The sequence below is a fragment of the Shewanella sp. HN-41 genome (genome assembly GCF_000217915.1).
Classification (GTDB): Bacteria; Pseudomonadota; Gammaproteobacteria; order Enterobacterales; family Shewanellaceae; genus Shewanella.
In genome coordinates this window covers 173015-215150 of sequence record NZ_AFOZ01000037.1, presented here as the reverse complement: position 1 = coordinate 215150, position 42136 = coordinate 173015, and the positions used below count along the sequence as shown (strand labels likewise).

The window sequence follows — 42136 nt, the reverse complement described above, 5'->3', positions numbered from 1 at the left end:
TCATCGCCAAGCGCCTAATAAGCTCTGAAAAGAGCAGTGACGAAGCCAGCTGAATAAGCTGGTTTTTTTGCATCTGTATTTAGGACTTTATAACATCCCGCTCTATAGCCCCATTTATCCCTATTCTCATCAAAATTTAGTCATCACGGTCCAATCATTTAAGCATGTTTTTATTAAGCGCTTTGTATCGCTGATAGAGTCATTCCATGTATGGCTGCAAACCCCACTATAGCTTCATCCCTAGAAACACTTGCTCCATTCTGACGGCGCTGAGAAATCATCGCCTGATGTTGGCTGAGCTTCTGTTTTACCCGCTGCCGAATAGTCTAGGTCAATGATATGGGCATACTCGAATTGTTGTTTTAGACCTCTTTCTATTGTTGTCACCTAAGTTGGAATACAGAGACGCCATTTTGCATAAATTATCAATGTGCAGTTTGCTGGCAATTGTTTCATTCCTGAGCAAAGGAGTGATGTTTTCATTTAGATTATATCTGGGCTAGGTTCATTGTTTACTGCTTTAAGCTGATGAATATACATTTAAAAGAGTAATTAATGTGAAATCATCAATGGTACTCAATAAATTCACTAATGTTGGTAAGACCAATTTACATTATTGTGGTGTTGTTTGCCTCAATTAGGTATGTTTAATAGCGGTAAATGTGAGGGTGTACTTCACCTGTTGTGAATGAATAATCTTTAAATGTGATTTTGTATGCTTTGGTGTTTGTGGGCTCAGCGGAAAGTGAGTTTCTTAGTTCAGCGTTGGAAACCAAAGCCATCAAAATTTTTATGAGTAATGTATTCATTAGTAAGGAGTTGTAGGGATATGGGGGAGTTAACTGGGCAGCTAATCGATGCCGTTGGCATTATGGTTTTGGGGATGGGGTTGGTGTACTTGTTTTTAAGTGTACTTATTTTGGGCGTCCATGTGGTCGCAAAATGGTGTGCAACTGAGGCGGTGAATAGCAAAATTGCAGTTAATCCACCGCGTGGAGCATCAGAATCGACTGCGAATGCTAGCACTTTAGATCCCAAAGTGGTGGCTGCAATTACCTTAGCCGTTCAGCAATTTCGTTCGCACGCAAAATAATGGGGAGCAGTATGAATTCAGTATGTTCAGCAGTGGCACCAAAGCCATTAGTATTAACCGATGTCGTTTTACGTGACGCGCATCAGTCGATCTTAGCTACCCGTTTAAGAATCGACGACATGTTACCCATAGCACCATTGCTCGATCAGATCGGTTTCTGGTCGCTGGAGTCTTGGGGTGGTGCGACTTTTGATGCCTGTATTCGTTATCTTGGCGAAGATCCCTGGGACAGAATTCGTGAGCTGAAGAAGGCCATGCCAAATACACCACAGCAAATGTTGCTGCGGGGCCAAAATTTATTGGGTTATCGCCACTATGCTGATGATCTAGTGTGGCGTTTTGTCGAACGTGCCCATACCAATGGCGTCGATGTTTTCCGCATTTTTGATGCGATGAATGATGTAAGAAATCTTGAGACTGCCGTTAAAGCGGTGCGTCAAGTGGGCGGCCATGCCCAGGGAACGATTTCCTATACTACGAGCCCTGTCCATACGATTGATACTTGGGTGGATATGGCGAAACGCCTCGAGGATATGGGGTGTGACTCTTTGTGTATCAAAGATATGGCGGGATTGCTTAAGCCAATGGAAGCTTTTGAGCTTATCAGCCGACTAAAATCCCAGACGCAACTTGTGCTGTCAATGCATTGTCATGCAACGACTGGGCTGAGTACTGCCACTTATCAGAAAGCGATTGAAGCGGGCGTTGATGTGCTCGATACGGCAATTTCCTCTATGAGCCAAACCTATGGTCATACGGCAACAGAAACCGTTATTGCCATGGTAGAAGATACTGAGCGCGCAACGGGTTACGATATGGTGCTGCTTGAGGAGATTGCCGCTTATTTCCGTGAAGTGCGCAAGAAGTACGCTAAATTTGAAGGTGCCCTAAAAGGCATCGATTCGCGTATCTTACGAGCACAAGTGCCTGGTGGCATGCTGACCAATATGGAGAGCCAACTTAAGGAACAAGGTGCGGCCGATAAGATGGACTTAGTCTTGGAGGAAATTCCCCGTGTTCGTGCCGATTTGGGATTCTTGCCCTTAGTTACGCCTACATCACAGATTGTCGGATCGCAGGCGGTCATTAATGTGTTGATGGGCGAGCGTTATAAGTCACTGACCAAAGAGACTGAAGGTGTGCTCAAGGGCGAATATGGTGCAACGCCTGCGCCAGTCGATTCCCAATTACAAGCGAGAGTACTCCAAGGAGCCGAAGCCATTACGTGTCGCCCTGCGGATCTATTAATGCCGGAGCTGGTTAAGTTAAGATTAGAGTTGACCCAAAAAGCGCAGGAACAAGGCATTCTCCTATCATCAGAGCATGACGATGATGTGCTGACCTATGCGCTCTTCCCGCAGATAGGGCTACAGTTCTTAAAAAATCGTAATAATCCAAGTGCTTTTGAACCAAAACCCGAAGTCTTGTCCTCTGCACCAACACTGACCAATGGTAGTGAAATCTATACGGTGAAAGTTGAAGGACAAGAATATGTGGTTGAAGTGACGGCTGGCGGTGAAATAAGCCAGATCCAGCCGCAGGGCCAAGCTGCCACGCCTATCCAACCTTCTAATACCACTAGGCCAGCGGCAAGCCACGGTGAGATCACTCTTGAAATGAGTGCACCTTTATCGGGGAATATCTTCAAAGTGCATGTTTCTCCTGGCGATCGAGTCCGAGAAGGGGATGTTGTGATTATCTTAGAAGCCATGAAAATGGAAACTGAAATTCGTGCTCAGGGCGATGGCATTATCGCTAAGCTCTGGGTGAAAGAAGGTGACTCTGTTTCTGTGGGTTCTCAATTACTGGCCTTGGCGTAGGAGTCATTATGGAAGGTTTAATGGCTTTTTGGGCTGAAACAGGGATTGCTCACTTTACGGGCGGGCAAGTGCTGATGATGGCAGTGGGCGCTTTGCTTTTGTATCTCGCCATCGTGCGTGGGTTTGAGCCTTTGTTGTTGCTACCAATTGGTTTTGGCGCAGTGCTGGCAAATATTCCCCATGCGGGATTTACCGAAGAAGGTGGCATGCTGTATTACGCCTATCACGTGGGGATTGAGACTGGGGTGTTCCCGTTGTTGATCTTTATGGGCGTAGGTGCGTTGACTGACTTTAGTGCTTTGATTGCGAATCCTAAAACCCTGTTGTTAGGGGCGGCGGCGCAGTTTGGCATTTTTGCGACACTGATTGGCGCGATAGCGCTTAACTTAGTCCCTGGCTTTGAGTTCACCATGAAAGATGCGGCGGCGATTGCCATTATTGGTGGCGCCGATGGGCCTACGGCGATATTCCTCGCTTCAAAGTTGGCTCCTGAACTATTGGGGGCGATTGCGGTTGCGGCCTATTCCTACATGGCCTTAGTCCCTATTATTCAACCGCCGATCATGCGTTTACTGACCACCCAAGCTGAGCGTGAAATTAAAATGGAGCAGCTACGTGAGGTCAGTAAGAAGGAAAAGATTATTTTCCCTTTGATGGTGCTGGGGCTAACGATTCTATTCTTACCTGCGGCGACGCCTTTAGTGGGCATGTTTTGCCTTGGTAACTTGATGCGTGAATCTGGCGTGGTGGATAGATTATCAAAAACGGCGCAAAACGAGCTTATTAATATCGTGACTATATTTTTAGGTTTAGCTGTGGGATCTAAACTTTCCGCCGAGCAATTTTTGCGTGTCGAAACTTTAGGCATTTTAATTTTAGGGGCCTTAGCATTTAGTATTGGCACTGCCGCAGGTGTGTTAATGGCAAAACTGATGTGTAAGTTGTCGGGGGGAAAAGTAAATCCATTGATCGGTGCCGCTGGTGTGTCGGCGGTGCCTATGGCGGCGCGAGTCGTAAACAAAGTGGGATTGGAAGCGAATCAGCATAACTTCCTGTTGATGCACGCCATGGGGCCGAATGTGGCTGGAGTATTAGGCTCGGCGGTTGCGGCAGGGATATTACTCGCCGTGCTTGGCTAACGGCAGCGGCTTAACTAACAGCCTACTCAGGACGAGTAGGCTTTTTTATGCGGTCAGCCACAGTAATAGCATCAATAGTAAAATCAAAGTCCCACAGATGGCGATAATATAAATGAATCCGCGTTTGCCCTGGGCGAGGGGAAGTCCATTGGCTTTTAAAAACAGTGTCCATAGCAAACACAGTATCAACGGGATTAAAAAGAGTTTAGTCATAATGGCTCAACTTTTTTGTTTAGCATCATAGCAGTCTGGTATCAATGAGTTTAACAGTTTGATCTTATTGGTGGTAATCGATTTTGATTTTATAGGTATCCCACGGGTTATTGGTTGTTATTTCCCCATAAAAAAGACCGCCGTAGCGGTCTTTCGATATTCAATTGTTACTGAGCACTGGCTGGCGCCGTCTCTTGTGTGTCATTCGAGTAAAACTGCGCTTCATCGAGCTCATTTTCTGATTTGCCGATCACTACTGCGGTCATCATATCGCCCGTCACATTGGTTGCAGTACGGATCATATCGATAATACGGTCAATCGCGGCAATAAAGGCAATGCCTTCAAGTGGTAAACCAATCACACCTAAGGTGACAGTCAGCATCACCATTGCACTGCCTGGGACCCCTGCGGTTCCCACTGATGCAACAGTGGCTGTGACGGCAATCATCACATAATCCAAGGTATCGAGGGGAATATTATAAATCTGGGCGATAAAGATAGCGGCTATCGCGGGGTAAATTCCACCACAACCATCCATATTCATGGTGGCGCCTAATGGCATCACAAAGGCACTATAGCGCTTTGATACTCCCATCGTTTCAACGGCACGAGTGCTCGCGGGTAATGTGCCAAAACTTGAGGAAGTACTAAAAGCTACCAATTGTGCAGGCATAGCTTTACGGAAAAACTGCACTGGGCTTAAGCCTGCGGCAAATTTAACTAAGCCCCCGTAGATAAAAATCATGTGGATGAGCGCCGCAATATAGATAGCGGCGATAAATTTACCTAGGGGTAAGAGGGTCGATAAACCATATGCGCCGACAACCCAAGCCATTAAGCCAAATACACCGATAGGGGTTAGCTTTAACACCATGCGAGTCAGTTGGAACATGACTTCAGCACCGGCTTCTATGGTGCGCTTCAGTGGTTCGGCTTTCTCACCCACTTTATTGATAGCGATTCCAACTAAAGCGGCAAACACAATAATCTGCAGTACCTTACCTTCAGCTAAAGAAGCGAAAGGGTTCACTGGGATCATATCGAGTAAAACCTGTGCAAAGCCAGGAATGTTTCGCTCGCGCACTTCGGTTGCTGTTAGCTCCATAGTGCCGCCCATATCGATCATCGAGCCCACGGCTAAACCTATCAATGAAGCGATGGTGCCCGTTAGCATAAATAGTCCTAAGGTCTTTAAACTCAGGCGCTTCAAGCTGATCTGCGAACCTAGGGAGGTAATACTTACAGCAATGGCACAGAATACCAAAGGTGCAACCAACATCTTGATAGCACTGATAAATAAGTCACCTAAGGGTTTCAGTACGGTCGCTGTTTCTCCTAAAATGACGCCAACAAGCGCCCCTAAAATAAAACCTGCGAGGACTTTTTGCCAAAAAGGAATGCGACTAATAGTTTGAAGGTTCATGCGTTTTCTCAAAAAATAATATTAAGTACAAGTCCATAGACCCGAGATGCTAGGATGTGCCTTCCATTGAAGTCAGCGAACTCGTCTGGTAAAGGAGATGTTTTCCATTAAATGCATTGTATAGATAGAAGTGGGGTTATAACAAACCGATTTTCTTATAACTTATTGTGATAAATGGGGTTGTTTCAAAAAGGTTGCGAGTTACATTTGCTTAACCATGCTATTTGGGCAATGCATTTCTACACTGCAGTATGTTTTCACTGGGTCATCACTTATGTCCGAATTAAGTCTCATGTTTTCTGGTGCGTTTTTAGCGGCAACTTTATTACCGGGGGGATCTGAGGTTTTGCTTATTGCGCTTTTAAATCAAGCGCCTGAAACTTGGTTTTCCCTAGTGGTGGTGGCGACGATTGGTAACACACTCGGTGCGATGACGAGTTTCTACTTGGGGCGATTAGGACGCTTTGCCAAGTCGCCTGAGGAGTTGAGTGGAACAAAGTATGCCAAAGGGTTAAGTTTGATAGATCGTTATGGCGTCTGGGCGCTATTGCTTTCATGGGCGCCTGTGATTGGGGATATATTATGTCTGCTGGCAGGGTGGTTAAAGTTGCCCCTATCAGCATCATTTTTGATGATACTCGTAGGAAAAACAATACGTTACCTACTCATTGTTGCGGCCGTTATGCACTGGTTTACGTAAGTGTTAGTACAATAGTTCGGTCCCATTTAACGGTTGTCATAGGGATAAATTCTTGTATTAATAGGAACTTAGTTGCTGTGGTTAAGTCATAGTAACTCGAGTCTTCAAAAACATTGTTTATAGATTTAGCTGTTTTCTGAACAATTGATGTGTAAGGGGAATATTTTGAAAAAATGGATATTAGCACTAGCGATTTCTACCGCTTTAGCCGGTTGTGCATCCGATACCACGACTACGAGCTTACCCGCTGGTGTTAGCCTCGTTGAAAATGTACAACTTGCTGATCTACACGTTGGTATTCCCTATAAAAAATATCAATTAGCCAATGGTTTGACCGTTATTCTGCATCAGGATAACTCAGATCCTCTAGTGCATGTGGATGTCACTTACCATGTAGGATCTGCCCGTGAACTCGCGGGGCGCTCAGGTTTTGCCCATTTATTTGAGCATATGATGTTCCAAGGTTCAGAACATGTTGCCGATGAGCAACATTTTGAGGTCGTGACCGAAGCGGGCGGCACGCTTAACGGTTCAACCAACACGGATAGAACCAACTATTTTGAGACAGTGCCGAGCAACCAGCTCGAAAAAATGCTTTGGCTCGAGTCAGACCGAATGGGCTTTTTATTGCCGGCGCTGACCAGTGAAAAGTTTGAAGTGCAGCGCAAGACAGTGAAAAATGAGCGCGCACAACGCATTGATAATCAACCCTATGGCCGAATGAGTGAGCGGTTTAACCAAGCTTTTTATCCCGTTGGACACCCTTACTCTTGGCCTGTTATCGGCTGGCCGGAGGATCTTAATCGGGCTACAGTGGATGATGTGAAACACTTTTTCCAACGCTGGTATGGACCGAACAATGCCACATTGACCATAGGCGGTGATTTCGACGAAATGCAAACCCTAGCATGGGTGAACAAATATTTTGGCGAAATACCCCGTGGCCCCGAGGCTTTACCCGAGCCCAAAGCCGTAATTCATCTGGATAAGACCCGTTATATCTCGATGGAGGATAAGGTGCATTTGCCACTTATCCGTATTGGTTTTCCGACAGTGTATGCCAGTCATCCCGATGAAGCTGCACTCGACCTCCTTGCGAATATTTTAGGGGGTGGAAAAACCTCCTTGCTGTATAAAAACTTGGTTAAAGATGGCTATGCAGTGCAAGCCAATGTGAGCCAACCCTGTCAAGAATTAGCCTGTCAGATGTTGATTTACGCACTGGCAAACCCTGAAAAGGGTGCTAACTTGGCGGATCTTGAGCAGAGGATCCTCGACTCTATTAATGAATTTGAGCAACGCGGTGTCACCGATGAAGATCTGCAAAAAGTGAAGGTGCAATTTGAAGCCGATAGCATTTTTGCCTTACAAAGCGTGAAAGGTAAAGTGACGACACTAGCCTTGAATCAAACCATGTTTGGCGATCCTAATAAGATTGCCGCCGATCTTGCACGCTATGCCAATGTAACTAAAGACGATGTGATGCGTGTCTTTAATCAGTATATAAAAGATAAACCTCGGCTAGTCATGAGCGTGGTGCCAGAGGGGATGACGGCACTCGTCGCCCATCCCGATAACGTTACGCCACAAACCTTGCCTGTTGCACAAACCGCTGTCGAAGGCGAGTTGCCAACGGCAAAAATCATCTCCCATGTTGACCGTTCAATCATGCCAAAATCGGGGGCGGCGCCTATGTTAAAAGCCCCTAAAATTTGGACGACTAAGCTAGCGAATGGCATTGAGGTCATGGGGACACAGAGTTTGGAAACGCCGACCGTGGAATTGGTGGTTTATCTTAACGGTGGACATAGATTGGTGCCCGTTGAAAAGGCGGGGCTTGCGAGCTTAACCGCAGAGATGCTGAATGAGTCGACTCAAAAGCGCTCGACTGAGCAATTATCGCAGGCGCTCGAGATGTTAGGCAGTACGGTGGACTTTAGTGCATCCGAAACCCAAAGCACGATTAAGGTCTCGGCACTCACCGAGCATTTGGATAACACCTTAGCCATATTAGAAGAAAAGCTATTTCAGCCTGCCTTCAACGAGGCTGATTTTGCTCGCGTGAAGCAGCAACAGTTGCAGCAAATTCAACATATGCAGTCGGATCCTGGCTATGTCGCCGACTCTGCGCTGTATAGCTTGCTCTATGGCAAGAATAACGCCCTCGGGGTGAGTGATGCTGGGACCTTAGATTCTGTTGCCGCCTTAACCCTTGAGGACGTGAAAGCCTTTTACGCAGAGCAATATCGTGGTGCTAATGCAAAAATCATCACAGTTGCGGATCTCTCTGAGGCGGCCCTGCTACCTAAATTAGCTGGGTTAAGCCAATGGCAAGGTCAAGCCACAGTGCTGCCTCCTTTAAAGCCATTTCCGTTATTGAAGGGAGGCACGATTTATCTGATTGATAAACCAGGGGCGGCGCAATCGGTGATCAATATCGCTAAGCGTGCTCTGCCCTATGATGCCACCGGGAATTATTTTAAAGTCTCACTGATGAATTACCCTTTAGGTGGTGCTTTTAACAGTCGTATCAATCTGAATTTACGTGAGAATAAAGGTTACACCTATGGTGCTCGAACTCATTTTTCTGGTGGCGCCGAAGTAGGGGATTTTATGGCATCGAGCGATGTACGTACCGATGTCACGGCTAAGGCCTTAAGCGAATTTGTGAAGGAGATCAGTGCCTATCAGCAAGAAGGGATGACGGACGCTGAACTTGCCTTTATGCGCAATTCTGTTTCCCAAGGTCAGGCTCTCGATTATGAGACTCCCTATCAAAAAGCGGGGTTTATGCGAATGATCCAGCGTTATCAGCTAAGCCAAGATTTTACCGAGAAGCAGGATAAGATCATCAATACTGTAACAAAAGATGAACTCAATGTCCTTGCGGCTTCCGAGCTAGATATCAAGCAAATGATTATCTTAGTGGTGGGGGATAAGGCTAAAATTGAAGCGGATTTAGCAACATTGGGCTATCCAATTGAAACTTTAGTGTTGTAAATTGGTATTTCGCCCTTATATAGATGATGGACGAGGGCGTTAGTTAACGACCATTCGTCATAAATTGACATCGAAAGACGGTGACAGCATTAGCTGTCACCGTCTGCGTTTTGCCATAAAAGAATGTAATTTGGCTTGCCCCATACACAGGTTTAGATTTATTTTGAGGCGTATTTTGAAAGATAAGCCTCAAAATAAAGGTCTGACTGTTAACCATGTCGCGATAGCGAATCACCAATCAGAGAAGCGCAAAATTGAAGCCATTCAATGAATTAGTACAATATCTCTCGGACGCTCATGGGCGCACCGCACTCTTAGGTATGTTACGTGGCATAGAGCGTGAGGCTTTACGGATCGATGGGTCTGGTTTCCTTGCTATGGATACGCATCCCCGCGAATTGGGATCAGCGTTAATGCATTCGCGCATTACTACAGATTATAGTGAAGCGTTACTCGAATTTATTACACCAGTGAATAATCAGGTTGAGGCACTCTTACAGGGGTTGACCGAAACCCATGCCTTTAGCCTCCGCCATTTAAATGGCCAGCGTTTGTGGCCAGTGAGTATGCCCTGCTATGTAAAAGATGAGCACAATATTCCCGTTGCCCGCTATGGCTCATCGAACACTGGCAAAATGAAAACTTTATATCGCAAGGGGTTAACCTATCGTTATGGTGCCCTAATGCAGATTATTTCAGGGGTACACTTTAACTTTTCGGTATCGCAGGCGCTGTGGCAGCGTCTCTATGAACTCAGTGATAAGAGCCTGACATTTGATGCTTTTATCTCTGAATCTTATTTTGGACTGATCCGCAATTACCGCCGTCTAGTCTGGGTATTGCCGTACCTCTTTGGTGCTTCACCTGCCCTGTGTAGCTCTTTTATTAAGGGGCAGAAAACCGATCTGCAGTTTGAAAAGTCAGGCCAAGGCACCTTGTATTTACCCTATGCGACCTCTCTGCGAATGAGTGATTTAGGCTACACCAACAAAGAGCAGGAAGATCTCAACATCAGCTACAACTCTTTACCTGAGTATTTAGCGGGCGTAAATGCGGCCATTAGAATGCCATCGGCAAATTTTGCCAATATAGGGGTTAAGGTTGACGGGGAGTATCGACAGCTTAATGCCAATGTCTTGCAGATCGAAAACGAGTTTTACTCGCCCATCCGTGCTAAGCGCGTGACTCGAAGTGGTGAAAAGCCCTCAGAAGCGCTCGCCCGTGGGGGAGTTGAGTATATTGAAGTACGGGCATTAGATGTTAATCCCTTTAGCCCCATCGGCATTGAAGCGAGCCAAGTTCGTTTCCTCGATTTATTCCTACTCTACTGTTTATTAACCGAATCACCTAAGTCGGATCCCGACGAAGAAGCGCGCCTGAGTGCGAATCTTAAATCGGTTGTGCTTGAAGGACGTAAACCTGGCCTTGAGTTATTAACCTCGACAGGGGCTTTGCCATTGAAGACTTGGCTTGCAACCTTGTTCGATGAGTTACAACCCCTTGCTAAGTTGTTAGATGGTGAAGGAACCGACTATCAAGCCGCCTTAGCCCATTGGCACCGCGCCGTGGATGACCCTAATCTGACCCTATCTGGGCAAGTGAGTCAGCATTTAATTGCTAAGGGAGAAGACCATGGACATTGGGTTATGACACTTTCTCAGCAATATTATCAGTACTTTATCGATTATCCGCTCTCTGACGAGACCATTGCCCAGTATCAAGCCGAAGCAAAAAGTTCATTGGAGAAACAGGCGATATTGGAGGACGAGCAAAGTGCCGTCTCCTTTGATGATTATCTCGATGACTATTTTGGAGTGAGGGCGTGATAGTCCGAGGAATAAATATGCCACGATTGGGACTGGTGGCGGGGTTGTTCGGTGTCAGCACCTTATTATCGGGCTGCGCAAGCTCGCCCGAAGATCCGCTCCGTTGTGGGACTGTTTCGGGCTATTTGCAGCCCGACGTCAGTACCCACTGGTATCGTGTCGTAGTGACACACTTAAATGGTCAAGCCGTTATTTCTAAACCAAATTACCAACTCGCACCAGGGGATTATGAGTTTACAGTGGCAGAACTCATCGATGATCCCTCTCTGGGGGTCACACTCAGTGCCCGTGCGCCTAAAACATTTAAGCTCATTGTCGAAGGCAACCAGCGTTACCATATTGGCGCCTTGTTCCATACAGATAAGCGCTACATGGGTAAGGATTCTTCCTACTGGGAGCCCGGAGTGTGGCAACAGGAAGACCATGAATGCCAACTTGAATTGGCTCCAGAAACCAAATAGTCCTAGTGTTGCTGTGGATCGCTGTCTGTTTTACCTAGGAGTACAAAGGGGATTTTATGTTTGCCTTGTTGTGAGTGTATGCCATCATTGGGCGTCTTAATACTATGGAGAACAAGCGATTAATGAACTGGCATTATGCAATACTACTCTGTGCATCCATAGGGTTACTCTCAGGATGTGCCACATCGCCCCCAAAATCCCCCGACAATCTGTGTGATATTTTTCAAGAACACCGCTCTTGGTATGACGCAGCCAAAGATACCCGAGACAAATGGGGTGTGCCAGTGCATGTGCCACTTGCCATGATGTACCAAGAAAGCTCGTTTAAGCATAATGCGGCGCCTCCGATGGAGTATTTTTTAGGCTTTATTCCCATTGGAAGGGCGAGTGATGCCTATGGCTATGCCCAAGCCAAAACGATGACCTGGGACGATTATGTGCGTGAGACGGGTAACGGTTGGTCGAGTCGCAGTGATTTTGATGATGCCATGGATTTTATGGGCTGGTTTATTTATAAAACAAATAAGATCAATGGTGTATCAAAATGGGATGCGAGAGCACAGTATCTCAATTATCACGAAGGATGGGGGGGATATCGTCGTGGTAGTTACAAATCTAAGGCTTGGTTAGTCAAAGTGGCGGCTAAGGTTGACGACAGAGCTAAGCGTTATGCGGCCCAATATCAAAGCTGTAAAGAGGATTTAGACTCATCTTGGCTGTGGCGATTATTCTTTGGTTAGTCGCGATGGTTAGTCGCCTCAAGGGTAATCATAAGGTTTAATACGATTTATGTTTTTGCCGCAAAGGTTTCTAATGCGTGAATGGCTTTTTTCTTAGCGCGTTTTTGCTCATACATAGCATGGTCGGCTTGCTTAAAGGCGGTTGACCAGTCGCTATCAAACGGAGCTATCCCAAAGCTAAAACCTAGGCTCAATTGATCTTGATGCAACTCGATGCGGATTTCATCGAGGTCGTTTTCAAGTTGTTCCTTAGGTCCGTGGCAAAGAGCAACGAACTCATCCCCTCCAAAGCGCGAGATAATCCCCTTATTTTGCCAATAGCTCAAAATAGCGGAGGAAACTCGCTTAATGGCGGTATCACCCACTTGATGACCATAGGTATCGTTAATGGCCTTGAGGTTATCCATATCGATAATGATCAAAAAACTCCCAAGATGAGGTTTAGCTTGCCAGTGGTGCAGGGCATCCTCAAAGTTTTTGCGATTAGAGAGTCCGGTTAATGAATCGAAATTGGCGAGTTTAGTGATTTGTTGTGACTTCTGATATAGGGCAATCGCATTGCTGGCCTCGTGTGTCAGAATCGAGACTAAATTACGGTCGTAGTCACTAAAGGCTCCCACACTGCTGCTGTCGAGGTTAAGCATGCCGTAGAGTTTGCCATCGATACGAATGGGGCTTGAGAGTGTAGAACGTATTGGATGTTTGGCCGCGGTCAGTAAAATTTGTTGGGCTTCTTTCGATAATGTACTGCCGGAGTTGATATTTTTCATATCGTTAACGACCACGACCCGGTCGCACTTTCCCTTCGTTAGGCGGTATTCAAAGGATTGCTCTAAGGTAAAATTAAGTTGTTTCAACTTGGCTAGGTCGAGGCCTACTACGGATTCAAAATGCAGTTTATGGCTGATTTCGTTTACTTTAATAATGCTACCCATTTCAGCGCCATTAATAATGCAGACCGCCTTATTGAGCAGGGCATCAAGAAAGGCGTGCTCATTTTTATAATGGCTCGACAAATGGGCAAGCTCATAAATGGCGTCATTAATATTCACCACTTGCTCCAAAATGTAACCAGAGGCGACTCAGACGACCTTGATGCAGGTAGTAAATTAAGCTGTAGGCAATCACATAGATAAGGCAAACAAACAGCAGGGGCAAGATAGTCCAGCCTTCGGTGGGGGCATTAAAGACAAACAGCAAAACGAATAGCACTATTGGTACAATCAGTAACAATAAGTGGTAGCGATAATCTAAGCGGTCTATGGTTTTACGTTTAAAGTTATCCCTTAATTTCACTCGAAAGTTCCTTTATTCGTGCCCTTGCTAGCGGTAGTAAAACAAGATGCATCACTAACTCATTCACGCTGAGTATGGCTAAGTATATAACAAATATTGAAAAATAAACTGATATGAAATCTAGTTCCATTCCATATCAGCATTTATTGTAACAGAGGCTAAATTAATTATGGTGTTTGGCAAATTCCGCCAACACCCATGCAAGCGGGGCCTGATACTGGGCTGGCATCCAAGCTTGCAATGCGACAATGCTGTCCTTGAGTACAGTTTGATTAGGCACCGAAAGGTTTAAATGTCCCACCTTTCGACCTGGGCGCACTTCCTTGTCGTACCAATACAGTTCTGCATTAGGCAAACTTAACCAACGTAGGTCATTATCGATACCGATAAGGTTGACCATCACACATTGAAAGTTCACCTGCGGCTGTGGAATGGCAATGCCACACAGGGCCCTTAAATGTAGCTGGAATTGATCCATATGGGTGCCGGCTTGCGTCCAGTGGCCCGAGTTATGTACGCGAGGGGCTAATTCATTGACCAATAAACTATTGCCAACACGGAAACATTCCATCGCCATCACACCGACATAGTCTAGTTCGTGCATGATGGCGCTGAGCATTGCTTCGGCCTGGGCTTGCAGGGGCGTAAGGCGTGCCAATGGCGAAATAGAAGCCATCAAAATGCCATCTTGATGGAGATTGAGCGTCAAGGGGTAAAATATGCATTGCCCTTCGCGGGTGCGCACGCCCACTAATGACACTTCCTCATCAAAGTTAATGGCCTGTTCGGCAATGGCTAAATTGCGCCAATCCTGTGGAATATCACTGGCTTCAGCTTGTTTTAGCCAGTGTTGGCCTTTGCCATCGTAACCACCTGTGCGGCGTTTCATTAATACGCGCGCACCAAAATTTTGGTAGAGATTATCGACTTGGGTATGGTCATCGACGAGTGTCCAAGGCGCGGTAGGTACATTGATTTGGTCGAGCAAACTTTTTTGGCTGTAACGATCTGCTAGGCGACTAAATACGGGGCCGTTAATAAACTGAGGGTGGCTACTTAGTTGTAAACTCAAGCTAGATTCAGGCCACTGCTCACGCTCGGCGGTAATAATATCTTGGGGAGCGAGAGGGAGGATCTCATCCGTTGGTGTCATAATATCCACTGCACGGACATCAATTGCCAGTGGTGCACCTGCGTGGGTCAGCATGGCTCCTAATTGGCCATTACCTAACACCCACACCCTCTGCTTTGTGTTTGTCTGGGTCATTAGGCTTCCCTCGGATCGGGATTGTCCAGCACCGCACGGGTTTGTTCTTCTCTAAAGGCTTCTAAGCGTGTGGCAAGCTTGGCATCATTATTGGCTAAAATTTGGCAAGCCAGTAATCCTGCATTAAAGGCACCAGCGGTACCTATGGCTAAGGTGCCAACGGCAATTCCTTTAGGCATTTGTACGATAGATAGCAGGCTGTCCATGCCTGAAAGCGCCTTGCTCTGTACGGGTACGCCTAATACGGGTAAGCGAGTTTTCGAAGCAATCATGCCTGGTAAGTGCGCTGCTCCCCCCGCACCACCAATAATGATCTTAAAACCACGATCAGCGGCGGTGGCTGCAAACTCCATCAGTTTATCTGGCGTTCTATGGGCGGATACCACTTCAACATGATAAGGCACTTGCAGTTTATCCATGATCTCAGCGGCGGCTTCCATAGTGGGCCAATCACTCTTAGAACCCATAACAACAGCAACAAGGGCTTGCATGATAACTCCTTAACTCACTAATTTTAATTATATTTTGACCTTGTCTCAGGTCTGGGTACAGTTGATGCCCAATGCGTCAGTAATGGCGGGGAGCATCATGGCGCAGAATAATACCATGTAAAGCGCCATTTCTGGCGTTTTTTGCGCGCAAAAATAGTGTCCTAAGCACGGAATTGAGTGTTCATAAAACTAGGGCGAGTACCATCTTGTACCCGCCATTTCCCCTAAAGCTAACTGATGTAGCCGTCGGGGAAACCTGTTAAGGAAGGGACTTTGTTTAGCTTTGCAAGGTATGGGTCACTGCTGGCGCTTCGGCTAAGGCTTCACGTAGCGTGGGGTAAAACTTGAGTACACCTTCGATAGGCTGAATTTTGGCCCTTGCCAATGTACGAATGGGTTGGAATTGCAAATCGGCAACGATAAGTTTGGTGTGGTTAATTTTGCATTTCTCAATCAATTTGGTGAGTGCCGCTAAACCACCGGCATCGAGAATTGACACCCCGTCGAGGTACAGCACTATCACTTGCTTATCTTGGGTCAGGGTCGCTATTTCGGCAAAAATGCGATCGGCTGCGGCAAAGAATAGCGGCCCATTAATTTTGATCACAGCCCAATCGGCAGGTAGCTCTTGATCGACATAGCGCTTATTGCTACTGATGTCGTAAAGTTTTGTCATTTCTGCAATTTCTTTCATAAAAAGCAAAGCCGCAAGAATAATACCTACGCTGATGGCTATCACCATATCGAAAATCACAGTCAAAGAAAAACAACTCAAAAAGACTAAGATGTCGCTGGTGGGCGCTGTTTTGACTAAATGCACTGCCTTTGGCGCCTCACTCATATTCCAAGCGACCACCAGTAGCAATGCCGCCATGGCTGACATGGGTAAGTAGGCGAGCACTCCTGCTAAGGCGACTAAACCTATTAATACTACGAGTGCGTGGGTCATCGAAGCGATTGGACTCTGAGCCCTCGCTTTGACGTTGGCTGCACTACGCGCTATTGCGGCCGTGGCTGGTATGCCACCGAAAAAAGGCGTGATGATATTACCAATGCCTTGGCCGAGTAATTCACTATTGGCGCTGTGGCGTTTACCCGTCATACCATCGAGCACTACGGCGCACAGGAGGGATTCAATGGCTCCTAACATGGCAATGGCAAAGGCTGCGGGAAGTAAGGCTTGAAAGGTGGCAAGATTAAATTCGAAGGCCTGTCCATTGGCACCCGCTTGCAACCAAGGCCATTCGAAACTCGGGAGCACGGGAGGTATCCCTGTGCCAGTGGTACCGTCACTTAATTGGTAATGAAAACGTGTCCCTATGGTTTCAATATCCGCACCCATCGCATTTAGCACTAAGGCGACTATGCTGCCTAAGGCAATAGCCGGTAAATGGGCCGGAATATGAATTTTTAATCTTGGCCAGAGTAACATCGTCGCTAATGTGATCGTTGCGACTAATAGGCTAGGCAAGTGCATCGTGGGGAGCGCTTTGCCTAGGACCATCATTTTAGAGAAATATTGCTCAGGCATGTGTTCGATCTGCAGCCCGAAAAAGTCCTTAAGCTGCAAGGTTGCAATGACAATTCCAATCCCAGCGGTAAAGCCTAAGGTTACGGATTCTGGAATATATAAGATCAAGCGCCCAAGGCGCAGCATGGCCATAGCGACTAACATCATGCCTGACATCACAGTGGCAATTAATAATCCCGCTAAGCCAAATTGCTGGGCTATGGGGTAAAGCAGCACCACAAAGGCGGCGGTAGGTCCGGAGACGCTGTAGCGCGAACCGCCCGTCATGGCAATGATAAAACCACCAACAATCGCGGTATACAGACCGTATTGCGGCGCTACACCACTGGCGATGGCCAGTGCCATCGCCAGTGGAATTGCGATAATACCCACCGTGAGGCCGGCGAGAATATCTTGTCCAAAACGTTTTAAAGAGTATTTATCTTTTACACAGGCTTCGGTGAGTGCGTGGGCAATTCTTAACGAAAATAAATGAGCAGAGTGTGGCACGAGTGGGTCCATAGTGCGGGCTGTTACGAGGCTCTATTCTAAGGTTCTTGAAAAGGCGCTTGTGTGATCTTGCTTGCAAAAATAAGTTAAATGACTTTGTTTTGAATAAATAATGTGCTTGGGAGGTAAGGGGAAGGTGTCAGCTATAAAAATGTTTGCGGGATAACCCTTTTTGCACAGAGTCGCGTTTATAGGACTGTATACCCAAACAACCTGAAAATGCTGGATTCTGCGGGAATTTAACGCACTTTAGGCAATGCCATTAATTGCTCCTGCATTAATGGCATTCACGCCATCCATGGTGATTGCGGTTATTAGCAGGCCTAGCGGGCCTAGCGGGCTAAGTTAAAAATAACCAACACAGCATAAAGTGTATTAAAGCCCGCCGGGACGGATTGCCTAGGGTACTTCACTTCCGTATTGCATCAATTCAAAAGGTAGCCGATTTTGTCATTGATACGCCTTGAATTGAAGCACCCTGGGCTCTCTGAAACTCGTGTCTTCAGGTAGCTTGGGTATAAACCTATTGAGGCCTTGATAATGAAAAAACGTTACCTCCCTAAACTGCACACTATGACCGAACTTGCCAATTCCACTGTGGCTAGTAAAGGCTTTACTCGACCTAGTCACGTGAAATTGAGTCACACTCTTCTGTTCTCCAGCTTATCGCTCGCCGCCCTATTGGGATTAAGTGGCTGTACAGATAAGCCCATTGTCGATGAGAAATTACCTATACAAGCTCCTGAATTAGCAGAGCAACAAGCTCAATTGAAACAAAAACGTGAATTAGAACAGGCGTTATTACAACAGGTTGAGCAGCGCAGGGCGAAGGATTATATCCGCTCAATGGAAGTTGCAAAGATAGATGCCGCACAAAGGGTTATGCGTTTGCCCCCTCAACAGATGGCGGTGGAAGTCACGCCGAGCTTAGCAGCCCCTGTAGTTGGAAAGGTTTGGGATGCTGAGGGGCAATCTGAAGGTAACCAGTTCGCGAAGCAAGTGCAAAACGGCATTATGGTGGCGGGTGAAATTCCAGTGTCCACCTTTGCTATCGATGTGGACACAGGGAGCTATTCGGCCCTGAGGCGAATGCTAAATGAAGGTCGCTTACCGAGCAAAAACACAGTGCGTATCGAAGAAATGCTCAATTACTTTCACTACGATTATCCTTTACCGGGTAAGAATGACGCACCTTTTAGTGTCACGACTGAACTCGCACCATCGCCGTATAATGACGACACTATGCTGCTGCGGATAGGGTTAAAAGGGTATGAGGTGGCAAAGTCTGATATAGGCGCGAGTAATTTGGTCTTTTTGCTTGATGTTTCAGGTTCAATGGCCTCTACCGATAAACTGCCACTTTTACAAACTGCCATGAAAATGCTTACTCAACAGTTGAGCGGGCGAGATAGGGTTTCCATCGTCGTTTATGCGGGCGCGGCTGGCGTTGTGTTAGATGGGGCTTCAGGTAATGATGCTCAAACCTTAATCTATGCATTAGAGCAGTTACGTGCTGGCGGCTCGACTAACGGTGCAGAGGGGATCAATCTTGCCTATCAATTAGCACAAAAGTACTTTATTCACGGGGGGAACAATAGAGTCATCCTCGCGACCGATGGTGATTTTAATGTGGGGCTGACAAATTTCGATGAATTAATCAGTTTGGTTGAAAGGGAGCAAGCACGGGGAATTGGGCTCACTACCTTAGGGTTTGGAATGGGTAACTATAATGATCGGCTGATGGAACAACTCGCCGACAAGGGTAATGGTCATTACGCTTATATAGATACCGCCAATGAGGCGCGTAAAGTGCTGGTGGAACAATTGAGTTCAACTTTGCTGACCATTGCCAAGGACGTTAAAGTGCAAGTGGAATTTAACCCTGCCCTCGTTTCAGAATATCGTTTACTTGGTTATGAAAACCGAGCGCTAGCCCGTGAGGATTTTAACAATGATAGGGTCGATGCCGGGGAAATTGGGGCAGGCCATATTGTGACCGCACTCTATGAATTGCGCTATGCTGAATCGGGCAATATGGCCAATGATAAGTTACGTTATGGCTATAATTCGCAAACGGGACAGGAAAAATATAGTCGAGAAGAAATTGCTTATCTAAAGCTGCGCTATCAGTTACCCGATGCCACTGAGAGCCAATTACTGACGTATCCAATCCGAGCTGACCAAGGCGTTAAATCCCTAGAGCAGGCCAGTGACGACTTTCGGTTTGCGGCGGCGGTTGCTGGTTTTGGGCAACTACTGAATCAAAGTCACTATTTGCATCAATTTGATTATAATAAGCTTAGTGCTTTGACTCGTTCAGCCCTAGGTAATGATAGCTACGGATATCGGCATGAATTTATGCAATTGGTCGATATTGCCGCAGCGCTCACACAATCGAATCGAATACCGTTAAATAAATTCGATCCCAGTGATAAGCCTTTTCCTCCCGAGGATAAGCTTCATTAAGATGCTAGTCGCACTATCTTCATAAATGATTTGAGATCATAGGTTAAGTTAACAATAAGGGAGCTGTCATGGCACTCGCGATACCGCAACTACATGCCCATGAGCATACCGACGAACACTTAATGCAGCGCTATGCTAAGGGGGATAGCCAAGCATTCGAACAGTTATACCTTAAGCATAAGGGAGCATTGTATCGATACTTTGTGCGTCAGTTGGGGGATAAGCAGCTCGCTGAGGATTTATATCAAGAAACCTGGGGTCGGGTGATCCGCGCTGCCGTCAATTATGAAGTTAGCGCCAAATTCAGTACTTGGCTTTATCGTATCGCCCATAACCTATTGATAGACCACGTGCGGTCAGTCAAACCCGTCGATTTGGTCGGCCACGATGAGGGAGATGCGGGTCTCGATGCTTTTGCTGGTAAGGAGCAAGACAAACCCGATGTACAGTGGCAAGCGGCACAAAAGGGGTTGTTGCTTAAGGCCTGTATTGGATTATTGCCCCAAGTACAGAAAGAAGCATTTATTCTTAATATCGAAATGGGATTTACCGCCGCGGTGATCAGTGATATTGCCGGAGTCACGCTCGAAGCGACAAAAAGCCGTATTCGCTATGCCTATCAAAGTTTGAAAGATTGCGTAAATGCGAAGTGGCAGGAGGCTGGACATGAGTAATTCCACCCAACAGGCGCAAGACCGAGCGCTGCGTCAAGAAGTCTTAGCTTGGTATCATCAACAGGCGCTTGAAGCGCCATCTGAAAAGTTAGATCAAGATATTCTAAGACTATCGCAAACTCATCTTGCTGAAATGAATATCGCTAAGCTTAAACCGACAGTGGTGCCACTTTGGCAACGCTTCCCTTGGGCATTTTCGAGTGCGGCTTCCTTAGTGATAGTGGTTGGTTTGCTTGTGCTTAATCGCGCTCAGGTTGATAGGGAATTGATGACACCTAACGTGGTGATTATGAATGCGCCTACGGCATCCCCCTCGGCTGAAGCCGAGTTAAATGCTGAACAAGCAAAGAATGCCCAAATCGAACATCAAGCCAAGATGAGACAGGCCGAAGTGACAGAGTCACAGACAATGAAGGCTAAGTCACGCATGTTAGCTCAAGAACAGGCTCAATCTGCCGCGCGCAAAACAAGCCCAATGGTAGCGCCCCTAGCTTCACCGCAACTCGATTTGGCAGCGACTCCCAACGTGGATGATGTGCAAGCTAAAGCATCACCATCACTCGCCGAGTCTTTGGCGCATTTGAAGGCATTGATTGAGTCTAAACAAATTGACGAGGCATTAGCCCTAGAGCAAAAACTATTGAGTGAATATCCCGCATTGTCCGAAGCGGGAGCAAGGGATAAGAACCCCGAGGAGACAGAAACTCCCAGTGCAACATTTAAAGCACTACAACGGCAGTTGCACCAAGGGCGTCAATAGCCTTCAGTGCGGATATTTTAGGATGACACAGCGGCTTTTTACCTTGAGTTGCATTATTTACTTGATCGCTGTCATAAAGTGGACAGGATTTAGCCTGCTATATTGGAGATCGATGCACGACTTGACTAGTATCAATAGTTAGAGCCCAAGTTTAGGAGGCAATATGCTTAAAAGACTCTCGCATGATCATAAACATATAGCAGTTTTATTGAATGTCTTGAAAAACAAGCAGATGAAGTTATCTGAAGGTGAAGCGATTAATTTTATCGTGGTGCGAGACATCGTTGAGTATATGCAAGGATATGCTGAGCGTTGCCATCACCCTGTTGAAGACATCATTTATGCCTATTATCTTGCCCATAAAGCGAATGGTGCAATGGATAAACTCAGTGCGGAACATGAAGTCGTGATCCAAGTGTCGGCGGCATTAATGAATACCTTAAATTTGATCCTGAGCGACATTGTGGTTGCTCGGGAAAAGCTGATTGCTGACTTTGCCGAGTATGTCGAGTTGCAAGAACGACATATGCAAATGGAAGAGCGGGAAATATTTCCTCTCCTCGCTAAAAGTCTAACCGAGCAGGATTGGCAAGTCATAGAAAAAGAATGCCAAGACTCTTTGATCGATGATCCTCTGTTTCTCGACCGCGAACAACAGGAATTTGATGAGTTGCGCTCTTATCTAAATTCATCAGAATAAGTGTGTTGAGAGTGGCGTAAAAAAAGCGCCACTGGCGCTTTTTTTACGTTCTAGATTGTATCAATCCTGATTAAACATGCGGTTACAACTGGATCGCGTCAATATCATAGTCAAAGTTATTATCTATCTCTTGGAGTTCTTTGAGTAAACGATGCTTATCCTTTAACGCTTCGATCTCTCGCCATTTACGCTTCTTATTGGAGCCTCGCGAGCGATCGGGTCTTTCAACGACTTCATCTAGCGCACAACCATAATCTAAACGATCCATGGCAACCTCCTGTTGTTGTATGTTTTGTCAGCGATTAAATAACATATTTTTAAAACAGGGTGCAAGAATTATGTTTCATTTGTGTTAAGTTGAAATGAAGTTTGGATGATATCTCGTTGATATTAAGTGGGTGAACTTTAGGTGTTAAAGTGGATAAATTGAATATAAATAGATACAATAAAAAAGCCAGCAATTGCTGGCTTTTTGTTCAATCAGATTTTACCCTGTCGATAAAGGTTTATCAGCCCATTACTCGAAGCATCTAAGGTATGGGTATCTGCACTGGCGCCAATACGTTCTAGCACATCATTACCTAAGACCTTACCCAACTCGACTCCCCATTGATCGAAGGAGTTGATATCCCATATGGCACCTTGAACAAAAGTTCTGTGCTCATAAAGGGCAATTAGCGCACCTAAGGTTTCAGGCGTGAGTTTATCCATTAATAAAGTATTGCTGGGCTTATTTCCTTGCATCACTTTATGTTTTGCGATGAGTTGTTTCTCATCTTCGCTTATAGGGCTATTAGTTAACTCTGCTAATGCTTCTTCGAAGGTACGGCCTTGCATAAGTGCTTGAGTTTGTCCGAAGCAATTAGATGCAAGCTGATCATGGTGCTCACCAATAGGGTTGTGGCTCTGCAATGGCATAATAAAATCGGCAGGAATGAGTGCCGTGCCTTGATGCAGTAGTTGGTGGTAAGCGTGTTGACCGTTAGTACCTTCGCCCCCCCAAATAACGGGACCTGTGCTGTAATCGACATCGGTACCATTTAAGGTGACCGACTTACCGTTGCTTTCCATATCCAGTTGTTGGAAGTAAGCGGGTAGACCGCGCAGATAGTGATCGTAGGTTAATACGACATGGGACTGAGCATTAAAGAAGTTACCATACCACAGCGAGAGTAAGCCCATAATGACAGGCATATTTTCTGCTAACGGTGCATTGGCAAAGTGCTCATCCATCTGGTGTGCACCTTGGAGTAAGCCCCTAAAATTATCCATGCCGATCAACAGCGCAATAGGCAAACCAATCGCCGACCATAAAGAATAACGTCCACCTACCCAATCCCACATGGGGAAGATATTATCTGCATCGATACCAAAATCTGTGGCTTTTGCTACGTTAGATGTTACCGCGGCAAAGTGTTTTGCCACATCCGATTGTAAACCACCTTTGGCTAAAAACCATGCTTTGGCCGTTAAGGTATTGGTCAGGGTTTCTTGAGTGCCAAAGGATTTGGATGACATGATAAATAAGGTTGTTTCGGGATTGAGCAACTTCAGCTTTTCAGTGATAGAAGTCCCATCGACGTTTGCCACAAAGTGGCAATTTAACCTTTGAGTCCAGTAGGGACGAAGTGCTTGAGACACAATTTTAGGGCCAAGAAAAGAGCCACCGATACCAATGCTGACGATATCGGTAATCGCTTTGCCGGTATAACCCTTCCATTGTCCCGATGTTACTGAAGTGACAAACTCCTGCATTTTATTCAGGGTCCGTTGAACTTCAGGGACAATATCTTGACCCTCGGCTGTAATTGACTGGCTCGCGGTGCTACGAAGCGCCGTGTGTAGGACCGCACGTTTTTCTGTGGTGTTAATAATATCACCAGCAAACATCGCTTTAATTTTGGCTTCGAGCTTAGCCTCATTTGCGAGAGCGTAAAGCAGTTCTAGTGTTTGTGGGGTCGCTCTATTTTTCGAGTAATCCAGAAATAAACCGCAAGCCGATAACGACATGTTATTAAAGCGTGCCGTGTCGTTTGCAAACAACTCCCGCATATGGGGAATATTTTTGCTGTGTGCCGATAAAGCTTGCCAAGTAGTGCTTTGGGTCAAGAATGTCATCGAGTCGTCTCCGAGGATGCTTAGTTTGCCAGTTTTGCCTTGAGCATCACTTCAAGTTTGCCTTGGTCGATAGCAAAGTTACGAATGCCTTCGGCTAATTTATCGACGGCCATAGGATCTTGGTTGAAGTCCCAGCGGAATTGAGCTTCTGTTAAGGGCTCCACAGCACTTGCGGTCGTATTTGTAGGCAAAAGTTTAGGTTGGATCTGTTGCTGAGAGTTGGCTAATTCTTCCAGTAGAGAGGGCCCAATGGTGAGACGATCACAACCCGCTAGTTCAATAATCTCACCAATATTGCGAAAACTCGCGCCCATTACAACAGTCTTATAGCCATGCTGTTTGTAGTAATTGTAAATTTCTGTCACCGACACAACACCAGGATCATTGGCGGGAGTATAGTCTTTGCCTGTGTCTTTCTTATACCAGTCCAAAATACGGCCAACAAAGGGCGATATTAAGTAAACCCCTGCCTCAGCACAGGCTCGTGCTTGAGCAAAGCTGAACAACAGCGTTAAGTTACAGTTGATCCCTTCTTGCTCTAATTGTTTGGCGGCACAAATACCTTCCCAAGTAGAGGCTAATTTGATCAGAATACGAGATTTATCAATACCAGCGTCTTGATATAGGCGTACGAGTTTGTGTGCTTTGGCGATGGATTTTTCTTTGTCAAAGGAAAGGCGGGCATCAACCTCCGTTGAAATACGGCCAGGAACGAGTTTGAGGATCTCAACACCTATATTCACGGCAAGTTTATCGCCAGCGTCATCAATTTGTTGCTCAACATCAGCACTCTGTGACTTTGCCCATGAAACGGCATTATCAATTAAAGCACTATATTCAGGAATTTGAGCGGCTTTTAAAATAAGTGATGGGTTGGTTGTTGCATCTTCAGGCTGGTAGCGTTTGATTGCTTCAATATCGCCGGTGTCGGCAACAATGGTGGTGTAAGACTTGAGTTGCTCTAATGTATTGGCCATGAAAAACATCCTTCTGAGGTAGCTGTCTAAACTCGGAATTTACTGATGACTATTAGAAGCGATTTTGCCAACTTTTCCAACCTTGAATGTAAAAAAATTACAAAAATGACAAAACTATGTCGATTCTAACTAAAACTGGCCCAAGTGATGTACTTGGAGTGGAAGCACTAAAGGAACATTAGCCCTGTGCCTGCTTCCCGAAAACAAAAAAGTCGCTGCAAGCAGCGACTTTTATATTACTGAAAGTAAAAGATTACTTTAGCACAGGTTGTTTCATGCTGGTGGTCACGATAGCTTCAATGCGGCGGTTAGCTGCATGGGCTTCTTTTGAATCACCCGCGACGATTGGTTTAGTCACACCGTAGCCATTAGATGTTACGCGGCTTTGGCTGATACCATACTTTTCAACAAGGATTTGAGCGACAGCATCGGCACGCTTGTCTGATAGAACCATGTTGTATTCAGGCTTACCTACGTTAGAAGCGTGGCCTGCGATTTCAACTGTGAATTCTGGATTCTTATTCAGGTAGTTAGCCAGTTTTTCGATTGATTTGTAGTATTCTTTTTTAACTACAGCAGAATCGTTAGCAAACTGGATTGAGCCTACATCTTCTTGTTGTTTAACATTTTCATAGATAGTACAACCAGTTGAGTCAACTTTGTGAGTTTCTGGCGTCGCTGGGCACTGATCTTTGTCGTCGTATACACCGTCGTTGTCTGAGTCAACAGGAGTTGCTGCAACTACAGCTGCTGCAACTGGTGCTGCCGCTGCGGCCGCACCGAAACGGTAGCTTAATTCTAGGCCCCAGTAATTGCTGTCTGCATTAACTGGAACGATAGCACTAGCACCTGCGTTATCATCTAAGTTTTCATAGCGGCGATATTTAGCTTGTAACTTCAGGTTATCAGTGAAGTTATAGCCCACACCAGCCCCAAAGTATGGAGCAAAGTCATTTTCGCTGTAAGAGCTTGAGATTGCTCCTGAGCGTTGGCTGTTTTCGAGCGTGTAGTACATTGCACCTGCTTCAGCAGATAGGCTCCAACGGTTACCTAATGGCCATACGCCCACTAAGCCAAGAGTTGCACCTTTTACATCAGCATCGTTGCTAATACCTGCATAGGTCCAATCTGCACTACCTAGATCACGATAGCCGAGTTCTGCACCAAAGTAGTCATTAAACATATAGCCTGCGAAGATGTCCCATGCGTATGGGTTGTCATCGCCATTGTCAGTTGCAATGTGTTCATAGTTATTAACGCCTAGACCTGCACCAACATACCAAGGCGTTAGCTCCTGAGATGCGCTGGCAGCAAGTGGAAGCATTGACGTAAGTAAAACTACTTTTAATGTATTCTTCATCATTTTCTCTAAGTCCATTGTTTATGATTCTCCACCAATATGCTTTGCGAGTGTTATGCAAAACATTGCTAGCACTTAGTGTGGGGATCCTTTGGTATTGTAGCCAGCGGTTAATTATCACTGCATTTGTTAAATTTTTCCAGTGATTAATCTTAAGTTTTTTTATCGACAGTCATTCCGTTAATTAAACTGAATGTTAAAAAGGCATTCCTTAGAATGCCTTTTTGTGTCTATTTTGTTAAAAACATTTATTGCTAACGTGTCCAAATCCAGTTTTCAATCTCTGCAGGATCGACACCATTGGCCTTAATATAATTGCGATGATCAACGAGTCTTTGAAGCATGTCAGTCGTAATTGAAACATGCTTGGTTTCATCAATAACGCCCTGTTGGAACAGTTTGTACGCCATATCAATCACTAAGTGATAGCGAGAGGTGCCATTACGAACGCCCATGTCGAACGGTGTCGTTGTTGAGCCTTCTTCCTCATAGCCTTTAATTCTAAAACGGCGACTTCCTTTGTAATCAAAAATTAACTTTTTGATTGTATTTGGGTAACCATGATAGTTAAAGACAACACCTTTATCTTGAGTAAATATTTCGTCCATTAACCAAGGTTTTTCTTTAAATTTGCGACTACCTAAGCCATCACTGCTTAATTCGGTTACGCTAACAAAGCGAATTCTGACCCTTGGAAGTAACTCACGAATTAATACTAAAGATGCCATACATTCTTGGGTGACATAATCACCACAACCTGCCAGTACAATATCTGGATTTTCATCTGAGGCGAAATCCCAAACCATGACACCATCTTTAGCTTGTTTGCGAGCTTCTTCTAAACTGAGCCATTGTGGCAGCTCTTTTTTACCTGCGACAAGAATGTTGAGTTTGTCACGATCCGCAAATGCGCGCTCTGTGTAAACGAGCGTGCTGTTAGCATCAGCAGGCAAATAAGCCGAAATAATTTTTGGATGCTTTTCTAACATTGCCCCAAGGAATGAGGGGTTTTGATGCGAATAGCCATTGTGGTCTTGACGCTCTAGCAATGAAGAGAGCACAACGTTACAGGCTGGTAGTGGTTTGCGGAAATGTACTCCTTGGCTCGCATAAACGTATTTACAGTATTGATCCGCCATAGATGAGACGACCTGCGAAAATGATTCATAGGTCGGGAACATCCCGTGACGGCCTGTGACTGTATAGCCATGTAACATGCCAAAGAGTAAGTTTTCAGACAACAATTCGAGTACGCGACCATCACGTGACATGTCGTCATCCCAACTTTCGATTGGCCATTGCCAAGCTCGATCGGTTTCTTCAAATACCGCCTGCAATTGATTCGAGTAAGTTTCATCGGGACTGAAAATGCGTAGGTTATGTTGATCACGGTTGAGTTTGAATGCGTCACGCATCCACTCGCCCATTTTCAGCATTGAGTAGCCTCGATGACCACGTGGGACCTCTGGACCGTAACTAAGCTTCTCAAGATCTGGGTTAGATAAGGCTCTTACGACTTCACCACCATAGGTTAGATGTTGGCGACCACAGGCTAAGTGCTTAGGTGGGATTAAAGAGCAAATGTCAGCATCAAAAATCAGCTCACCTTTGTCATTCATATGGTACAGCTCTTGGAAATGATAGTTGGCAAGCCAAGTATCCAGAGCTTCAAGATGGCCTTTATCGGTAGCGCACTTATTGACGATCACTTGATGTGATTCACAGTTACCTTCTAATTTTTTACCATTATATTCGCTAACACCTGTCCAGCCTTTTGCTGTGCGCATCAAAATGACTGGCCAGCGTGGTTTGACAACATCTTCACCGCTACGAGCACGACGTTGGATCTCATTGATCATGCTATAGGCGGTATCCATAGCATTCAGCATTTGCAGGTAGACATCTTCTTCTTGCTCGCTGTCAACAATGATCGGGAAATAGCCAAGGCCACGGAATTCTAGATCCAATTCTTCATGGCTCATGCGCCCCATGCGGGTAGGGCCTGAAATTTTATAACCATTGATATGGACTATGGGTAAGACGGCACCATTTGTCGCTGGTGACACTAAACGGTTTGCATACCAAGATGCAGCCAGTGGGCCTGTTTCAGACTCTCCGTCGCCAATTAATACTGTTGCAATCAGGTCTGGGTTGTCTAAAACTGCACCCCAACCGACAGCGAGTGAATAGCCGAGTTCTCCGCCTTCGAGTATTTGACCTGGTGCCTCTGGGTTAGCGTGAGAAGGGTAACCATAGGCGGCTGAAAACTTTTTACAAATGTCTTCAATCCCCGTTTCATTATAGGGAATGGTCTCGGGGTAAAAATGGCTTAATGAGCCTTCGAGGAATAAGTTTGCCTGTACAGCGGGAAAACCGTGACCTGGACCGACTAAATAGATGAATGGACGATTATGTTTGACTATGAGTCTGTTAATGTTGGCATAGACAAAGTTGATTCCTGGGCATGTACCCCAGTGACCGAGTAAGCGTGGTTTAATGTCAGAATGTGCTAGTGGACGTTTATGTAAGACGTTTTGTTTTAGGTAAATTTGTGATGTTGCGAGGAAGTTGGTTGCTCTGACATATTTTTTTAGAGCATTAATTTCATGTATGTGCGTCATATTAAGCCTCACTAGAGCTGACGAAAGTATGTGGGTTTTCGATGTAGACACTATATTTGTAATTTTATTACAAAAATGTGCCCTACATCCAAATTTTAAAAGTTGTTTTAGCTGTTAAGTATAGTCGTTCGATGAGAACTATTTGTTAATTTAGCTTTAACAAAGACTTGAGAAAGTTATTGGTCGTGATGATGGCGACATTTAAGTGTGCAAACACGAGCTTGATCACATGAGTAATTTCGAATACTGTGCTATTTTGCCGCGTTGAATTCGGTAGCCGTGTTGTTGTAAATTCACGGAAGGATAATTTGAAGAAATAAATCTACTGATATTCTTATCTTTAATCTGGAAGGATTCATTCACCACAAATATTTTGCCTCTCGCTTTTACCGCGTAGAAGAGGGGGAGTATTTGCTACGGGAAGACGTAAAATAATGTTAGAAACCATTGTTAATTTTTTGAATGCACTGCTTTGGGGTAAGTTGTTAGTTTATGGGCTGGTTGGAGCGGGTCTCTATTTCAGCCTTAGACTGATGTTTATTCAGCTTACTCACTTCAAACACTCTCTAAAAGTCATGGGCATGAGTCGTCAAGGCTGCGATAGTGGGTTATCTTCATTTCAAGTATTTTGTACCAGCATGGCAGCCCGTGTCGGGGCGGGAAATATGGCGGGTGTTGCGGTTGCTATTGGGGCCGCGGGACCAGGAGCCGTATTTTGGATGTGGTTGATTGCTGTACTGGGGATGGCCACTGCTATGGTTGAATCCACCCTGGCTCAAGTTTATAAAGTACGTGATAATGATGGTCAATTTCGTGGTGGTCCTTCTTACTATATGGAAAAGGGGTTAGGACAAAGGTGGATGGGGGTGTTATTTGCTTTTTTCCTGATCATTGCCTTCGGACTCGTTTTCAATGCCGTTCAAGCCAATACCATCACAGGTGCAATGGAGCGGGTGTTTGGTTTTGACCCAACCTATGTTGGGATCGGGTTAGTGATTGCGAGTGGGTTTGTTATTGTTGGCGGTCTACGTAAAGTGGCTCGAGTCTCCGAGTTTATTGTGCCAATCATGGCGCTAGCCTATATTTTAGTCGCTTTTATCATTGTTATTTTCAATCTAGAACAATTACCTGCGATCATTAGTCTTATCGTAAAAAGTGCTTTTGGTTGGCAAGAAGCCGCCGCTGGTGGCGTTGCCTATACAGTTGCGCAGGCTATGCAAGCAGGTATAGCTCGTGGCTTATTCTCTAACGAAGCCGGAATGGGGAGTGCCGCCAATGTTGCAGCGAGTGCTTCACCAAACCCCAACCATCCCGCTTCCCAAGGGTTCGTACAGATGATGGGGGTGTTTGTCGACACTATTGTTATCTGTACTGCAACTGCTGCCATTATCTTACTTTCCGGTGATATAGGCTCCAGTGATGATGGTATTCGTTTAACGATTAATGCCATGTCCAATCATGTCGGTGACTGGGGGGGGGCTTTTATTGCGGTTGCTATTTTCCTCTTTTGCTTCACTTCGATTATTGCGAATTATTCCTACGCCGAAACCAATGTGATGTTTTTAACGGGTAACAGCACAAAAGCACTGCCTTTATTTCGACTATGTGTTCTCGGTATGGTGATGTTTGGAGCCGTCGCTAAGATTAGCCTAGTATGGAGCTTAGCGGATGTGTCTATGGGGCTGATGGCTACTGTGAATATTGTGGCGTTATTGCTATTGTCGGGTTTAGCTATTCGAGTGATTAATGATTATCGTGAGCAGCTCAAGGCGGGTAAGATACCGGAGTTTGATCGCAGTAAGTTTCCTGAACTGATGGATCAGCTAGACAATGATATCTGGCAGGATGTCAGTGCTACTAGGCCAGTAGAGAGTCGCTAGTCGTACCCGTGAGTTGTTTTTAACAGATGAGCACTATCGGAAAAACCACGCAGTCAATGCGTGGTTTTTTTATCTCTCTTCCGTATCATAGATGTATATTATTTTCTGTTGGAGTTTTTGATGTTGATATTGGTTTCGCCGGCGAAAACCTTAGATTTTGAGCGACCACCGCTGACTCAAGTCCATACTCACCCCGATTTTTTATCCTATAGTCAGGAGTTGATCCAGGTCTGCCGACGGTTAACGCCAAGTGACATCGCCACATTGATGAAAGTCAGTGATAACATTGCAGGCCTAAATGCCGCTCGCTTTGGGGAGTGGCAACCGAATTTCACCCTTGAAAGTGCGAAACAGGCTATTTTTGCTTTTAGAGGCGATGTGTATACAGGCTTTGATGCCGATACGTTATCGTTTCCTGAGTTGAAAAGGGCGCAATCTCAATTGCGTATTTTATCGGGATTATATGGTTTACTGCGCCCTCTTGATTTGATTTTACCCTACCGTTTAGAAATGGGGACCTCATTAACCAATCCAAAGGGAAAGAATCTTTATGAATTTTGGGGCAATATTTTAACCCAAGCGGTTAATCAAGCCATAGTAGAGCAAGGTGACGACATCATTGTTAATCTCGCCTCTAATGAGTATTTTAAAGCCATTAAAGTGAAGCAGTTAGAAGGTCAGCTCATTACACCAGTCTTTAAAGATTTGAAGAATGGCCAATATAAGGTGATTAGTTTTTTTGCTAAACGTGCTAGGGGAATGATGGCCCGTTATATTATTAAGCAGCAAATTAACTCAATTGAAGGGTTAAAAGGATTCGATGCCGCAGGTTATTACTATAGTGAAGAATTGAGTAAGCCAAACAAACCGACTTTTTTAAGAGAATCACAGCTATAAAATAAGCGGTTAATAAAAGAGCAGCTTAAGGCTGCTCTTTTATTATAGTGGGATTATTTTTTGCTCTCAGCAACGAGAGGTGTTAGCACTATATTTGAATTTGCCATGATATAAGCAAATTGGGCATAGGCTGCGACATTTTGTGCCAGTGCAGCAGGATCTATTTTATCTAGGGTATCATTTGGGGTATGGTGATAATCAAAATAATCATGACCATCTTGCCTCAATGATGCAACTGGCACACCTAATGCTGGCAGCATTGACACATCAGGTCCTCCAGATGCTTGGTTATTACCCAGCGTTACACCGTTAGCAGTCATAGGGCTAATGGCGGTTTGGACCTCAGCAAAGACACTTTCATTTACTTTAGTATCGATTTGATAAATCCGTCCGGCACCGAAGTCTGATTCTGCGGCAATATAGTGTTGAGCTAACTCGGTTTTATGGGTATCGCTATAGGCTTTTCCACCGATAAGCCCCATTTCTTCTGCGGCATATAACACGACCCGGATTGTACGGGCGGGTTTAACGTTAAGGTCTTGAATGTGCTTAGCCGCGGCCGTGACGATAGCGACGCCTGCGCCATCATCAATAGCACCCGTGCCCTCATCCCATGAGTCTAAATGAGCACCAATAAGGACGATTTCACTGGGCTTACTGCTGCCTGTTACCTCGGCTATCACATTATAGGAGGTGTTAAATCCTAAGTCTTTTGGTGACATATGCAACTCGAGTACGGCATTGGGATTACGTTTTAATATGGCATCGATTAAATCTGCATCTGGGTTTGACATGGCTGCTGCGGGAATTTTTGGCACGCCATCTTGATAACGCATCATGCCAGTATGGGCCATACGATCATGATCTGTGCCTATGGAGCGAATAACGATAGCGACGGCTCCTTTTTGTGCTGCTGCAACGGCCCCCTTGGCGCGTCCTGCGACACTCTTACCGTAACCTTCACCCGTGATATGCCGTTCGGTTTTTTGGTCAATAAAAGCAATCTTATCTCTTACTTCATCAGGGTTTGCCTGTTGCAGCGCTTCTAGGCTATCAAAGCGTGCAATCTTAGCTTTAATGCCTTCAGTGGGTGTTGCAACACTTCCTCCTAATGCGGTGATGACGAGTGGTTGCTCCGTTGGAGAGATAATTCTCGCTTTAGCTTCACCACGTTCCCATATTGGAACTTGCACAGGTTCTTTATAAACACGATCAAATCCAAGACTCGTTAATTTATTCATAGCCCAGTTGACTGCAATAGTATCCTTTGGGCTGCCCGCCAATCTTGGGCCAACTTCAACGGTTAAGGATTCAACTATCTCGTATCCAAGCGAAGAGGATAATGCAGTTTGTGTTAATTGAGTGACTTCATCTGGCTGAGGTGTCCTGTCAATGTGGTTTTGGCAAGCACCTAAACCGCTAATTAAAAGGCCAGTTATTAGTGCTGTCTGATAGGGTTTCATAGGTTTCCTTTATTTTTATTAAGCATGTCCCATTTTTAAAAACAATCTAGCAAAAAGTGTGCTTTATGTCCCGACTATATCTGTAAGGCAACGCTATATTAGCGCAGGGGTTAGTTTTAGGAGAAAAAGTGCGTAATGAATATTGAATTGATGCAGGAGCGAGCCGATCATGCCGTAGTGCTATTAAAGGCACTCGCAAACGAACGCCGTCTATTTATCCTTTGTTATTTATTGAATGAAGGAGAGATGTGTGTTGGCGAAATGAATAAAAAATTAGGCTTGAGTCAATCGGCACTATCACAACACCTTGCTTGGTTACGCAAAGATAATTTAGTAACCACACGCAAAGAAGCGCAAACGGTATTTTATTCACTGAAAAGTGATGAGGTACGGGAGATGATCCATCTACTGAACAACATTTATTGTCATTAATGGTGTTTTTCAGATATAAAAAAACCGGCAATTGCCGGTTTTTTCTATTTGCTATAGATATTAAGCAGCGATTGCTTTGATCTTAGCGTTCAAGCGAGCCTTATGACGGGCAGCTTTATTCTTGTGAATAAGGCCTTTAGTCGCCATACGGTCAACGATTGGTTGTGCAGCAGCAAAAGCTTCTGTTGCTGTTTTGTGATCGCCTGCTTTAATTGCAGCGATTACTTTTTTAACGTATGTACGTAACATTGAGCGACGGCTGGCGTTATGCTGACGACGCTTTTCAGATTGAAGCGCGCGCTTCTTTGCAGACTTGCTATTAGCCAAGGTGCAACTCCTAAAAACTGGATTTGATACTTTTAAAGGCCGAGGAATATGCCTGCATTTAGTCACTTTGTCAATGACTATGATTGAATATTCATCATAAAGATAAATTAATCCAACCTGCCTTGGCTATCTTCAACCCAACTCGTGTAATATGTGGCGCAATTCTAGCAGCTATTGCCGCGGTGTGACAGAGCCTGAGTCGATTTTTTGAGATGAATCACCTAATCAATTCGATGTAGGTCTGGGGGACGATTGAGTAAAAAATTATTAAAATCTGGCATGATCGTTAGTGCTATGACATTGATATCTCGTGTTTTAGGCTTGGTCCGAGATGTTGTTGTTGCAAATTTAATGGGTGCGGGTACCAGTGCGGACGTTTTTTCTTCGCCAATAAAATTCCAAATTTTTTGCGTCGATTGTTTGCCGAGGGAGCATTTGCACAAGCTTTCGTTCCAGTTTTAACAGAATACCAAGAAAAGCACTCTTCGGATGAAACCCGAGTGTTACTGAGCAAGGTGGCTGGGACACTTGGTTTGTTAGTCACAATAGTGACTTTAGTTGGTGTGATTGCATCACCTGTTTTATCTGCACTTTTTGGTGGCGGCTGGTTTGTCGCTTGGCTGAATAATGAGCCCGACGGCGCTAAATTTGAACTTGCAACCGTCGTGCTTAAAATTACCTTTCCTTACCTGTGGTTTATTACTTTTACGGCGTTGGCGGGCTCGATTTTAAATACCCGTGGACGTTTTGCGGTATCGGCATTTACCCCAGTCTTCTTAAACGTGGCCATTATTACGGCGGCAATGTTTTTTGCACCGACGTCTGCCCAGCCTGAGATTACCTTGGCGTGGGGGGTGTTTTGTGGTGGTTTGATCCAGTTTCTATTCCAAATTCCATTTCTTTTACGGGAAAAGGCCCTTGTTAAACCTTCTTGGGGTTGGCATCACCCCGGTGTGGTAAAGATTAGAACCTTGATGATACCCGCATTATTTGGGGTCTCGGTTTCACAAATAAACCTGTTGTTTGATACATTTATCGCCAGTTTTTTGATGACAGGTTCCATAAGTTGGCTGTACTACTCTGATCGTTTGTTGGAGTTTCCCTTAGGCTTGTTTGGCATTGCTATCGGAACCGTAATTTTACCCGCATTATCACGAAACCATGTTAATGCCGAAGGGGATGGTTTTGGGTTGACGATGGACTGGGGAATAAAAGCCATCCTCTTGCTTGGATTACCTGCGATGATGGGGTTAATTGTATTAGCTAAACCTATGTTAATGGTCCTGTTTATGCGCGGTGCTTTTTCAATCACTGATGTTGAAATGGCATCCTATAGTTTGATGGCTTATGGCAGCGGTTTGCTTAGTTTTATGTTGATAAAGGTTCTGGCTCCAGGGTATTACTCTCGCCAAGATACTAAGACACCCGTTCGTTATGGCATTATTGCCATGATCACTAATATGGGGTTCAACTTGTTGTTTGCGATACCTTTTGGCTATGTTGGGTTGGCGATTGCGACCTCGATGTCGGCTTTACTCAACGCCACATTACTGTACCGTGGGCTGCATTTAGCTGGCGTTTATCGAATTTCACGGCCAACGATAGTGTTTTTTGTTAAAGCCGTGGTCTCGACAGCCCTTATGGTGGTAGTCTTACACTACTTTTTACCTTCGCAATCACAATGGTTAGAGTGGCATCTGATCGATCGCACCAAAGCCTTGATAGGTTTGATTTCTATGGGAGCGATGACCTATCTGCTTGGGCTACTTTTGCTTGGAATTCGTCCTTGGTCTATTAAACGGGGAGTTTGATTGCTGATTCTCATCGCGAGCTGTTATATAATCAGCCGATTTGCGCTTGGCAGTTGTCTAACGTTATGGAATTAATCCGCGGTATACATAACATTTTGTCATCCCACCACGGGTGTGTTTTGACTATAGGTAATTTTGATGGCGTCCATCGCGGTCATGCACAAGTGATTGCAAACTTAGTGCAGAAGGCCAAGCAGTTATCGCTTCCATCAACTTTGATGACGTTTGAACCTCAGCCACAGGAATTGTTCAGTGGTGAGAATGCTCCCGCCCGTTTGAGCTTATTGCGAGATAAGGTTATTTTGCTCGATGAGTTGGGCGTCGAGCGGTTAGTATGTGTTAACTTTAATCGCGCTTTTGCCGATCAACCTGCCGAGCATTTTATCGAAGAACTGTTGGTTCGTAAGCTTGGGGTGAAATACCTTGTCATCGGCGATGATTTTTGCTTTGGCAAAGGGCGTAAAGGCAATTTTGAAATGCTGATGCAAGCGGGCGCTCGCTATGGTTTTACCGTAGTCAGTACACAAAGTTTTATGCTTGGCTCACAAAGGGTGAGTTCCACGGCTGTGCGTGAGCAATTGGCTAAGGGAAACCTTGAACAGGCCCGGCGTCTGTTAGGTCATCCTTTTACCCTGAGTGGTCGGGTTGCCCACGGGCAAAAAATTGGTAGAACCATAGGTTTTCCTACTGCCAATATTGCACTTAAACGTAATGTTGTGCCTGTGCGTGGGGTGTTTGCGGTTAAGTTATATTGGGATGATAGTGACATTTATGAAGGGGTTGCCAATATTGGCTTTCGCCCAACGGTAAACGGTCAAGTGTGTCAGCTCGAAGTTCATTTATTTGATTTTGACGATGACATTTATGGCAAACATGTTGAGGTTGAATTGGTGGCAAAGTTGAGGGATGAACAACCCTTCGATTCATTGGATGCGCTAAAACAACAGATTTTGAATGATGCAAATGAGGCCAGGGCTTTATTTGGTAATGATGCAGGCTGAAATTTATCAGTTTAATTAACGGTATAGGATCAATGAGCGACTATAAATTTACTTTGAATTTGCCGGAAACAGAGTTTCCGATGCGTGGTAATTTGGCAAATCGCGAGCCAGAGATGTTAGAGCGCTGGACAAAAGATGGTCTGTACCAGCAGATCCGCGATAGTCGAATTGGCCGCACTCCCTTCATTTTGCATGATGGTCCACCCTATGCGAATGGCAGCATTCATATTGGTCACTCTGTAAATAAAATCCTTAAGGACATCATTGTTAAGTCAAAAACCATGTCAGGTTTTGATGCGCCTTATGTGCCGGGTTGGGATTGTCATGGTCTACCAATTGAACTCAAAGTTGAACAAAAAGTCGGTAAGCCTGGCCAAAAAATTTCTGCGGCAGAATTTCGTGAGGAATGCCGTAAATACGCGGCTGAGCAAGTGAATGGCCAACGTGAAGACTTCGTTCGCCTAGGTGTGCTCGGTGATTGGTACAACCCGTATCTCACCATGGATTTTTCAACCGAAGCTAATATTGTGCGCTCTTTGTCAAAAGTGATTGAAAACGGTCACTTGCACAAAGGGGTGAAACCTGTTCACTGGTGTACTGACTGTGGATCTGCATTGGCTGAAGCTGAAGTAGAATACGAAGATAAAACTTCTCCAGCCATCGATGTGGCTTTTATCGCCACAGATAGCAAGGCTGTTGCCGCTAAGTTCGGGATAAGCGATTATTCACATCCAGTCTCTATGGCGATTTGGACAACCACACCATGGACTTTGCCTGCAAACCGTGCCTTATCTTTAAGCCCAGAGCTTGATTACAGCTTGGTTGAATTCGTTAAAGATGATGTGACACAAGCATTGATCTTAGCCGACGTCTTAGCTGAGGCTTGTTTAAGCCGTTATGGCGCCGAGAGCCACAAGGTATTAGGTAAGGTTAAAGGGGCCTCGCTTGAATTGGTACGTTTCAATCACCCATTCTTAGCCTTTGATGTACCTGCTATTTTAGGCGATCACGTCACCACGGATGCGGGTACTGGTATTGTTCATACTGCGCCAGGCCACGGCCAAGACGACTTTGTTGTCGGTCAAAAATACGGTTTAGAAGTGGCAAACCCCGTTGGCGATAACGGTGTTTATAAGCCTGATACTGAATTTTTTGCGGGCCAGCATGTCTTTAAAGCCAACGACAATGTGGTTGCGCTGCTGAAAGAAAAAGGCGCATTGCTACACCATGTTGCCTATCGTCACAGTTATCCACATTGCTGGCGTCATAAGACACCGATTATTTTCCGTGCAACGCCGCAGTGGTTTATTTCTATGGATAATCACGGGTTGCGAGCGCAGGCATTAAAAGAAATCGAACAGACCCAGTGGATCCCTGATTGGGGCCAAAGCCGTATCGAGAAGATGGTCGAGAATCGCCCTGATTGGTGTATCTCGCGTCAACGTACTTGGGGCGTGCCTATTACCTTATTTGTGCATCGAGAAACTGAAGAGTTGCACCCTGACAGCGTGTCGTTAATGGCACGTGTAGCCAATCGCATTGAGCAGGAAGGTATCCAAGCTTGGTGGGATCTCGACGCTGCCGAATTACTGGGCGAAGAAGCCGAACAATACCGTAAAGTGACCGATACTTTGGACGTTTGGTACGATTCAGGTTCTACATTTGCGTCTGTTATTGCCGCTCGCCCTGAATTTCATGGTCATGGTGTTGATCTATACCTTGAAGGTAGTGACCAACATCGCGGTTGGTTTATGTCATCTTTGATGATTTCAACAGCAATGAATGGCAAAGCCCCATACAAACAAGTGCTTACTCACGGTTTTACCGTCGATGGTAAAGGTCGTAAAATGTCGAAATCTATCGGCAACGTGATTGCACCACAAACTGTGACTAATAAATTAGGCGCCGATATTCTGCGCTTATGGGTTGCGGCCACAGATTATAGCGGTGAGATGACGGTTTCCGATGAAATCTTAAATCGCAGCGCCGATGCTTATCGTCGTATTCGTAACACCGCTCGTTTCCTATTGGCTAACTTAAATGGTTTTGATCCTGCAAAGGATTTAGTTGCCGTAGAAGACATGGTGGCACTCGATCGCTGGGTTGTTCGCCGTGCAGCAGCACTACAGCAGGAAATTATCGAGGCTTTTGAGCAATATAACTTCCATAGTGTGACACAGAAATTAATGCAGTTCTGTTCAGTTGAACTGGGTAGTTTCTACTTAGATATCATCAAAGATCGCCAATATACGGCTAAGCAAGAAGGCCATGCCCGCCGTAGCTGTCAATCGGCACTGTATTTGATTTCTGAGGCCATGGTGCGTTGGATTGCACCAATTCTAAGTTTCACTGCCGACGAAGTATGGCAACTATTGCCTGGTGAGCGTGATGCCTATGTCTTTACTCAAGAATGGTATGAAGGCTTGAAATCGGTCACCTTAGCGACAGATCTTAGCGACGACTATTGGCAGCAACTGCTGACTGTGCGCAACGAAGTCAACAAAGTGATTGAACAAGCTCGCCGTGATAAACGTATCGGTGGCTCATTAGAAGCTGAAGTGACCTTGTTTGCCGATGCCGCTTTGACTGAACAATTAACCCATATCGGCGATGAACTAAGATTTGTGTTATTGACCTCTGAAGCTAAAGTATTGCCTTTAACGGATGCAACAAGTGATGCGGTTGAAACTGAGCTGGCGTCACTAAAATTAGTAGTTGCTTCAAGTACTGCTGAGAAATGTGAGCGTTGTTGGCATCATAGAGAAGAAGTCGGCACTATCGAGGCTCACCCAACTTTGTGTACCCGCTGCGTAACAAACATTGAAGGTGACGGTGAAGTTCGTCTGTTTGCGTAAAGGATCTGTATGCCATTAACTTGGAAAGACAGTGGCTTACGTTGGTATTGGGTAGTTGTATTGGTGTTTTTGGCCGATCAACTATCCAAACAATGGGTCTTAGCCAATTTTGATTTATTCGAATCGTTGCCGTTATTGCCCTTTTTTAATTTTACTTATGTCCGCAACTATGGTGCAGCCTTTAGTTTTTTAAGTGAAGCCGGTGGTTGGCAGCGTTGGTTGTTTACTGTAATTGCAGTGGGTTTTAGCTCCTTATTAACTCTTTGGTTGCGTAAGCAATCGGCTTCATTATGGAAGTTGAACTTAGCTTATACCTTAGTGATTGGTGGCGCCCTAGGTAACTTAATCGATCGATTGATGCACGGTTTTGTGGTGGACTTTATCGATTTTTATTGGGGTAAGAGCCATTATCCTGCCTTTAATATTGCAGACTCTGCAATTTTTATCGGTGCCGTATTGATCATTTGGGATTCGTTTTTTAACAGCAAATCCGAACAAGATAAAACCGAAGAGGTGAAGTAGTGACTGTGACACGTTCGTTATTGTGCCATATGAATATTGTGCTTGAAGATGGTTCGACCGCCGACAGCACTAAAGCCTCTGGTAAGCCTGCCCGCTTAAACATCGGTGATGGTACCTTAAGTCCGGCATTCGAGGCGCAGCTTGTATCCTTGAATGAAGGCGATAAGCATAGCTTTACGCTTGAAGCTGTCGATGCGTTTGGAGCGTCTAATCCCGATGCGATTCACTATATGGATAGAACCCGTTTCCCTGCCGATATGGCGTTAGAGGTTGGTGTTATCGTGAGTTTCGCGGGCCCTGGCGGCAGTGAGATCCCTGGGATTGTGCGTGAGGTTGCAGGTGATTCGATTACCGTCGATCTCAATCACCCCTTAGCGGGACGCAAAGTCACTTTTGAACTCGATGTGGTGAAGGTACTGTAAGATGAAATTCGATCCTACTAGCCCAAGTTTAAATATTATGCTGGCCAATCCTCGCGGCTTTTGTGCTGGTGTGGATCGCGCCATTAGCATTGTTGAGCGTGCGCTCGAGTTATTTTCGCCACCGATTTATGTTCGCCATGAAGTGGTCCATAACCGTTATGTGGTTCAAAACCTTAAAGACCGCGGCGCTGTTTTTGTCGAAGAGTTAGACCAAGTTCCTGATAATAATATAGTCATCTTTAGTGCCCATGGAGTTTCTCAAGCGGTGAGGGCTGAGGCTAAGACTCGTGGATTAAGGGTCTTTGATGCAACTTGCCCCTTAGTCACTAAAGTGCATTTACAGGTCACCCGAGCGAGCCGTAAAGGGATTGAATGCATTTTAATTGGCCATGAAGGTCACCCTGAAGTAGAAGGGACAATGGGGCAATACGATAACCCTAACGGTGGTGTTTATCTGATTGAATCCCCAGCTGATGTTGATACTCTCGTCGTTCGTAATCCTGACAATCTTTGCTTTGTAACCCAAACAACGCTATCGGTTGATGATACTTTAGATATTATTGCGGCCCTACAAAAGCGCTTCCCCTCGATCGAAGGTCCACGTAAAGATGATATCTGTTATGCGACTCAAAACCGCCAAGATGCGGTGCGTAATTTGTCAGCTGATGTAGATTTATTGATTGTGGTGGGTTCAAAGAATAGCTCTAACTCGAATCGATTGCGTGAGCTGGCGTTAAAGACGGGGACTCAATCATATCTCGTTGATACTGCCGATGATGTTGAATCAAGCTGGTTTAATAATGTGACGCGTGTAGCTGTTACTGCTGGGGCGTCTGCCCCCGAAGTATTAGTACAACAAGTAGTTCAAGCGATAGCCAAGTTGGCTCCGAGTGTTGTGACCGAAGTTGAAGGTCGTAAAGAGGACACTGTTTTTGCTGTTCCAGCTGAATTACGCTAATCCACTTCAATGTTGCTAATAAAAAAGAGGCTAAGGCCTCTTTTTTATTAGCAAAAATTTCCAAAATTCATACAAAGCATAATGACATCAAGGCTTATATGCTATTGTTACTGGCTACTTACATTTTAGTCATCTATTATTAACTGTTGATGGTGTTTTTATCGTAAGATTAAGATTTTTAAAGGGTAAATTGCTGAAAAGCTTGTCAAAAATATGACAGAATTCGAACATTTGACACAAAAAAGATTTCAACGAGGCTTCTCATTAATAGAAGTGCTTGTCGCATTAGTGATCTTAATTATTGGCTTAATAGGTATTTTTAATCTGCACATTGTCGCAAAGCGAAGTAGCTTCGAGTCATTTCAGCAGACACAGGCCTCCTACTATGCCAACGACATCATC

General features: G+C 45.2%; 31 protein-coding genes and 3 pseudogenes (1 of these 34 only partly in view). 22 read left to right on the top strand and 12 right to left on the bottom strand.

Translation table 11 applies throughout. The features are described from left to right. Nucleotides 1-829: 829 nt before the first annotated feature. From SOHN41_RS14220 to SOHN41_RS14210, 3 genes are read left to right on the top strand one after another with little or no spacing between them, the layout of a single operon-like run. Nucleotides 830-1093: an OadG family transporter subunit gene (locus SOHN41_RS14220; protein ID WP_007650220.1), complete on the top strand. Its 264-nt coding sequence runs from the start codon at nucleotides 830-832 to the stop codon at nucleotides 1091-1093. Nucleotides 1094-1104: 11 nt separating this feature from the next. Continuing rightward, the gene (gene oadA / locus SOHN41_RS14215) at nucleotides 1105-2913 is read left to right on the top strand and encodes a sodium-extruding oxaloacetate decarboxylase subunit alpha (RefSeq protein WP_037459211.1); all 1809 of its coding nucleotides are present in this window, start codon (nucleotides 1105-1107) and stop codon (nucleotides 2911-2913) included. Nucleotides 2914-2921: 8 nt separating this feature from the next. After that, nucleotides 2922-4052, top strand: a complete 1131-nt coding sequence (locus SOHN41_RS14210; protein WP_007650218.1) for a sodium ion-translocating decarboxylase subunit beta — start codon at nucleotides 2922-2924, stop codon at nucleotides 4050-4052. 380 nt (nucleotides 4053-4432) lie between these two features. On the opposite strand, the gene SOHN41_RS14200 is transcribed toward SOHN41_RS14210, so the two are convergent. Further along, complete coding sequence (locus SOHN41_RS14200; protein ID WP_007650216.1) at nucleotides 4433-5689, bottom strand: dicarboxylate/amino acid:cation symporter; 1257 nt, start codon at nucleotides 5687-5689, stop codon at nucleotides 4433-4435. A gap of 274 nt (nucleotides 5690-5963) precedes the next feature. Between SOHN41_RS14200 and SOHN41_RS14195 the strand changes: the two genes are divergently transcribed. The 5 genes and pseudogenes from SOHN41_RS14195 (at nucleotide 5964) to SOHN41_RS14175 (ending at nucleotide 12416) form a co-directional block, all read left to right on the top strand. After that, entirely contained in the window at nucleotides 5964-6389 is a 426-nt protein-coding gene (locus SOHN41_RS14195) for a YqaA family protein (protein WP_037459208.1), read from the top strand. A 147-nt stretch (nucleotides 6390-6536) separates the two neighbouring features. Continuing rightward, entirely contained in the window at nucleotides 6537-9389 is a 2853-nt protein-coding gene (locus SOHN41_RS14190) for a M16 family metallopeptidase (protein WP_037459206.1), read from the top strand. Nucleotides 9390-9564: 175 nt separating this feature from the next. Further along, nucleotides 9565-11215, top strand: a pseudogene (gene gshA / locus SOHN41_RS14185) (glutamate--cysteine ligase). A 17-nt stretch (nucleotides 11216-11232) separates the two neighbouring features. After that, complete coding sequence (locus tag SOHN41_RS14180) at nucleotides 11233-11676, top strand: hypothetical protein (RefSeq protein ID WP_007650211.1); 444 nt, start codon at nucleotides 11233-11235, stop codon at nucleotides 11674-11676. A gap of 122 nt (nucleotides 11677-11798) precedes the next feature. Beyond that, nucleotides 11799-12416: a hypothetical protein gene (locus SOHN41_RS14175; protein ID WP_007650209.1), complete on the top strand. Its 618-nt coding sequence runs from the start codon at nucleotides 11799-11801 to the stop codon at nucleotides 12414-12416. Nucleotides 12417-12463: 47 nt separating this feature from the next. On the opposite strand, the pseudogene SOHN41_RS14170 reads toward SOHN41_RS14175, so the two are convergent. From SOHN41_RS14170 to dauA, 4 genes and pseudogenes are all read right to left on the bottom strand, one after another. Beyond that, a pseudogene (locus tag SOHN41_RS14170) lies at nucleotides 12464-13712 on the bottom strand (diguanylate cyclase domain-containing protein). 163 nt (nucleotides 13713-13875) lie between these two features. Then, on the bottom strand, nucleotides 13876-14979 hold the full coding sequence (purK, locus tag SOHN41_RS14165; RefSeq protein ID WP_007650203.1) for a 5-(carboxyamino)imidazole ribonucleotide synthase: 1104 nt from the start codon (nucleotides 14977-14979) through the stop codon (nucleotides 13876-13878). Beyond that, nucleotides 14979-15470, bottom strand: a complete 492-nt coding sequence (purE, locus tag SOHN41_RS14160; RefSeq protein WP_007650201.1) for a 5-(carboxyamino)imidazole ribonucleotide mutase — start codon at nucleotides 15468-15470, stop codon at nucleotides 14979-14981. The genes purK and purE overlap by 1 nt, the downstream gene beginning before the upstream one ends. Before the next feature lie 277 nt (nucleotides 15471-15747). After that, on the bottom strand, nucleotides 15748-17490 hold the full coding sequence (gene dauA, locus SOHN41_RS14155; RefSeq protein ID WP_007650199.1) for a C4-dicarboxylic acid transporter DauA: 1743 nt from the start codon (nucleotides 17488-17490) through the stop codon (nucleotides 15748-15750). A gap of 540 nt (nucleotides 17491-18030) precedes the next feature. Here dauA and SOHN41_RS14150 point away from each other — a divergent pair. From SOHN41_RS14150 to SOHN41_RS14135, 4 genes are all read left to right on the top strand, one after another. Continuing rightward, nucleotides 18031-19956, top strand: coding sequence for a vWA domain-containing protein (locus tag SOHN41_RS14150; protein WP_007650197.1), 1926 nt, complete (start codon nucleotides 18031-18033; stop codon nucleotides 19954-19956). Nucleotides 19957-20024: 68 nt separating this feature from the next. After that, the gene (locus tag SOHN41_RS14145) at nucleotides 20025-20630 is read left to right on the top strand and encodes a sigma-70 family RNA polymerase sigma factor (RefSeq protein WP_007650195.1); all 606 of its coding nucleotides are present in this window, start codon (nucleotides 20025-20027) and stop codon (nucleotides 20628-20630) included. Continuing rightward, the gene (locus SOHN41_RS14140; protein WP_007650193.1) at nucleotides 20623-21390 is read left to right on the top strand and encodes a hypothetical protein; all 768 of its coding nucleotides are present in this window, start codon (nucleotides 20623-20625) and stop codon (nucleotides 21388-21390) included. The genes SOHN41_RS14145 and SOHN41_RS14140 overlap by 8 nt, the downstream gene beginning before the upstream one ends. 163 nt (nucleotides 21391-21553) lie before the next feature. Further along, nucleotides 21554-22090, top strand: a complete 537-nt coding sequence (locus SOHN41_RS14135; RefSeq protein WP_007650192.1) for a hemerythrin domain-containing protein — start codon at nucleotides 21554-21556, stop codon at nucleotides 22088-22090. Between the two features lie 82 nt (nucleotides 22091-22172). On the opposite strand, the gene SOHN41_RS14130 is transcribed toward SOHN41_RS14135, so the two are convergent. The 5 genes from SOHN41_RS14130 to SOHN41_RS14110 form a co-directional block, all read right to left on the bottom strand. Beyond that, the gene (locus tag SOHN41_RS14130; protein ID WP_007650190.1) at nucleotides 22173-22358 is read right to left on the bottom strand and encodes a DUF3545 family protein; all 186 of its coding nucleotides are present in this window, start codon (nucleotides 22356-22358) and stop codon (nucleotides 22173-22175) included. Between the two features lie 212 nt (nucleotides 22359-22570). Then, nucleotides 22571-24208, bottom strand: a complete 1638-nt coding sequence (pgi, locus tag SOHN41_RS14125; protein WP_007650186.1) for a glucose-6-phosphate isomerase — start codon at nucleotides 24206-24208, stop codon at nucleotides 22571-22573. A gap of 20 nt (nucleotides 24209-24228) precedes the next feature. After that, nucleotides 24229-25185, bottom strand: a complete 957-nt coding sequence (tal, locus tag SOHN41_RS14120; RefSeq protein ID WP_007650184.1) for a transaldolase — start codon at nucleotides 25183-25185, stop codon at nucleotides 24229-24231. Nucleotides 25186-25438: 253 nt separating this feature from the next. Next, entirely contained in the window at nucleotides 25439-26563 is a 1125-nt protein-coding gene (locus tag SOHN41_RS14115) for an OmpA family protein (RefSeq protein ID WP_007650183.1), read from the bottom strand. 236 nt (nucleotides 26564-26799) lie between these two features. Beyond that, nucleotides 26800-29166, bottom strand: a complete 2367-nt coding sequence (locus SOHN41_RS14110) for a phosphoketolase family protein (protein ID WP_007650182.1) — start codon at nucleotides 29164-29166, stop codon at nucleotides 26800-26802. Between the two features lie 434 nt (nucleotides 29167-29600). On the opposite strand from SOHN41_RS14110, the gene SOHN41_RS14105 reads away from it, so the two are divergent. Together SOHN41_RS14105 and yaaA are read left to right on the top strand one after the other, a co-directional pair. Beyond that, nucleotides 29601-31046, top strand: a complete 1446-nt coding sequence (locus tag SOHN41_RS14105) for an alanine/glycine:cation symporter family protein (protein ID WP_007650181.1) — start codon at nucleotides 29601-29603, stop codon at nucleotides 31044-31046. A 120-nt stretch (nucleotides 31047-31166) separates the two neighbouring features. Next, entirely contained in the window at nucleotides 31167-31943 is a 777-nt protein-coding gene (gene yaaA / locus SOHN41_RS14100) for a peroxide stress protein YaaA (RefSeq protein WP_007650180.1), read from the top strand. Nucleotides 31944-31996: 53 nt separating this feature from the next. Here the strand turns inward: yaaA and SOHN41_RS14095 are convergent, their stop codons facing one another. After that, nucleotides 31997-33406, bottom strand: a complete 1410-nt coding sequence (locus SOHN41_RS14095) for a M28 family metallopeptidase (RefSeq protein WP_007650179.1) — start codon at nucleotides 33404-33406, stop codon at nucleotides 31997-31999. 135 nt (nucleotides 33407-33541) lie between these two features. Here SOHN41_RS14095 and SOHN41_RS14090 point away from each other — a divergent pair, with 135 nt between their 5' ends. After that, nucleotides 33542-33838 carry an ArsR/SmtB family transcription factor gene (locus SOHN41_RS14090; protein ID WP_006084975.1) on the top strand — a complete coding sequence of 99 codons (297 nt, stop codon included), beginning with the start codon at nucleotides 33542-33544 and terminating at the stop codon, nucleotides 33836-33838. A gap of 60 nt (nucleotides 33839-33898) precedes the next feature. On the opposite strand, the gene rpsT is transcribed toward SOHN41_RS14090, so the two are convergent. After that, on the bottom strand, nucleotides 33899-34165 hold the full coding sequence (rpsT, locus tag SOHN41_RS14085; protein ID WP_007650172.1) for a 30S ribosomal protein S20: 267 nt from the start codon (nucleotides 34163-34165) through the stop codon (nucleotides 33899-33901). Between the two features lie 252 nt (nucleotides 34166-34417). Between rpsT and murJ the strand changes: the two are divergent. The 7 genes and pseudogenes from murJ to pilV form a co-directional block, all read left to right on the top strand. Further along, nucleotides 34418-35976: pseudogene (murJ, locus tag SOHN41_RS14080) on the top strand (murein biosynthesis integral membrane protein MurJ). A 65-nt stretch (nucleotides 35977-36041) separates the two neighbouring features. Continuing rightward, nucleotides 36042-36977 (top strand): bifunctional riboflavin kinase/FAD synthetase, encoded by a 936-nt coding sequence (ribF, locus tag SOHN41_RS14075; protein ID WP_037459226.1) that lies wholly within the window; start codon nucleotides 36042-36044, stop codon nucleotides 36975-36977. A 32-nt stretch (nucleotides 36978-37009) separates the two neighbouring features. Further along, nucleotides 37010-39832 carry an isoleucine--tRNA ligase gene (ileS, locus tag SOHN41_RS14070; protein WP_007650166.1) on the top strand — a complete coding sequence of 941 codons (2823 nt, stop codon included), beginning with the start codon at nucleotides 37010-37012 and terminating at the stop codon, nucleotides 39830-39832. Nucleotides 39833-39841: 9 nt separating this feature from the next. After that, on the top strand, nucleotides 39842-40354 hold the full coding sequence (gene lspA / locus SOHN41_RS14065) for a signal peptidase II (protein WP_007650164.1): 513 nt from the start codon (nucleotides 39842-39844) through the stop codon (nucleotides 40352-40354). After that, a complete protein-coding gene (gene fkpB, locus SOHN41_RS14060) occupies nucleotides 40354-40776 on the top strand; it encodes an FKBP-type peptidyl-prolyl cis-trans isomerase (protein WP_007650163.1) in 423 nt (140 codons plus the stop codon). Before lspA ends, fkpB begins: the two co-directional genes overlap by 1 nt. A gap of 1 nt (nucleotide 40777) precedes the next feature. Beyond that, entirely contained in the window at nucleotides 40778-41734 is a 957-nt protein-coding gene (gene ispH, locus SOHN41_RS14055; RefSeq protein ID WP_007650160.1) for a 4-hydroxy-3-methylbut-2-enyl diphosphate reductase, read from the top strand. A gap of 213 nt (nucleotides 41735-41947) precedes the next feature. Next, a protein-coding gene (pilV, locus tag SOHN41_RS14050) for a type IV pilus modification protein PilV (RefSeq protein WP_083820789.1) crosses the window boundary here: on the top strand, nucleotides 41948-42136 show its start. The gene runs 363 nt beyond the window's last position; 189 of the gene's 552 nt are visible here — the first part of the coding sequence; the start codon lies at nucleotides 41948-41950; its stop codon lies beyond the right edge, outside the window.

Excerpts from the sequence above, each read along its gene's own strand:
- SOHN41_RS14220 (WP_007650220.1), top strand. The coding sequence starts at position 830 with ATGGGGGAGTTAACTGGGCAGCTAATCGATGCCGTTGGCATTATGGTT.
- oadA (WP_037459211.1), top strand. The coding sequence starts at position 1,105 with ATGAATTCAGTATGTTCAGCAGTGGCACCAAAGCCATTAGTATTAACC.
- SOHN41_RS14210 (WP_007650218.1), top strand. The coding sequence starts at position 2,922 with ATGGAAGGTTTAATGGCTTTTTGGGCTGAAACAGGGATTGCTCACTTT.
- SOHN41_RS14200 (WP_007650216.1), bottom strand. The coding sequence starts at position 5,689 with ATGAACCTTCAAACTATTAGTCGCATTCCTTTTTGGCAAAAAGTCCTC.
- SOHN41_RS14195 (WP_037459208.1), top strand. The coding sequence starts at position 5,964 with ATGTCCGAATTAAGTCTCATGTTTTCTGGTGCGTTTTTAGCGGCAACT.
- SOHN41_RS14190 (WP_037459206.1), top strand. The coding sequence starts at position 6,537 with ATGTGTAAGGGGAATATTTTGAAAAAATGGATATTAGCACTAGCGATT.
- SOHN41_RS14180 (WP_007650211.1), top strand. The coding sequence starts at position 11,233 with ATGCCACGATTGGGACTGGTGGCGGGGTTGTTCGGTGTCAGCACCTTA.
- SOHN41_RS14175 (WP_007650209.1), top strand. The coding sequence starts at position 11,799 with ATGAACTGGCATTATGCAATACTACTCTGTGCATCCATAGGGTTACTC.
- purK (WP_007650203.1), bottom strand. The coding sequence starts at position 14,979 with ATGACCCAGACAAACACAAAGCAGAGGGTGTGGGTGTTAGGTAATGGC.
- purE (WP_007650201.1), bottom strand. The coding sequence starts at position 15,470 with ATGCAAGCCCTTGTTGCTGTTGTTATGGGTTCTAAGAGTGATTGGCCC.
- SOHN41_RS14150 (WP_007650197.1), top strand. The coding sequence starts at position 18,031 with ATGAAAAAACGTTACCTCCCTAAACTGCACACTATGACCGAACTTGCC.
- SOHN41_RS14145 (WP_007650195.1), top strand. The coding sequence starts at position 20,025 with ATGGCACTCGCGATACCGCAACTACATGCCCATGAGCATACCGACGAA.
- SOHN41_RS14140 (WP_007650193.1), top strand. The coding sequence starts at position 20,623 with ATGAGTAATTCCACCCAACAGGCGCAAGACCGAGCGCTGCGTCAAGAA.
- SOHN41_RS14135 (WP_007650192.1), top strand. The coding sequence starts at position 21,554 with ATGCTTAAAAGACTCTCGCATGATCATAAACATATAGCAGTTTTATTG.
- SOHN41_RS14130 (WP_007650190.1), bottom strand. The coding sequence starts at position 22,358 with ATGGATCGTTTAGATTATGGTTGTGCGCTAGATGAAGTCGTTGAAAGA.
- pgi (WP_007650186.1), bottom strand. The coding sequence starts at position 24,208 with ATGACATTCTTGACCCAAAGCACTACTTGGCAAGCTTTATCGGCACAC.
- tal (WP_007650184.1), bottom strand. The coding sequence starts at position 25,185 with ATGGCCAATACATTAGAGCAACTCAAGTCTTACACCACCATTGTTGCC.
- SOHN41_RS14115 (WP_007650183.1), bottom strand. The coding sequence starts at position 26,563 with ATGGACTTAGAGAAAATGATGAAGAATACATTAAAAGTAGTTTTACTT.
- SOHN41_RS14110 (WP_007650182.1), bottom strand. The coding sequence starts at position 29,166 with ATGACGCACATACATGAAATTAATGCTCTAAAAAAATATGTCAGAGCA.
- SOHN41_RS14105 (WP_007650181.1), top strand. The coding sequence starts at position 29,601 with ATGTTAGAAACCATTGTTAATTTTTTGAATGCACTGCTTTGGGGTAAG.
- yaaA (WP_007650180.1), top strand. The coding sequence starts at position 31,167 with ATGTTGATATTGGTTTCGCCGGCGAAAACCTTAGATTTTGAGCGACCA.
- SOHN41_RS14095 (WP_007650179.1), bottom strand. The coding sequence starts at position 33,406 with ATGAAACCCTATCAGACAGCACTAATAACTGGCCTTTTAATTAGCGGT.
- SOHN41_RS14090 (WP_006084975.1), top strand. The coding sequence starts at position 33,542 with ATGAATATTGAATTGATGCAGGAGCGAGCCGATCATGCCGTAGTGCTA.
- ribF (WP_037459226.1), top strand. The coding sequence starts at position 36,042 with ATGGAATTAATCCGCGGTATACATAACATTTTGTCATCCCACCACGGG.
- ileS (WP_007650166.1), top strand. The coding sequence starts at position 37,010 with ATGAGCGACTATAAATTTACTTTGAATTTGCCGGAAACAGAGTTTCCG.
- lspA (WP_007650164.1), top strand. The coding sequence starts at position 39,842 with ATGCCATTAACTTGGAAAGACAGTGGCTTACGTTGGTATTGGGTAGTT.
- ispH (WP_007650160.1), top strand. The coding sequence starts at position 40,778 with ATGAAATTCGATCCTACTAGCCCAAGTTTAAATATTATGCTGGCCAAT.